Source organism: Shinella sp. CPCC 101442 (assembly GCF_024704725.1).
Taxonomy (GTDB): domain Bacteria; phylum Pseudomonadota; class Alphaproteobacteria; order Rhizobiales; family Rhizobiaceae; genus Shinella.
In genome coordinates, this window is record NZ_JALIQS010000003.1 from 337262 (window position 1) to 392521 (window position 55260).

Annotated in this window: 59 protein-coding genes and 1 tRNA gene (2 of these 60 only partly in view); 30 read left to right on the plus strand and 30 right to left on the minus strand. The window is 62.8% G+C overall.

Annotated features, from left to right (window positions below):
• Positions 1-1446 carry the 5' portion of a trimethylamine methyltransferase family protein gene (locus MUO32_RS12235; protein WP_257948575.1) on the minus strand. Its footprint begins 138 nt before the window's first position, so only the first 1446 of its 1584 coding nucleotides appear in the window; it begins with the start codon at positions 1444-1446; its stop codon lies off the left edge, out of view.
• A gap of 368 nt (positions 1447-1814) precedes the next feature.
• Between MUO32_RS12235 and MUO32_RS12240 the strand changes: the two genes are divergently transcribed.
• Positions 1815-2510, plus strand: coding sequence for a B12-binding domain-containing protein (locus MUO32_RS12240; protein WP_257948576.1), 696 nt, complete (start codon positions 1815-1817; stop codon positions 2508-2510).
• A gap of 51 nt (positions 2511-2561) precedes the next feature.
• On the opposite strand, the gene MUO32_RS12245 is transcribed toward MUO32_RS12240, so the two are convergent.
• Positions 2562-2720: an entericidin gene (locus MUO32_RS12245; RefSeq protein ID WP_257948577.1), complete on the minus strand. Its 159-nt coding sequence runs from the start codon at positions 2718-2720 to the stop codon at positions 2562-2564.
• 23 nt (positions 2721-2743) lie between these two features.
• Here MUO32_RS12245 and MUO32_RS12250 point away from each other — a divergent pair, with 23 nt between their 5' ends.
• From MUO32_RS12250 to MUO32_RS12295, 10 genes are all read left to right on the plus strand, one after another.
• Entirely contained in the window at positions 2744-3379 is a 636-nt protein-coding gene (locus tag MUO32_RS12250) for a DUF1638 domain-containing protein (RefSeq protein ID WP_374708664.1), read from the plus strand.
• Positions 3380-3479: 100 nt separating this feature from the next.
• The gene (locus MUO32_RS12255) at positions 3480-4262 is read left to right on the plus strand and encodes a formyl transferase (RefSeq protein WP_257948580.1); all 783 of its coding nucleotides are present in this window, start codon (positions 3480-3482) and stop codon (positions 4260-4262) included.
• A 108-nt stretch (positions 4263-4370) separates the two neighbouring features.
• On the plus strand, positions 4371-4673 hold the full coding sequence (locus MUO32_RS12260) for a virulence factor (protein ID WP_257948581.1): 303 nt from the start codon (positions 4371-4373) through the stop codon (positions 4671-4673).
• Positions 4666-5253 carry a methylenetetrahydrofolate reductase C-terminal domain-containing protein gene (locus tag MUO32_RS12265; protein ID WP_257948582.1) on the plus strand — a complete coding sequence of 196 codons (588 nt, stop codon included), beginning with the start codon at positions 4666-4668 and terminating at the stop codon, positions 5251-5253. Before MUO32_RS12260 ends, MUO32_RS12265 begins: the two co-directional genes overlap by 8 nt.
• A 3-nt stretch (positions 5254-5256) precedes the next feature.
• On the plus strand, positions 5257-6351 hold the full coding sequence (locus MUO32_RS12270) for a methylenetetrahydrofolate reductase (RefSeq protein WP_257948583.1): 1095 nt from the start codon (positions 5257-5259) through the stop codon (positions 6349-6351).
• A gap of 91 nt (positions 6352-6442) precedes the next feature.
• Positions 6443-7408, plus strand: a complete 966-nt coding sequence (locus tag MUO32_RS12275) for a methyltetrahydrofolate cobalamin methyltransferase (RefSeq protein ID WP_257948584.1) — start codon at positions 6443-6445, stop codon at positions 7406-7408.
• 1 nt (position 7409) lies between these two features.
• A complete protein-coding gene (locus MUO32_RS12280) occupies positions 7410-7733 on the plus strand; it encodes a hypothetical protein (protein ID WP_257948585.1) in 324 nt (107 codons plus the stop codon).
• Positions 7734-7766: 33 nt separating this feature from the next.
• Positions 7767-9839, plus strand: a complete 2073-nt coding sequence (locus tag MUO32_RS12285) for an ASKHA domain-containing protein (RefSeq protein ID WP_257948586.1) — start codon at positions 7767-7769, stop codon at positions 9837-9839.
• A 165-nt stretch (positions 9840-10004) separates the two neighbouring features.
• Positions 10005-10313 carry a hypothetical protein gene (locus MUO32_RS12290; RefSeq protein WP_257948587.1) on the plus strand — a complete coding sequence of 103 codons (309 nt, stop codon included), beginning with the start codon at positions 10005-10007 and terminating at the stop codon, positions 10311-10313.
• A gap of 12 nt (positions 10314-10325) precedes the next feature.
• A complete protein-coding gene (locus MUO32_RS12295) occupies positions 10326-10730 on the plus strand; it encodes a hypothetical protein (RefSeq protein ID WP_257948588.1) in 405 nt (134 codons plus the stop codon).
• Positions 10731-10763: 33 nt separating this feature from the next.
• On the opposite strand, the gene MUO32_RS12300 is transcribed toward MUO32_RS12295, so the two are convergent.
• Positions 10764-11681 carry a LysR family transcriptional regulator gene (locus MUO32_RS12300; RefSeq protein ID WP_257948589.1) on the minus strand — a complete coding sequence of 306 codons (918 nt, stop codon included), beginning with the start codon at positions 11679-11681 and terminating at the stop codon, positions 10764-10766.
• A gap of 116 nt (positions 11682-11797) precedes the next feature.
• On the opposite strand from MUO32_RS12300, the gene MUO32_RS12305 reads away from it, so the two are divergent.
• Together MUO32_RS12305 and MUO32_RS12310 are read left to right on the plus strand one after the other, a co-directional pair.
• Positions 11798-12016 (plus strand): hypothetical protein, encoded by a 219-nt coding sequence (locus tag MUO32_RS12305; protein WP_257948590.1) that lies wholly within the window; start codon positions 11798-11800, stop codon positions 12014-12016.
• Positions 12017-12123: 107 nt separating this feature from the next.
• Positions 12124-12327 (plus strand): hypothetical protein, encoded by a 204-nt coding sequence (locus tag MUO32_RS12310; protein ID WP_257948591.1) that lies wholly within the window; start codon positions 12124-12126, stop codon positions 12325-12327.
• Positions 12328-12422: 95 nt separating this feature from the next.
• Here the strand turns inward: MUO32_RS12310 and MUO32_RS12315 are convergent, their stop codons facing one another.
• Entirely contained in the window at positions 12423-13016 is a 594-nt protein-coding gene (locus MUO32_RS12315; protein ID WP_257948592.1) for a GNAT family N-acetyltransferase, read from the minus strand.
• 296 nt (positions 13017-13312) lie between these two features.
• On the opposite strand from MUO32_RS12315, the gene MUO32_RS12320 reads away from it, so the two are divergent.
• Positions 13313-14320, plus strand: a complete 1008-nt coding sequence (locus MUO32_RS12320; RefSeq protein WP_257948593.1) for a GlxA family transcriptional regulator — start codon at positions 13313-13315, stop codon at positions 14318-14320.
• Between the two features lie 41 nt (positions 14321-14361).
• Here MUO32_RS12320 and MUO32_RS12325 read toward each other — a convergent pair whose 3' ends face one another.
• From MUO32_RS12325 to MUO32_RS12345, 5 genes are all read right to left on the minus strand, one after another.
• Positions 14362-15606: a diguanylate cyclase gene (locus MUO32_RS12325; protein ID WP_257948594.1), complete on the minus strand. Its 1245-nt coding sequence runs from the start codon at positions 15604-15606 to the stop codon at positions 14362-14364.
• A gap of 221 nt (positions 15607-15827) precedes the next feature.
• Entirely contained in the window at positions 15828-16655 is an 828-nt protein-coding gene (locus MUO32_RS12330; RefSeq protein ID WP_257948595.1) for a response regulator, read from the minus strand.
• Positions 16656-16842: 187 nt separating this feature from the next.
• On the minus strand, positions 16843-17106 hold the full coding sequence (locus MUO32_RS12335; RefSeq protein WP_257948596.1) for a hypothetical protein: 264 nt from the start codon (positions 17104-17106) through the stop codon (positions 16843-16845).
• Positions 17107-17239: 133 nt separating this feature from the next.
• Entirely contained in the window at positions 17240-19750 is a 2511-nt protein-coding gene (locus MUO32_RS12340) for a mechanosensitive ion channel family protein (RefSeq protein WP_257948597.1), read from the minus strand.
• Positions 19751-19819: 69 nt separating this feature from the next.
• Entirely contained in the window at positions 19820-20377 is a 558-nt protein-coding gene (locus tag MUO32_RS12345) for a DUF924 family protein (RefSeq protein WP_257948598.1), read from the minus strand.
• 152 nt (positions 20378-20529) lie between these two features.
• On the opposite strand from MUO32_RS12345, the gene MUO32_RS29300 reads away from it, so the two are divergent.
• The gene (locus MUO32_RS29300) at positions 20530-21921 is read left to right on the plus strand and encodes a calcium-binding protein (RefSeq protein ID WP_308311282.1); all 1392 of its coding nucleotides are present in this window, start codon (positions 20530-20532) and stop codon (positions 21919-21921) included.
• Here the strand turns inward: MUO32_RS29300 and fahA are convergent.
• Positions 21901-23163, minus strand: coding sequence for a fumarylacetoacetase (fahA, locus tag MUO32_RS12355; protein WP_257948599.1), 1263 nt, complete (start codon positions 23161-23163; stop codon positions 21901-21903). The genes MUO32_RS29300 and fahA overlap by 21 nt on opposite strands.
• A gap of 103 nt (positions 23164-23266) precedes the next feature.
• A complete protein-coding gene (gene hmgA, locus MUO32_RS12360) occupies positions 23267-24625 on the minus strand; it encodes a homogentisate 1,2-dioxygenase (protein ID WP_257949212.1) in 1359 nt (452 codons plus the stop codon).
• A 167-nt stretch (positions 24626-24792) separates the two neighbouring features.
• On the opposite strand from hmgA, the gene MUO32_RS12365 reads away from it, so the two are divergent.
• Positions 24793-25218, plus strand: coding sequence for a MarR family winged helix-turn-helix transcriptional regulator (locus tag MUO32_RS12365; protein ID WP_257948600.1), 426 nt, complete (start codon positions 24793-24795; stop codon positions 25216-25218).
• A gap of 227 nt (positions 25219-25445) precedes the next feature.
• Here MUO32_RS12365 and MUO32_RS12370 read toward each other — a convergent pair whose 3' ends face one another.
• Genes MUO32_RS12370 through MUO32_RS12380 form a run of 3 tightly spaced genes read right to left on the minus strand, consistent with a single transcriptional unit; the run spans position 25446 to position 28203 of the window.
• Positions 25446-25985 carry a flavodoxin gene (locus MUO32_RS12370; RefSeq protein ID WP_257948601.1) on the minus strand — a complete coding sequence of 180 codons (540 nt, stop codon included), beginning with the start codon at positions 25983-25985 and terminating at the stop codon, positions 25446-25448.
• Between the two features lie 57 nt (positions 25986-26042).
• Positions 26043-27032 (minus strand): aldo/keto reductase, encoded by a 990-nt coding sequence (locus tag MUO32_RS12375; protein WP_257948602.1) that lies wholly within the window; start codon positions 27030-27032, stop codon positions 26043-26045.
• 13 nt (positions 27033-27045) lie between these two features.
• Positions 27046-28203: an aldo/keto reductase gene (locus tag MUO32_RS12380; protein WP_257948603.1), complete on the minus strand. Its 1158-nt coding sequence runs from the start codon at positions 28201-28203 to the stop codon at positions 27046-27048.
• 115 nt (positions 28204-28318) lie between these two features.
• On the opposite strand from MUO32_RS12380, the gene MUO32_RS12385 reads away from it, so the two are divergent.
• A complete protein-coding gene (locus tag MUO32_RS12385) occupies positions 28319-29209 on the plus strand; it encodes a LysR substrate-binding domain-containing protein (protein WP_257948605.1) in 891 nt (296 codons plus the stop codon).
• A 259-nt stretch (positions 29210-29468) separates the two neighbouring features.
• Here MUO32_RS12385 and MUO32_RS12390 read toward each other — a convergent pair.
• The 3 genes from MUO32_RS12390 to MUO32_RS12400 form a co-directional block, all read right to left on the minus strand.
• Positions 29469-29544: transfer RNA gene (locus MUO32_RS12390), tRNA-Lys, on the minus strand.
• 117 nt (positions 29545-29661) lie between these two features.
• Positions 29662-30585, minus strand: a complete 924-nt coding sequence (locus MUO32_RS12395) for a PhzF family phenazine biosynthesis protein (protein ID WP_257948606.1) — start codon at positions 30583-30585, stop codon at positions 29662-29664.
• Between the two features lie 93 nt (positions 30586-30678).
• Complete coding sequence (locus tag MUO32_RS12400; protein ID WP_257948607.1) at positions 30679-31785, minus strand: endonuclease/exonuclease/phosphatase family protein; 1107 nt, start codon at positions 31783-31785, stop codon at positions 30679-30681.
• Positions 31786-31951: 166 nt separating this feature from the next.
• Between MUO32_RS12400 and MUO32_RS12405 the strand changes: the two genes are divergently transcribed.
• Positions 31952-33568 carry a hypothetical protein gene (locus MUO32_RS12405; RefSeq protein WP_257948608.1) on the plus strand — a complete coding sequence of 539 codons (1617 nt, stop codon included), beginning with the start codon at positions 31952-31954 and terminating at the stop codon, positions 33566-33568.
• Positions 33569-33574: 6 nt separating this feature from the next.
• Here the strand turns inward: MUO32_RS12405 and MUO32_RS12410 are convergent, their stop codons facing one another.
• Entirely contained in the window at positions 33575-33991 is a 417-nt protein-coding gene (locus MUO32_RS12410; protein ID WP_257948609.1) for an Lrp/AsnC family transcriptional regulator, read from the minus strand.
• 140 nt (positions 33992-34131) lie between these two features.
• Between MUO32_RS12410 and MUO32_RS12415 the strand changes: the two genes are divergently transcribed.
• A complete protein-coding gene (locus MUO32_RS12415) occupies positions 34132-35775 on the plus strand; it encodes a M20/M25/M40 family metallo-hydrolase (protein WP_257948610.1) in 1644 nt (547 codons plus the stop codon).
• A gap of 69 nt (positions 35776-35844) precedes the next feature.
• On the opposite strand, the gene MUO32_RS12420 is transcribed toward MUO32_RS12415, so the two are convergent.
• The 3 genes from MUO32_RS12420 to MUO32_RS12430 form a co-directional block, all read right to left on the minus strand.
• A complete protein-coding gene (locus MUO32_RS12420; RefSeq protein ID WP_257948611.1) occupies positions 35845-37068 on the minus strand; it encodes a PLP-dependent aminotransferase family protein in 1224 nt (407 codons plus the stop codon).
• Between the two features lie 462 nt (positions 37069-37530).
• Complete coding sequence (ilvC, locus tag MUO32_RS12425; RefSeq protein ID WP_257948612.1) at positions 37531-38550, minus strand: ketol-acid reductoisomerase; 1020 nt, start codon at positions 38548-38550, stop codon at positions 37531-37533.
• 57 nt (positions 38551-38607) lie between these two features.
• Positions 38608-39255, minus strand: coding sequence for a TetR/AcrR family transcriptional regulator (locus MUO32_RS12430; RefSeq protein WP_257948613.1), 648 nt, complete (start codon positions 39253-39255; stop codon positions 38608-38610).
• A gap of 396 nt (positions 39256-39651) precedes the next feature.
• Between MUO32_RS12430 and MUO32_RS12435 the strand changes: the two genes are divergently transcribed.
• From MUO32_RS12435 to MUO32_RS12450, 4 genes are all read left to right on the plus strand, one after another.
• Positions 39652-40032, plus strand: coding sequence for a hypothetical protein (locus tag MUO32_RS12435; RefSeq protein ID WP_257948614.1), 381 nt, complete (start codon positions 39652-39654; stop codon positions 40030-40032).
• A 114-nt stretch (positions 40033-40146) separates the two neighbouring features.
• Positions 40147-40443, plus strand: a complete 297-nt coding sequence (locus tag MUO32_RS12440) for a hypothetical protein (RefSeq protein ID WP_257948615.1) — start codon at positions 40147-40149, stop codon at positions 40441-40443.
• Between the two features lie 10 nt (positions 40444-40453).
• Complete coding sequence (locus tag MUO32_RS12445) at positions 40454-40816, plus strand: DUF4087 domain-containing protein (protein WP_257948616.1); 363 nt, start codon at positions 40454-40456, stop codon at positions 40814-40816.
• Positions 40817-41008: 192 nt separating this feature from the next.
• A complete protein-coding gene (locus tag MUO32_RS12450) occupies positions 41009-41218 on the plus strand; it encodes a cold-shock protein (RefSeq protein ID WP_257948617.1) in 210 nt (69 codons plus the stop codon).
• Between the two features lie 59 nt (positions 41219-41277).
• Here MUO32_RS12450 and MUO32_RS12455 read toward each other — a convergent pair whose 3' ends face one another.
• Entirely contained in the window at positions 41278-41739 is a 462-nt protein-coding gene (locus MUO32_RS12455; protein WP_257948618.1) for an Lrp/AsnC family transcriptional regulator, read from the minus strand.
• A 167-nt stretch (positions 41740-41906) separates the two neighbouring features.
• Between MUO32_RS12455 and MUO32_RS12460 the strand changes: the two genes are divergently transcribed.
• Both MUO32_RS12460 and MUO32_RS12465 read left to right on the plus strand, forming a co-directional pair.
• On the plus strand, positions 41907-42620 hold the full coding sequence (locus MUO32_RS12460; protein WP_257948619.1) for an aspartate/glutamate racemase family protein: 714 nt from the start codon (positions 41907-41909) through the stop codon (positions 42618-42620).
• Positions 42621-42673: 53 nt separating this feature from the next.
• Entirely contained in the window at positions 42674-43687 is a 1014-nt protein-coding gene (locus tag MUO32_RS12465; protein WP_257948620.1) for a helix-turn-helix domain-containing GNAT family N-acetyltransferase, read from the plus strand.
• Here MUO32_RS12465 and MUO32_RS12470 read toward each other — a convergent pair.
• Positions 43629-44873 carry an NAD(P)/FAD-dependent oxidoreductase gene (locus MUO32_RS12470; protein WP_257948621.1) on the minus strand — a complete coding sequence of 415 codons (1245 nt, stop codon included), beginning with the start codon at positions 44871-44873 and terminating at the stop codon, positions 43629-43631. The two genes, MUO32_RS12465 and MUO32_RS12470, sit on opposite strands and share 59 nt — an antisense overlap.
• A 21-nt stretch (positions 44874-44894) precedes the next feature.
• Positions 44895-45302 (minus strand): helix-turn-helix domain-containing protein, encoded by a 408-nt coding sequence (locus MUO32_RS12475; protein ID WP_257948622.1) that lies wholly within the window; start codon positions 45300-45302, stop codon positions 44895-44897.
• Positions 45303-45462: 160 nt separating this feature from the next.
• Here MUO32_RS12475 and MUO32_RS12480 point away from each other — a divergent pair, with 160 nt between their 5' ends.
• Positions 45463-46350, plus strand: a complete 888-nt coding sequence (locus tag MUO32_RS12480) for an SDR family oxidoreductase (protein ID WP_257948623.1) — start codon at positions 45463-45465, stop codon at positions 46348-46350.
• Positions 46351-46392: 42 nt separating this feature from the next.
• On the opposite strand, the gene MUO32_RS12485 is transcribed toward MUO32_RS12480, so the two are convergent.
• Positions 46393-47145: a pyridoxine 5'-phosphate synthase gene (locus MUO32_RS12485; protein ID WP_257948624.1), complete on the minus strand. Its 753-nt coding sequence runs from the start codon at positions 47143-47145 to the stop codon at positions 46393-46395.
• Between the two features lie 251 nt (positions 47146-47396).
• Here MUO32_RS12485 and MUO32_RS12490 point away from each other — a divergent pair, with 251 nt between their 5' ends.
• Both MUO32_RS12490 and MUO32_RS12495 read left to right on the plus strand, forming a co-directional pair.
• The gene (locus tag MUO32_RS12490; protein ID WP_257948625.1) at positions 47397-48479 is read left to right on the plus strand and encodes a hypothetical protein; all 1083 of its coding nucleotides are present in this window, start codon (positions 47397-47399) and stop codon (positions 48477-48479) included.
• A 336-nt stretch (positions 48480-48815) separates the two neighbouring features.
• Positions 48816-49499, plus strand: a complete 684-nt coding sequence (locus MUO32_RS12495) for a MerR family transcriptional regulator (RefSeq protein WP_308311292.1) — start codon at positions 48816-48818, stop codon at positions 49497-49499.
• Between the two features lie 170 nt (positions 49500-49669).
• Here MUO32_RS12495 and MUO32_RS12500 read toward each other — a convergent pair whose 3' ends face one another.
• A complete protein-coding gene (locus MUO32_RS12500) occupies positions 49670-50797 on the minus strand; it encodes an ATP-dependent RecD-like DNA helicase (RefSeq protein WP_257948627.1) in 1128 nt (375 codons plus the stop codon).
• 141 nt (positions 50798-50938) lie between these two features.
• Here MUO32_RS12500 and MUO32_RS12505 point away from each other — a divergent pair, with 141 nt between their 5' ends.
• Positions 50939-52024, plus strand: a complete 1086-nt coding sequence (locus MUO32_RS12505; protein ID WP_257948628.1) for an AbrB family transcriptional regulator — start codon at positions 50939-50941, stop codon at positions 52022-52024.
• 45 nt (positions 52025-52069) lie between these two features.
• Here the strand turns inward: MUO32_RS12505 and MUO32_RS12510 are convergent, their stop codons facing one another.
• The 4 genes from MUO32_RS12510 to MUO32_RS12525 all read right to left on the minus strand — a co-directional run bounded on the left by MUO32_RS12510 (position 52070) and on the right by MUO32_RS12525 (position 54329).
• Positions 52070-52426 carry a nitrile hydratase accessory protein gene (locus tag MUO32_RS12510; protein ID WP_257948629.1) on the minus strand — a complete coding sequence of 119 codons (357 nt, stop codon included), beginning with the start codon at positions 52424-52426 and terminating at the stop codon, positions 52070-52072.
• Complete coding sequence (gene nthB, locus MUO32_RS12515; protein ID WP_257948630.1) at positions 52413-53072, minus strand: nitrile hydratase subunit beta; 660 nt, start codon at positions 53070-53072, stop codon at positions 52413-52415. The genes MUO32_RS12510 and nthB overlap by 14 nt, the downstream gene beginning before the upstream one ends.
• Positions 53069-53644, minus strand: a complete 576-nt coding sequence (gene nthA, locus MUO32_RS12520; RefSeq protein WP_257949213.1) for a nitrile hydratase subunit alpha — start codon at positions 53642-53644, stop codon at positions 53069-53071. The genes nthB and nthA overlap by 4 nt, the downstream gene beginning before the upstream one ends.
• A gap of 91 nt (positions 53645-53735) precedes the next feature.
• Positions 53736-54329, minus strand: coding sequence for a LysE family translocator (locus tag MUO32_RS12525; protein ID WP_257948631.1), 594 nt, complete (start codon positions 54327-54329; stop codon positions 53736-53738).
• A gap of 125 nt (positions 54330-54454) precedes the next feature.
• On the opposite strand from MUO32_RS12525, the gene MUO32_RS12530 reads away from it, so the two are divergent.
• Positions 54455-55260, plus strand: partial view of an aldo/keto reductase gene (locus MUO32_RS12530; protein WP_257948632.1) — the 5' portion only. Its footprint extends 40 nt past the window's final position; only the first 806 of its 846 coding nucleotides appear in the window; its start codon is at positions 54455-54457; the stop codon falls past the right edge of the window.

The following is a 55260-nucleotide window of genomic DNA, read 5'->3' on the forward strand; positions in this document are numbered from 1 at the left end:
GCGCTTCTGTCCCTCGATCTCCCACTGCTCGAACGAGTTATTGTCGGCGAGCGGCGAGCGGTAGAAGGCGGTCTGGAAGTTGGCCTGGGTATGGGCGCAGCCGAGATAGTGGCTGCCCGGACCGACTTCACGGATGGCGTCGAGCGCCTGCGCGTTCTCCGAAAGGTCGATGCCCTCGGCGAACTTCTGCTGCATGCCGAGCTGGTCCTGGTCGATCATGAACTTCTCGTAGGAGGCGACGAGGCCGCCTTCCAGCCAACCGGCGGCGTGCAGCACGAAGTTCGTGCCGGCCAAGAGCGTCATGTTCAGCGTGTTGGCCGATTCATGGGCGGCCTGCGCGTCCGGGATTTTTGAGCCACAGAGCGAACCGCCGGTACGGAACGGAATGCCGAGACGGCGGGCGAGCTGTGCCGCGCCATAGGAGACGAGCGACGGCTCCGGCGAACCGAAGGTCGGCGCGCCCGACTGCATGGAGATCGAGGCCGCGAAGGTGCCGAACAGCACCGGCGCACCCTTGCGGATGAGCTGGGTGAAGGCGGCACCGGCGAGAACTTCGGCAAGGATCTGCGTCAGCGTGCCGGCGACCGTGACCGGGCTCATGGCGCCGGACAGGATGAACGGCGAGACCACGCAGGCCTGGTTATGACGGGCATAGACCTTCAGCGCACCCACCATGGTCTCGTCGAAGACCATCGGCGAATTGGCGTTGATGAGGTTCATCATGACGGTGTTGTTTTCGACGAACTCGTCGCCGAAAACTAGCTTGGCCATCGCGATCGAGTCTTCCGCGCGTTCCGGCGCGGTGACGGAGCCCATGAACGGCTTGTCGGAATATTTCAGGTGGGTGTAGACCATGTCCAGGTGACGCTTGTTCACGGGGACATCGACCGGCTCGCAGACCGTACCGCCGGACGAATGCATCGACGGCGCCATATAGGCGAGCTTCACGAAATTGCGAAAGTCCTCGATCGTCGCATAGCGTCTGACGCCATCGAGGTCACGCACGAAGGGAGGGCCGTAGACCGGTACGAAGACGGTCGCCTTGCCACCAATGTGCACGCTGCGCTCGGGATTGCGGGCATGCCAGGTGAACTGCGATGGTGCGGTCTTCAGGAGTTCACGGCAGAGCCCCTTGGGGAAATGCACGCGCTCGCCGCGCACATCCGCGCCCGCCTCGCGCCAGAGCTGGAGCGCTTCGGCATCGTCACGGAATTCGATGCCGATCTCTTCCAGAATGCGATCCGCATTGGCTTCGATAAGCTGCAGGCCCTCTTCGTCGAGGACTTCATATTCCTTGATCTTGCGGGTGATGTAGGGGAGCGACGGACCCGGGCCGCCGCCGGTGCGCGATGCGCGCCGTGCGGCCGCCCCGCGACCCTCGCGCGAACGGCGACCACCGCCTTCACCGGCGCCCTCGCCTGCCACCTGCTGAATATCGTCGCTCATGATCCGTCTTTCCTTGTTATTCCGATGCTGGAAGGCACCTTTGATCTTTGTTCCGGCGCCCGAACCGCGCCTCTTTTTCTATGCTAGCAAGCCGCGAAGACGGGGCGGTTCTCAATGCGCCAAGCGGTGGCGCACGCGGGATACCGGCCCGGCCGCGACTATAGCGGGATTGCGACGGACATCGTAGCGGCATTGTCTTGTTTGCACTGTCAATTCACGGCTTTACGGGCTATTCATGCAAGAAGCGGGAGGCGGGTCGCTTTTCGCCATATGCGACGTCGCTTTCAAAATCAGGTTCGCGCCAGAGGAAGGCTATTCCTTGTGATGAGAGCCTGCCGCCGCAGCGCCACTGGAGACGAGGAACCAATATGTCTGACGACGAAATCATTCTCGCCGATCTCTCCGACGAAGAGCTTGTGCAGCAGATGCACGACGACCTCTACGACGGCCTCAAGGAAGAGATCGAAGAGGGCACCAACATCCTGCTCGCGCGCGGCTGGGTCCCCTACGACGTGCTCACCCAGGCGCTCGTCGAAGGCATGCGCATCGTCGGCGTCGACTTCCGCGACGGCATCCTCTTCGTTCCCGAAGTGCTGCTTTCGGCCAACGCCATGAAGGCCGGCATGTTCATCCTGCGCCCGCTGCTTGCCGCCACCGGCGCACCGAAGCAGGGCAAGATGGTCATCGGCACCGTCAAGGGCGACATCCACGACATCGGCAAGAACCTCGTCGGCATGATGATGGAAGGCGCTGGCTTCGACGTCATCGACCTCGGCATCAACAACCCGGTCGAAAACTACCTGGAAGCCATCGAGCGCGAACAGCCCGACATTCTCGGCATGTCCGCCCTGCTGACGACGACCATGCCCTACATGAAGGTGGTCATCGACACGATGAAGGAAAAGGGCCTGCGCGACGATTACGTCGTTCTCGTCGGCGGCGCGCCGCTGAACGAGGAATTCGGCAAGGCTGTCGGTGCCGACGCCTACTGCCGCGACGCGGCCGTCGCCGTGGAAACCGCCAAGGAATTCATGAAGCGCAAGCACAACATGCTCGCCGGCTGATCATGACATTCGACGGCGCCGGTCTTGAATCGGCGCCGTCGACCTACGACCTTAGTTTGCAGCTCTTTCGACGCTGCGGCCGGCATCCTGCGTCGCATCTACGGCGTTGGCGGTATCCCGACCCATGCCGCGAATGGTGTTGCCGCAGGCGCTGAGCGCGACAAGCGCGGCGAGAACGATACTGATCTTGGTCAGGTGTGTCCCAGTCATGGTTGGAGTCCCTCTTCATGGATATGGTTGACGCAGAACTTCAGCTTGGAAGTCTGAACGCTGAACGCACGAAAGCCGAAAAAGTTCGCGTGATCGCCTGCGGCGCGATTGCCCGCGAGGTCATCGCCATCCGCGATACGAACGGCCTTGCCCATATCGACCTCCAGTGTCTCCCCGCCATCTGGCACGCCCATCCCGAAAAAATCGCGCCCGGTGTCGAACAGGCAATCGCCGAGGCGCGGGCTGAGGGCTTTTCACGCATCTTCGTCGGCTATGCGGATTGCGGCACGGGCGGCCTGCTCGATCGGGTCTGCGAACGCGAGGGCATCGAGCGGATCGCCGGGCCGCACTGTTACTCCTTCTTCGCCGGCAACGCGGCCTTCGCTGCCAAGGATGACGACGTCACCTCGTTCTTCCTCACGGACTTCCTCGCCCGCCAGTTCCGCGCCTTCGTCATCGAGCCGCTTGGCCTCGACCGGCACCCGCAGCTGAAGGACATGTATTTCGGCAACTACACCAAGGTCGTCTATCTCTCGCAAATCGAGGACGAGGGCCTGCAGCAGAAGGCCAGGGAAGCCGCCGACTATCTCGGCCTCGCCTACGAATACCGCTATACCGGCTATGGCGATCTGACGGGCGCGTTGCTTCAGGTGCGCTGACTAACCAATCCTTAGCCTTGCCCGCGAAATCCACCGCCGCAGTTACCGCTTCCTAAGGCCTGCCGGCAATGATGCCGCCAGATATCGGCGGGGCCTGCACATGACGACTTTCGAGACGCGGACGGAAACGGTGGCGATGCTGATCCAGCCCGGCCACAATCCGGAAGTCATCGTCAATGCCGTGAGAGCCATCTTCCCGAACCTCGTCGTCATCGAGGAACAGCCCGAATCGAAAAAGCTCTTCATTCTCAGGCGGGCGAAGAAACTCGGCTGGCCGCAGGCGCTCGGCCAGCTCGCAACCATGGTCGTCTCCAAATACGGAAAGCGCTTCACGGTGAAGCGCGCTGCGGAAATCCGTGAACAATTCGGGGTAAGCGGCACTATCGACCCGACAATTCCCCGGGTCGCCATCTCCTCCGCAAATAGCCCGGACCTTCTGAAGGCGCTCGGCGACATCCGCCCGGCCGCGCTGCTCCTCTTCAGCTGCCGTATGCTGAAGGCCTACACGCTTGCCGCCATTCCCTGCCCCGTCCTCAATTTCCACGCCGGCATCATCCCGCAATATCGCGGCCTGCAGGGCGGCTATTGGTCGCGCATCCTGTCGGATGAGGAGAATTTCGGCGGCACGGTTCACCTTGTCGACGCCGGCGTCGATACCGGCGACACGCTCTACCAGCAGCGCACGAAACCTTCCAAACGCGACACGATGCACACCTATCCGCTGCTCCAGACGGCCGTCTCGACAGGCATCATCGTCAAGGCACTGGAAGATGCCGTCACCGGAAACCTCAAGCCCTTGAAAATAGCGGCGCCGTCGCGGCAATGGTATCATCCGCCGATCTGGACCTGGCTCTGGAACGGCGTGACCCGCGGCATCTGGTAAATCCTCTGGACAGTCAAATCCCGCGTCGTTTTTGAGCATGGGGCAGTCGTGGCGAGTGAAGCCCGCGACGTCGCCACAAAGCATTGTCAATGCGAGGAGAATTTTGACATGGCAGACCGCATCATCGTCTACTGGCGCGACATTCCCGCCCAGGTGATCATCAAGAAGGGCCGCACGACGGCCAAGCGGGAACTCTCGCTGCGCTTCACCGAGGCGATCGACATGTGCGCCATGCGCACGGGGGCGGCGGAAACGGACGACTATCTCGCCGAATGGCGCAAGGCCGAGCCGACGCCGGTTTCCGACGACCTCGAAGCGGAAGCGGACAAGGCCGCAGCCGAACTCGAATCCGCCTATGACCGCGAACGGCTCGTCGCGCTCGTCAAGGCCGGAGGCCGCGACAATGGCTGATGCCGTCCAAAAGCCCGGCAACGCCGCGCCCGCCAAGAAGGCCGCCACCGGCGCCTTCACCCCGGCGGGCGTTTCGCCGAACCGCCGCTCACGCCACAAATACACGATCCGCCTTTGGGCCGTGCGCAATTCCCGCTTCTTCGAGTGGTTCTACCACCGCTTCGCCGAAGTCTTCCTTCTCCTCCATCCCGTCTGGAAGCTTTTGGGTTACCAGCGCGTCGAGCGTCCCATCACCTTCGTCGAAAAGCACGTGAAGGGCTTTCTCTTCGACTGTCGCATGTGCGGCCAGTGCGCGCTGTCGTCCACGGGCATGTCCTGCCCGATGAACTGTCCCAAACAGCTTCGCAACGGCCCCTGCGGCGGCGTTCGCGCCAACGGAAATTGCGAAGTGGAGCCGGACATGCCCTGCGTCTGGGTCCAGGCGTGGAAGGGCTCCCAGAACATGGTCAAGGGAGATGCCATCATGAACGTGCAGAAGCCGGTGAACCAGTCGCTGCGCGAAACCTCCTCCTGGCTGCGCGTGACGGCCGAAGCCGCAGCGGCCAGGGAAGCTGCCGCTGCCGCCGGAAAGGACGCCTGAGCCATGGCGAATATCGACGAAAACCCGCTTGGCCCCCACCTTCCGCTCGATCCCCTGCCCGGCCACTCCTCGCTCGGCCGGCTGGAGCGCGTGCTGCGCCGCGGCGAATTTGCCGTTACGACGGAACTGAACCCACCCGATAGCGCGAACCCGGAAGACGTCTACGAACGCGCCGCGATCTTCGACGGCTGGGTGGACGGCATCAACGCCGTCGATGCTTCCGGCGCCAACTGCCACATGTCCTCCGTCGGCATCTGCGCGCTTCTGACCCGCATGGGCTATGCACCGATCATGCAGATCGCCTGCCGCGACAAGAACCGCATCGCCATCCAGGGCGACGTGCTGGGTGCCGCCGCCATGGGCGTGTGCAACATCATGTGCCTCACCGGCGACGGCGTGCAGGCCGGCGACCAGCCGGGTGCGAAGCCCGTTTTCGACCTCGACTGCATGTCGCTGCTCGAAACCGTGCGCATCATGCGCGACAATTCGAAGTTCCTGTCAGGCCGCAAGCTGTCAACGCCACCGAAGGTCTTTTTGGGTGCCGCGATCAACCCCTTTGCGCCGCCCTACGATTTCCGCCCCTACCGCCTTGCCAAAAAGATCGAGGCGGGCGCGCAGTTCGTCCAGAGCCAGTATTGCTTCGACGTTCCGATGTTCCGGGAATATATGAAGAAGGTGCGCGACCTCGGCCTGCACGAAAAGTGCTATATCCTCGTCGGCGTCGGCCCGATGGCATCCGCCAAGACCGCCAAGTGGATCCGCTCCAACGTGCCGGGCATCCACATTCCCGACTCCATCATTGCCCGTCTGGAAGGCGCGCAGGACCAGAAGAAGGAAGGCAAGCAACTCTGCATCGACATCATCAACGAGGTGAAGGAGATCGAGGGCGTTTCCGGCATTCACGTCATGGCTTACCGCCAGGAAGAATATGTCGCGGAAATGGTGCATGATTCCGGCGTACTGAAGGGTCGCCAGCCCTGGAAGCGCGAGCCGAACCCCGTCGACCAGATGGTTGCCGAGCGCATCGAGGCGGCCCGTAGCGGCCAGCAGCAGGACCAGCAGCAGATGGCGGAGAAAGCCGCTCATCACCCCCATTGATTTCGCCTGCCGGCAAGCGCCGGCATGCCGCTTGTAACACCGGAAATCGCGCGCTAGATCAGCCTGAGCGCCCTGCCCCAGAGGACTTTATATGACCCGCACCATCGTCGCTTCGGCCACCCGCGAAATCGTCATCGGTTTCGACCAGCCCTTCTGCGTCATCGGCGAGCGCATCAACCCGACCGGCCGCAAGAAGCTGGCCGCGGAAATGCAGGCCGGTAATTTCGACACCGTCATCAAGGACGCACTGGAGCAGGTCGCCGCCGGCGCCACGATGCTTGACATCAACGCGGGCGTGACCTCCGTCAACCCGAACGAGACCGAGCCGGGCCTGCTCGTCCAGACGCTCGAAATCGTCCAGGGCCTCGTTGATATCCCGCTCGCCATCGACAGTTCCGTGACGGCCGCCATCGAGGCCGGCCTGAGGGTCGCCAAGGGCCGCCCGCTGGTCAACTCCGTCACAGGCGAAGAGGAAAAGCTCGAAGCGATCCTGCCGCTCGTCAAGAAGTACAACGTACCCGTCGTCGCCATCTCCAACGACGAGACGGGCATTTCGATGGACCCGGACGTCCGTTTTGCCGTCGCCAAGAAGATCGTCGAGCGCGCCGCCGACTATGGTATCCCGGCGTATGACATCATCGTCGACCCGCTCGTCATGCCGATCGGCGCGTTGGGCGATGCCGGCCGCCAGGTCTTCCAGCTGCTTTACCGTCTGCGCAACGAGCTGAAGGTCAACACGACCTGCGGCCTTTCCAATATCTCCTTCGGCCTGCCGCACCGCCATGGCATCAATGCCGGCTTCATTCCGATGGTCATCGGCGCCGGCATGACGTCGGCTATCATGAACCCCTGCCGCCCGCAGGAAATGGAGGCCGTGCGCGCCGCCAACGTGCTGAACGGCACCGACGCGAATTGCTCGAACTGGATCATGACCTATCGCGACCACAAGCCCGCCGAAGGCGGCGCCGTTAACGCAGCCGCAGCGGCCCCCGCTGCCGCCGGCGGTCGCCGTGGTGGCCGCGCAGCCCGTGCCGGTGCCGGCGCGAAGGTGGAATAGCGTGGCCGGCGGGCGTCAGTTTCGCCGCGACGCCTTCAGCCTCTGGCTGGAGGCGCCGCTTGTCATCGCCATGCGCTGCCAGGAGATGGGTTTCGCGGCGATGACGGGTTCGACACAAAACACGACCGAGATGACCCGAATGGTCACCGAAAAGATGGCTGCCGCGACGGAGAGCGTCGTGGCGGCCAATTTTGCTTTGGCGAAGGCCATGATGACGGCATCGCCTCCGGAACGAACCGCGCGCGCCGTGACCGAGGCCGCGTTGAAACCCTATGGCAAGCGCGTGCGCAGCAATGTGCGCCGTCTCGCCAAGAAGAAGAGCTGAGGCGGCCACGCCGCCAGTGGAAAGAACGATCCGATGCGCATTGAAGGTGAGAGCGAGACCAATATGACGGAAGCTTCGGCAAAGGAACCGCTGGTCCTCTTCATGCCCTCCGGCAAGCGCGGCCGCTTCCCGGCCGGCACACCCGTTCTCGAAGCCGCGCGAAAACTCGGCGTCTATGTCGAAAGCGTCTGTGGCGGTCGCGCGACGTGCGGGCGCTGTCAGATCGAGGTGCAGGAAGGCAACTTCGCCAAGCACAAGATCGTCTCCTCACTCGCCCACATCTCTGAAAAGGGTCCGAAGGAAGAGCGCTACGAAAAGATCCGCGGCCTGCCGGATGGGCGCCGCCTCTCCTGTTCCGCCCTGGTCCTCGGCGACCTCGTCGTCGACGTGCCGCAGGACACCGTCATCAACGCGCAGGTCGTGCGCAAGGCGGCGACGGACCGCGTGATCGAACGCAACGCCGCCGTCCAGCTCTGCTATGTCGAGGTGGACGAGCCCGACATGCACAAGCCGCTCGGCGACCTCGACCGCCTGAAGGTGATGCTCGAAAAGGACTGGGGCTGGAAAGACCTGCTGATCGCGCCGCACCTCATTCCGCAGGTGCAGTCGATCCTGCGCAAGGGCAACTGGGGCGTCACCGCCGCGATCCACCGCGACATGGACAGTTCGCGTCCCTTCATCGTCGCCCTCTATCCGGGTCTCAAGAACGAGGCCTACGGCATCGCCTGCGATATCGGCTCGACGACCATCGCCATGCATCTCGTCTCGCTGCTGTCGGGCCGTATCGTCGGCTCCTCGGGCACCTCGAACCCGCAGATCCGCTTCGGCGAAGACCTGATGAGCCGTGTCTCCTATGTCATGATGAACCCGGACGGCCGGGAAGCCATGACCAAGGCGGTGCGCGAAGCCGTCAATAGCCTGATCGGCAAGGTCTGCGCCGAGGGCGAGGTCGACCGGCACGACATTCTCGACATGGTCTTCGTCGCCAACCCCATCATGCACCACCTCTTCCTCGGCATCGACCCGACGGAACTCGGCCAGGCACCGTTCGCGCTCGCCGTTTCCGGTGCCCTGCAATACTGGGCGCATGAACTCGATATCGACGTGAACCGTGGCGCGCGCCTCTATACGCTGCCCTGCATCGCCGGCCATGTTGGCGCCGATGCCGCGGGGGCAACGCTTGCAGAAGGCCCCTACCGGCAGGATCGCATGATGCTGCTCGTCGATGTCGGCACCAATGCGGAAATCGTGCTCGGGAACAAGGACCGCGTCGTCGCCGCGTCCTCACCGACGGGACCGGCTTTCGAAGGCGCCGAAATCTCCTCCGGCCAACGCGCCGCTCCCGGCGCCATCGAGCGCGTACGCATCGACGCGCAGACGCTCGAGCCGAAATTCCGCGTCATCGGCGTAGACAAATGGTCTGATGAAGAGGGCTTTGCCGAACAGGCGGCCAGCGTCGGCGTCACCGGCATCTGCGGCTCGGCGATCATCGAAGTCGTCGCGGAAATGTATCTCGCCGGCCTAATCTCCGAGGACGGTGTCGTCGATGGCGCGATGGCCGAGCGCAGTGCCCGCGTCCTGCAGAACGGCCGTACCTTCTCCTACCTGCTGCATGACGGCGAGCAGCGCATCACGGTCACGCAGAACGACATCCGCGCCATCCAGCTGGCCAAGTCCGCGCTCTATGCCGGCATCAAGCTGCTCATGGAAAAACAAGGCATCGACCACGTCGACACGATCCGCTTTGCCGGCGCCTTCGGCTCGTTCATCGACCCGAAATACGCCATGGTGCTCGGCCTCATTCCGGATTGCGATCTCAACGAGGTGAAGGCCGTGGGCAATGCCGCCGGCACCGGCGCGCTGATGGCGCTGCTCAACCGCGACCATCGCCGCGAGATCGAAAAGACCGTCGCCCATATCGAGAAGATCGAGACGGCGCTGGAGCCCAACTTCCAGCAGCTCTTCGTCAACGCCATGGCGCTGCCGAACAAGGTCGATCCCTTCCCCGAACTCGCCAAGGTCGTCACCCTGCCGGAGCGCAAGGTGCTGTCCGACGATGGCGGCGGTGAAGGTGGCGGCCGCCGCAGACGCCGCAGCCGGGAGTAGTGGCGCCGCGGCGGCCAGCCGCGGTTACCATGCTCATAAACCACACCAACAAATTCCGTTTTGTTTTCGACGGTTTATCGGCAAGGTGCGCGAATAGGGCTCCGGGTTGGCACGTCGATAGGACGTCGATCCCTCGCCACCCCTCCAGCGCACGAAAGCCGCTCCATGCCGCTCGCCCGCCTTGCCGCCGCCAGCCTCTTGCTTCTTTTCGCCGCGACAGCAGCGGGCGCGCAGGAAGATTATCCTTTTACCGGCGAATGGGAATGCGACGGCGCGCCCTTCGTCTTCACCTCGACCGTCTACAGCATCGGCGACGACAGCTACGATGTGCAGGAGGTCCAGGAGGGCTCGGACGGTTCCTATTCGCTCTTCCTGTCGGATGACGTCTATATCACGCTTTCGGAGATCACAGCGGACACGCTGGACTTCTCCTCGTCGGAAAGCGACCGCACCTTCAACTGCCGTCGTTACTAAGGATCAACCACCATGAACCGCACTCGCCTTCTCGCGCTGGTCTTTTCGTTTGGCCTCGCCTCTCCTGCTCTTGCCGATAGCTATGCGGCCATCAGCAACACGGCGATGTCGATCACCGGCGATATCGAATTCGACGATTTCGGCATCACCTTCCAGAACGGCAAGAAGATCGTCTTCGACGAGCTTATCGGCGATACGTTCGTGGTGGATGGCAGGCAGGTGCCCGCATCGGTCTACAGCGTGGCGGAGCCGAAGGACCCGGTTCTGCTCAACGGCAATCGCCTTTGCGGCGCGCCCGTCACCTATGTCGCCTCCTGGGGTGGAGCCACGGAAAACGACACGATCGTTGCCGTCTTCTCGACGGAAGACGCACCTGAGAGCAGCGACGAGATGTGCGCGTCCTATACATACGAGTAGCGGAAAGCCGGGCCTACGCCCGGCTCCCGGACGTCAGCAGGCGACCTGCAGCATGTCCATCGGACGGCGTTCCATGCGGGCGAAGACGGCGCGGATATAGTCCGCGACGGCCTGCGCCGGCGCTTCCGCCTCCTCATTGACGACGAGGCCGATGTGGTAGTGCCCCAGGTCCGGCAGCCCGTCCTTTTCACCAAGCGCCACCATATCGTCGCCGATGAGGAAGCGGGCGAGCGGAGCGACCGCGAGATCGGCGCGAATGGCGGCGCGCTGGCCCATATGGTGGGCACAGAAATAGGCGACGCGGAAATCGCGGCCCGACCGGCTCAGCTCCTCGAGCGCCTTGGCGCGCCAGATGCAGCCCTCTTCCCAGACGGAAACCGGCAGCGGCGTCTTCAGATGCGCATTGCCGCAGTTCTTGCCGGCCCAGACGAGCTGTTCCTTGAGCAGGATTTCGCCGGGAACCGGAACCGTGCCATCGGTGGCATTGAAGATCGCAAGATCCAGCCGCCGCTCGGCGACGGCGCGGCGCAGGTTGGCGCTGGTTTCGATCGAGACATTGACGGCAATGGACGGGTAGCTGTCAGCAAAGCGCCTGAGCACCTCCGGCAGGATCAGTTCGCCGACATCGTCGGGCGCACCGAGCCGCACGACGCCGTTCATCTCCGGCATCATGAAGCGTGACACCGCTTCGTTGCTGAGCGCGATCAGGCGGCGCGCATAGGAGAGCAGCACCTCGCCGTGATGGGTCAGCACCACCGAGCGCGCGTCGCGGCGGAAGAGCATGCAGCCAAGCAGTTCCTCCAGCTTCTTGATCTGCATGGAGACGGCCGACGGCGTGCGGTGCACCGTCTCGGCCGCCGTGGTGAAGTTTCCCGTCTCGGCAATCGCCACGAAGGTCTTGAGGATGTCGAGTTCCAAAAGCGGGAGCGTCTGGCGCATGAGCAGGTTCATGACATGTCTCCATGGATCAGAAATTCTGAAGCAAACTGTCACTTCATTTCGTTTGATTGAAATACGAGATGGGCGGATAGTCAACCTGCAAGCACACGAATGGAAGGAAAAACGCCATGGAAACGCAGAAATCCCATGCTGACGGCGCCAATCTTGCCGTTCTCGCCCGTGGAAACGGATTTTACTACGCAATACGGCGCTTCGTTGGCGACGCAATCGAGGCCCGCCGCCGGCGTGCCGTTGTTCGCCACACGGAGGAAGAACTGGCCCAGATGCCCGACTATCTCCAGCGGGATATCGGCTGGACGGGCGCCACCAGCCATGAAGAACGCTGATCGATCCGATCAAATATATTCGTTTGATTGATATGTAAGGCCGCGGCATAGTAACAATCAAGGTCGCGACCTTTCGAAACCTCCCAAGCTCGAAAGGAACCCTGAAAATGGCAATTGCATTGGAACACCGTCCGGTTCGGCGTGCTGTCGGCACCCCTGGTGCCGGTAGCCTGTCTCATCTCGTCCGTCACGTCTCCGAACGGATCGCTTCCGCATGGCAGCGCCATCGCGCGGAACGCGAACTGGAAAGCATGTCCTTCGACCAGCGCAAGGATATCGGTTTCCGTTCGTCGGACAAGACGACACGATGACGGAAGACTGTAACGGCGACATGCCGAAAGAAGACCACGCCAAAAACCGCCGGACATGACCTTCAAAAGTCTCTCCGGCGGTTTTCTTTTTGGGGCTAGATCATCGGGATCGCGGGTGCGACGGTGCCGGGCAGGATACCCGTCAACCGGGGATCGTCGAAAACCTCGATCTGGCGCTTTATCGGCGTAAAGCCCGAGCGGATGTAGAAATCCAGTGCCTGGGGCGAATCGAGCGTGCAGGTATGCACCCAGAACCGCCGAAGCCCCTGTCGCGCCCAGGCGCGTGCGATCGCCCGGTTCATCAGCCAACGGCCTGTTCCCTTGCCGATGACAGCCGCCGTCAGGCCGAAGAAGGCGAGTTCACCGACCCCCTCCTCGCGAAAGTCGAGTTCCAGCAGCCCTTCGCCGCGCCCATCCTTCATCACGGCATAGACCTCCACACCGGCATGGTGGACGATGGCGGCAAGCTCGTCTTCCGGCATGGCGAGGCGCGAAGCCCACAGCCATTCGGCGCCGATGCGGCCATAGAGATCGCGGTACCAGGCGATATCGATTTTCTCCATGCGCTCCAGCGTAATGCCCGGCTGCTCGGGATCCGCACGGCCGACCGGCGGCTCCAGCATTTCGAGGCAGGTCACCACGGCGGCGAGCTTGCCCGCCGGCACGTCCGAATATCCATCTGGCAGCATCGTCTCATCCTTCGAAATTCCGCTTCGTATCTGGCCGTCCAGCCGCATCTTGTCAAACGGGAACATCGGTGCACCACATGAAAAATCGCCTGTCGCAATCGGACGATGCCGCAGGCGAGGTCGCAAATGTGCTGCACTGCACAATCGCCATGAATTTGCCGGAAGCCTCTGGTATTTGAGCGATCCACAGACCCATCCAGTCGTAACCATCCTCTTTTGTGTCGCAAAAATACTAGCACGATGATTGTCCTCCCTGCGACCATCGTGACATTCCGGCCTCCAGCATGGACACAACGATGAACAAGCAAAACGTCAAGAAGCGCTCTCTCGTTTTCTTCCTCGTGCCCAACTTCTCCATGCTGCCCTTTTCGGCGGCGATCGAGACGCTGCGCATCGCCAACCGCATGCTCGGCTACGAGGCCTATACGTGGCGTCTTTCCTCCACGGACGGCCAGCAGGTTCTCTCCTCCAGCGGCATCGGCATCGAGGTGAACTCCTCGCTCGCCGACGAGCGCAAATATCTCGGCGGCGAGAGCCGACCCTCCATGGTGCTCGTCTGTTCGGGCATTTATGTCGAGGACTTCTCCAACAAGTCCGTCAATGCCTGGCTGCGCGAAGTCTATAACCGCGGCATCGCGGTCGGCTCGCTCTGTACCGGCGCCCATGTGCTCGCCCAGGCGGGCCTGCTCTCGGGCAAGCGCTGCGCCATCCACTGGGAGAACCTCCCCGGTTTCGCCGAAGCCTATCCGCAGGCCGACGTCTATGCCGACCTCTACGAAATCGACAGCAATATCTACACCTGCGCCGGCGGCACCGCCTCGCTGGACATGATGCTGAACCTGATCGACCAGGATTTTGGCGAAAACCTCGTCAACCGCGTCTGCGAACAGGCCCTCACCGACCGCGTGCGTGGCCCGCACGACCGCCAGCGCCTGCCGTTGCGCGCCCGCCTTGGGGTCCAAAACGCCAAGGTGCTGTCGATCATCGAACTGATGGAAGGTAATCTCTCCGAGCCGCTGTCGCTTTTGGAGATTGCCGACAGTGCCGATCTCTCGCGCCGCCAGATCGAGCGCCTGTTCCGCCAGGAGATGGGCCGTTCGCCGGCCCGCTACTATCTCGAAATCCGCCTCGACCGGGCGCGGCACCTGCTCGTTCAGTCCTCCATGCCGGTGGTGGAGGTGGCGGTCGCCTGCGGCTTCGTCTCCGCCTCGCACTTTTCCAAGTGCTACCGCGAACTCTACAACCGCTCGCCCCAGCAGGAGCGTGCCGAGCGCAAGCTGACCCTGTCAGCCATCGCACGCTAGACATCACTGAAAATCAAGCCTCCCCGCCCCTTCGGCGGGGATCAGCTTGCCAGTGCGTTCATCAAGGAGAGTTCGGAGAACACACGGTTCCGGCCGGCATGTTTTGCCATGTAAAGGAACTGGTCGGCGGCATTCAGATAGTTGTCGAACGTTTCCCGTTCGGCGATCACGGCAAGTCCGGCCGAGACGGTGATGGTCAGCGCCTCGCCATCGGCGATGATCGGCTGAGCTGCCAGCTCGCCGCACAGGCGCTCGCAACAATCGAGTGCCGCTTCCAGCGACATGCCGTGGAAGATGATTCCGAACTCCTCGCCGCCAAGGCGCGCCAGAAGATGCCGGTCGTTGAGCCGGTGCTTGAGGCGACGGGCGACCGCCTTCAGCACGACGTCCCCGACCTCGTGGCCGTAGGTGTCGTTGAGGCGCTTGAAGTGATCGATGTCGAGGATGGCGATCGACATGGGCTCGCCACGGCGCACCGCCTGGTCGACCAGGCGCGGACCAGCCTCGAAGAAGTAGCGGCGATTGTAGATATCGGTCAGATAATCCCGCGCGGCAATGCGATGCAGCGACTGGACGCGCTTCTGGATCGCCGCGACGTGGAAGACACGGCTGTTGAACTCTTCGACGAGGAAGGGTTTCTGGATATATTCGTCGCCACCTGCCCGCAGGAACCGGGCCGCGACCATGCGATCCGTCGCGGTGGAGAGGCCGACGACGCGCACCGTATCGTCGCCATGGCGCGTGCGGATTTCGGCCAGCAATGCGAAACCGTCCATATCGGCAAGGTCGAGATCGCAGACGACCATGTCGATGCCGCTGTTGGCATCCAGCGCCTCCAGCGCCTGAGCGCCGCTTTCGACGGCAGTGATCTGAAAGCGCTGCTTGGCGATGAGGTTTACCTGCCTTTGCAGGCTTTCAGGGTCCGAATCGACGACCAGCACACGGGTCTTGCCGCTCGTAAGGATGCGGTCCACCGCGAGCACCAGCTGCTGCATGGCGGCCGGGCTGTCCTTCACGACATAATCGAGCACGTTCTTGGCAAGGATCTGGTCGCGCGTCGCATCGCTGAACGAGCCGGTAAAGACAAGCGGCGCGATACCCTTGGAAATGACATAGTCGAGCGCCTCGCAATTGGGCGCATCGGGAAGATTGAGATCGAGAACGGCAAGCGCGAATTCCGGCGCCTCGGACTGGAAGATGGCACGCACCGCCGCCATGCTCGGGCAATGGGTGACCGCGAGGCCGAGTTCCTTTTCCAGGCGATATTTGAGCGCCGTGGAAAACATGCGTGAATCTTCCACGAGCAGCACATGCTGGCCGGAATGGCGCAGAAATGCAGGCCCTCGTTGCGGAGTTGAATCCACGTCCACCCGTCCAGTATCCTGATCTTATTGTTCCCGTCAGCGCGCATTACAAACCACTGGTTTTACCAAGTGGTTAATCCCGCGACAAATATCTCACGCTACGTGAGGGACAGATCTGGGTGAAGTTCGGACCCGGCCGGTTTTCAAGCCGTCTGGCGCAGCCGGCTCGTCCTGATCTGGGTCAGGGTGTCGAGATTCTGGTTCACCCGGCAGTAGAATTCTTCGTCGATGAACGGTCGCATGATGAAGTCGTTGCCACCGGCCTTCAGGAAGCGGGCGGAAAGCAGCCGGTCCGTCGAGGAGGAGACGCCGATGATCCGCAACTGGTGCGAGCCCGTCGTGCCACGAACGCGACGCGTCAGCTCGAAGCCGTCGATGTCGGGCATGTTGTAGTCGGTGATCATCAGCGCGATATCGGGATTGTCCTTGAGCAGCGCAAGCGCCGTTGCGCCGTTCTCCGCCACGCTGACGCGGAAATTGTAGCGCTTGAGGCGCGTCGAAAGCAGGGCGCGAGCCGTGGCGCTGTCATCGACGATCAGAACATGATGCTGATGATTGGTCAGGAAGCGGCAGACGGATTCCGCCAGCATATCGACAGCAAAGACGTTGTCCTTCAGGATATAGTCGACGATTTCCTTGGAGAGAAGCTGGTCACGCGTCGTCTGCTGGAAAGTTCCGGTGAAGACGATAGTGGGGATGCTGAGATCGACAAGGTAGTTCAGCGCCTCGCCTTTTTCCGCACCGGGCAGGTTTATGTTCGAGATTGCCAGCGTGATCTTGTCGGTGGATTTGTCATAGGCCAGTTCCAGCTCTTCGAAGCTGCGGCAAATCTCGACGTCTATGTCGAAAAGCTCCTTCAACCGCTTCGAGATCATGGACGTGAAGACATTCGAGTCCTCCGCAACAAGAATACGATGATGCGAGAGAGACGCACCGGAATACTGCATCCCGGAAATGCCGATGAACGCCATGATATGCCTTCGTAAATTGAATGTTCCCCACGCTAATGGGTAGCGGCAACCCTTTGCGAAAGCGTTAAATTTAGAGAGCATGAAAAAGCGTATCGCGTTCCTTTCTTTCGTCAATTTTTCTCCGCGTAAAGAAGAACGGCGCGGAATTTCTTCCGCGCCGTTCTTAAGGAAAATCATCGCCAGGTGTTTACTTCACCGATGCTGATCCACCCTGAATCTCGACATTCTCGCCGCCATCAAGTGCGATACGGTCGCCATTCGACAGGGTCACGAAGCAGCCGGTGGGGCAGATCGTTTCCGTCGAGCCGGGTTCAAGCGCGATTTCGATCCGGCTGCCGCCTTCGACGACGACCAGAACCTGCGTGTCGGCGTCCTTGTTGGTAACGGTGGCAGCCACGGCCGGAGCGGTCATCGCAGCCGACACGAGCAGCATCATGATCATTCGCTTCATTTTCGCCCGGCGCCAAGCGCCGCCCCTGTTCACAAGCCCGGAAGAAACACTATCGTCCCTTCAGCGGATTTGCATCACGTTTTATACGGGGTCGGCTGAATGCAGCGTGAATGCGGCGTTCATGTGCCGGAAATCAGGCCTCAGGCTCGTCCTGCGGCTTCGCGCGGCGTCGGCGTGTCGCCGGCTGCGCCACATTTTCCGTCGCCTGTTCGAGCAGCGACGTGATGAGCGCGGCACCTTCCGGAGAAATCTTGATCGGCACTTCCGGCGCGGCCGGGCCGCCGATGGCGATCTCCTCCGCGCGAAAGCGTTCGAGGACGGCGGTGCGAAGCTCCGATTTCACACCCGTGCCGTTGAGGATATCGGCGAGATATCCCCGAACTTCGAAATCCAGCGTCGCCGGTGAAAAGGCCAGGAAGACGATCACCGGTTCGGGGTTGCGCAGCAGGCCCTGCTGGCCGCGCACGACCTCGGTGAGGATTTCCTGGATCTGGCGCGGATCATTGCCGCCATGCACGCTGATGGCGACCTCGATGCGGCCGAGCTTGTTGCGATGCGTCCAGTTGCCGACCTGGCCGTTGATCAGCACGGAGTTCGGCACGATGACCGTCTGGCGCTGAAACGTCTCGATCTCGGTGGCGCGCACGGAAATGCGGCGTACAAAACCTTCCGTCGTGCCGGCAACCACCCAGTCGCCCACCTTGAAGGGGCGCTCGGCGAGCAGGATAAGGCCGGACACGAAATTCGAAACGATGTTCTGCAGGCCGAAACCGATACCGAGGGAGAGCGCACCGGCGACGAGCGCGAGGCTGGAAAGGTTTATCCCCGCGGCCGAAATACCGACCAGGCCGGCGAGCGCGACGCCGGCATAGCCGACCGCCGTGCGTACGGAATTGCGCACGCCCGCATCCACCTGGCTGCGCGCCAGCACGTTGCCGTCTATCCATTTCTGGAACCAGCGCGTGACGATGAAACCCAGCGCGAAGAGCACGATGCCCGCGAGGATGCCGACCAGCGAGATCGTGATGCTGCCGATGCGGATTTCCGTGAAAATCCGGTAGGCCCAGGATTCGATATCCGCAACCTGGAAGCCCCATTGCAGAAGCACCATCGGCACGAAGAAGACGAAGATCAGGAGATAGATGGCAAGCCCGGCGGCAAGACCGATCTGGTCGAGCGCCACCGGGCCAAGCCCGAAGCGTTCCTCCAGCCTTTTACCGACGGTCGTCGCGCCGAAGGCATCCGGCGCGGAGACGGCGCGTCCGGAGAGGAAACCGATATACATCGTCACGACGATCGCACCCGTCACCACGATCTGCGTGGCGACGAACCGCGCCATGCCGACATAGCCGAGCAGCGACGAAAAGATAAGGCCGAGGCCGGTGAGGATCAGCAGCACGAAAATGGAGCGCGGCCACGGGCGCCCCGGGGAACTCGGCGCCTCGCCCTGATGCAGCACGGGCCGGATGAAGGCGGTGACGACCAGAAGCGTACCGATGATGATCGATGCGAAGAAGCTCTTGACCACCGTCAGCACGACGGGAGAGCCGAGCACTTCGCTGATCGAACCCAGGAAATAGTCCGCACCGTTGACGATGGCCATGCTGAAGACGCAGAGCCAAAGCAGCTGAGCCCCGCGGTCGGAGATCCGCATCAGGCGCCAGTGCCCGTCGGCGGGCGAGAGAACCGCGTTGGCAAGCTGCGCGACAAAATAGACGGCAACGACCACGCCGAGCGCGATCGCGACGAGCGGCGCGATATCGGAGCGCAGGACGTTGAACGTGTCGAGGAAGAAATAGCTGGCGCCGGCGAAGGCGGCGGCGGCCATGGTGGGCAGGATGGTCGACCAGAAGGCGACCGACAGACGCGTGATATAGTGCGGCTTTTCCTGCTGCGCGGCGCGGGTGATATAGGGCGAGAACAGGCGATAGCTGCCGGAGAGCAGCACGAGCGCGGCCATCAGCGAGAGAGCGACGGCGCCGAGAAGCTGCATCCGCTTGAACTTCCAGACGAACTGCAGCCAGGCGGTCACGGTGCGGCCGAGCGTCGCCGTTTCGTTCATGACCGCGCCGGAGGCCTCGGTGAAGAGATCGGTATTGATGTCGGTTCGTTTCAGGATCGCGTCGGTGAACAGCTGCCGGCGGATTTCCGTAATGCGGTTGGAAAGCTTCGTCGCCTCGATGGAGAGATTTTCCGCCTCGCCCGTCAGCGCGTTGATCTCGTTGCGCTCGGCGGCAAGCTTCTTTCGCTCTTCCTTGACGACATCGGCCTCCGGCGGCGCGCCTTCCGGCGGCGGATCGCCCAGTTCCGCCTGGCGGGCCTTGATGGCTTCGAGACGTGGGCGCGTCGCGACCGAGATCGCGAGGATCGTCCGGTTCAGCGTTTCCGCCTCCACCTTCAGCGCAACGAGCCGGGCGTCATCCTCCTTGGCGTTGTCCACCCGCTCGCGGATGCTGCCCAGCTGCGCACCCGCCTTGTCGAGATCGGCATTGGCCTGCTCGAGCTGCGTCGTCTCTGTGGCGGGCGCGGCGGCGGTTTGTGCCACGGCGGGCGATGCCGCGAGCAGGAGAACCGCAAGAAGGACGGAGACGAGACGGTGGATCGACAACAGGCCATCCTCGGTGAACAGAAACAGGCGACGCATCGCAACCAGGCGATTCCGCTCTCCTTCTAGCCATGATTGCGGCCATTTTAAACCGGCCAGCCGCCGTTGCTAGAAACCTGCCCCCGGTTCCGCGAGGTAAGCGGCCTCTTCCCGCGTCGAAATCCGACCGAGAAAGCCGTTGCGGTGGGGGAAGCGGCCGTATTTCACAACGACGTCGCGATGCCGCACGGCATAGTCCAGATACATCTCGTCGCCATGCGCCTCGAAGAGCGCAACCGAAAGATCCTGGTCCGCGATGTCCTCGGAATGCTCGAACGGCATGTAGAAGAAATGCCGGCGGCCGTACTCGACACCCTTGTCGGCGCCGGCCTCCAGCGCCAGACGCGCCTCGCGCAGGGCGATCCAGTCGGTGGCGAAGGCCATCGGAGAGGCGCGATACATGTTGCGCGGGAGCTGGTCGAGCACGATCAGCGCGGCAAGGCGCGCCTCGGGGCTTGCGCGCCATTCCGGCGTCACCTCGCGGGAGAGCGCGAGATGGGTCGCGGCAAACCGCTCATGCACGCGTGCATCGAGCTCCGGGGTCGATTGCCACCAATCCTTTACGGTCAGCGTCTCGCACCAATAGCCAACCACGTCTTGCGGGGTTTTGATCCTGCCGTCACTCATGCGCGTCATCTCCATGCTTCTTCACCTGCGAATATGGTAGGGCGGCCGGGCGTGGCAAGGGGCGGCGTTAGCAAAGCATTTCCCCTGTTCATGAGCACCGCTTTTACCGCGCCTACGCTAGGCTTTACGGCGAAATCGGGGTGGGATGCTCCATGTTGAAATTCACCGGCCTCTCCAGGGCCAGTTACCAGAAGTCCAGCTTCGACATGCTTCTCGCTCTCGAAGGCTCGACGAAGCGCGCCTATCTCGACACGGCCGCAAATCCTGCCCCAACCATCGGCATCGGTTTCAACCTGCGCTACAATCTCGAACCGGTCCTCAAGGCGATCACCGGCAGCGGCTGGAATGCGACGCTGCAGGCGAAGCTGAAATCCGCCATCGATCTCACCTATTCCAGCGGTGAGGCCACCCTTCTCAACAGCCGGCTCGACAAAGTGATGGCCGATTGGAACGCAACACGCGATGCAAGCGCGCCGAAGACCTTCGGCTTTGCCTCGGAAGCGCAGATCAAGACGGCGCTGGCCGCCATCTCGCCGCGCTACGAGGCGGCTATTGACAGCTGGCTTTCCGGAATTCCCGCTTCCAGCGAACGCGCCGTGCTATTCAGCATGGCCTACAACGCCCCCTCCCTGCTCGGTCCGAAACTAAAGGCGGCAATCCTCGACGGCGACCGGGCCGAAGCCTGGTATGAAATCCGCTACAATTCCAACGGCAGCGGCCATGCCGGCATCGCCAATCGGCGCTATGTCGAGGCCGAGCATTTCAAGCTCTTTTCGACGGGGACGACCAACGAGGCGCTGGATGCCGGCGTGATGTATGCCGCGCACCGCGACAAGATCCTCTCCTACGAAACGCGTTTCGACGCCGACAATGCCGGCCGCATCAAGGGTATTGCCGGGATAGACGCCATCGACAAGGAATATGCGCCGGCCATTGCAAGGTTGAAAGCGGCGTATGGCATCCCGAAAGCGATGGCGCTGGAGGAGTTGCAGGTCGCCTCCACCGCGAACCGCAACCTTGCCGGCGACGGCAGCGCCTACGATTCGACACGCAACGATTCCGATCTGCTGGTGGGTACCAGCCATGCCGACACATTGCGCGGCGGACGGGGCAACGATGCCCTTGTCGGCCTCGGCGGCAATGACAAGCTTGCAGGAGACAGCGGCCATGACCGGCTGCTTGGCGGCACCGGCGCCGACACGCTGACCGGCGGCAGCGGTAACGACGCCTTTGTCTTCCGCAGCAGCGGCGAAATCGGCCTCGCCGCCGGCGCGCGCGACCGCATCACCGACTTCACACCCGGCCGCGACAAGATCGACCTCTCCGCCATCGACGCCAACGGCCCCGCTGCCGGCCATGCTTTCACTTATCTCGGCACCAGGGCGTTCACCGGCCATGCGGGGGACCTGCGCTGGTCGGCGGCGACGAACAATGGAAAGGCAGTAACCATCATCGAGGGCGATATCGACGGCAACGGGACAGCCGACTTCCGCCTGGAACTCGACGGAAAACTGGCCCTGACATCAGGCGATTTCCTGCTCTAGCGCGGGCTTGCCTTTAGGTTGCGGACGTCGCCCGCTTTCCTCGGCCGGCAGAATGCGGCCGGTGCAGGGGCCGAAACCGATCCTATACCCCTCGCCTTCAGCAAAAGCGTAGAGGCCGATCTCGTCGCCGTCCTCGATGAAGGTCCGTGTCTCGCCGTTCACCATCACCGGCTCCCTACCGCCCCTGCTCATCTCCAGGAGTGCCCCGGTCTGATCCGGACCAGGGCCCGAGATGGTGCCGGATCCCAGGAGGTCGCCGACCCGCATCGGGCAGCCCGATGCCGTGTGGTGGGCAAGCTGCTGGGCGCTTGAATAGTACATGACGTTGTAATTGGTCCGCGCCATCGCCTGACCATTCATCGTCCAGCCGATCGTCAGATCATAGAGACCGGGCTGCTTCTCCTGCAGATAGGGAAGCAGCGGATTGACCCGCTCGGCGCCAGCGCAGCGGAAGGGTTCGAGCGCCGCCTGCGTCACGATCCAGGGGCCGATGGTCGTGCCAAGGGCCTTGGACTGGAACGGGCCGAGGGGCTGGTACTCCCAGGCCTGGATGTCGCGCGCCGACCAGTCGTTCAGCAACACGTAGCCAAAAATCATCTCCTCGGCCTGCTCGACGGAGAGCCGTGCGCCCATCGCACTGTCTGCGCCGACGATTGCACCGAGTTCGAGTTCAAGGTCCAGACGACGGCAGGCCGTCCATTCCGGCCCGCTTTCGCCCTTGACCTGCCCCATGGGGCGGCGGATCGGCGTGCCTGAAACGACAACCGACGAGGCGCGCCCATTGTAGCCGATGGGCATATGCGTCCACTGGGGCGGCAACGCATTCTCCGGTCCGCGAAACAGCACACCAACGTTGAAGGCATGGTTCTTCGAGGCGTAGAAATCGGTGAACTCGCTCACCCGGATCGGCATATGCAGCGTGGCGTCGGCCATCGGAAGCAGCGGCAGATCACCGGCCGCGCCTTCGCTCAGAAGCGCGGTCAGTTCCGCGCGGATCTCAGCCCATTTAGAGCGTCCCAGCGCAATGAACTCATTGAGCCGCGAAGCGGCGAAGGTTCCGCCCGCGTCGAGCAGGCCACACGCTTCGCAGGCGGCCAGATCAAGAATCCGGTCCCCGATTGCCACACCGCAGCGCGGTGCGGTGCCATCGGTCGAAAACACGCCGTAAGGCAGGTTCTGTATGGAAAAATCGCAGTCCGGCGCGTTGGCGGCCGCGATCCGGCTGCGCAGAGGCGTGGCCATGTCTATCTCCTCGTGGCCGATCCGGCCGCCGCACAACTGTGTTTGCGGAGCGCCCGCGGCCAAATCGAGAGCGCTCCGACCGTGTAATCTATGGCGGGCGATGTCACTTGATGCCGGGCTTGCCGTCGAACGTCTTCTCGAGGCGATCCCAGACCTCGATATATTCTTCCTGCATCGGCGCTTCCCTGGCTGCGAATTCCGTCAGGTGCTGCGGGAAACGCGTTTCGAACATGAAACTCATGGTTTCCTCAAGCTTCTCGGGCTTCAGAGCAGCGTTCGACGCCCCCTCGAAAGCATCCTTGTCCGGACCGTGCGGCAGCATGCAATTGTGCAGGCTGATGCCGCCGGGCGCAAAACCTTGCGGCTTGGCGTCGTAGATGCCGTAGATATTGCCCATCAGCTCCGACATGATGTTCTTGTGGTACCAGGGCGGCCGGAACGAGTGCTCGGCGACCAGCCAGCGTTCCCGGAACAGCACGAAGTCGATATTCGCCGTGCCTTCCTGCCCGGACGGCGCCGTCAGCACCGTGAAGATCGACGGGTCCGGGTGGTCGAAGAGGATCGCACCAACAGGCGAATAGGTTCTGAGGTCGTATTTGTAGGCGCAATAGTTGCCGTGCCAGGCGACGACGTCGAGCGGGCTGTGGTTGATCCAGGTCTCGTGGAACTGGCCGCACCACTTGATGACCACGCGCGACCGCACCTCGCGATCCTCGAAAGCCGCCACCGGGCATTTGAAGTCGCGCGGGTTGGCAAGGCAGTTGGCGCCGATGGGGCCGCGTCCCGGCAGCTCGAACTTCTGGCCGTAGTTCTCGCAGATGAACCCGCGGCAAGGCCCTTCCAGCACTTCGACGCGATAGACGAGGCCGCGTGGCAGGATGGCGACCTCCCGGGGCTCGAGGTCGATGACGCCCAGTTCTGTGCAGAAGCGCAACCGGCCCTCCTGCGGCACCACCAGCAGCTCGCTGTCGGCGGAGAAGAAATACTCGTCCTCCATCGAACGGGTGATCAGGTAGACGTGGCTTGCCATGCCGATCTGGATGTTGACGTCACCGGCGGTCGTCATGGTGCGCATGCCCGTGATCCAGGTCAGGTCCTCATCCGCGCCCGGCAGCGGGATCGGGTCCCAGCGGTACTGGCCGAGGCTCATGATGTTCTTACGGTTGGGATCATGCGGCAGGATGTTCGGCGCCGTCTTCCAATAGGGCACGTCGATCGCGCTGAAGCGCCCGGTGTGATGGACCGAGGGCCGGATGCGGTAGCACCAGGTCCGCTCGTTTTTGCCGCGCGGCGCCGTGAAGGCCGTGCCGGAAAGCTGTTCGGCATAAAGACCGTACTCGCACTTCTGGGGCGAGTTCTGGCCCTGCGGCAGCGCACCCGGCAAGGCCTCGGTCTCGAAGTCGTTGCCAAAGCCGGGCATGTAGCCCTCGACCGTGCCGGTCGCGATCGCGGAACGGACCATGCCCTGGGGCAAATCGTGTTTGGTCATCCGGATACCCTCCAATATCGTTGCCATTGCAATGAAAATAACGTTGCTATCGCAACGATGTCAATCACGGAATTCGGCGTGGCGGATTTTGTTGTAAAAGCAATGGTTGTCTGCTTTTCTCCCGCTCCAAGGAGACGCACATGTCATTCGATCTCGACCAGTTCCTGCCCTATCGCCTCAGCGTCGCCGCAGCCCAGGTGAGCCGCCGTTTCGCCGCCCGCTACGCGGCAGAGGCAGGACTGACCGTGCCCGAATGGCGGGTGCTGGCGCATCTGAACAAGTCCGGGCCCGTCAGCGTGCGCGACATCAATGCGCGCGTCAATCTCGACAAATCGATGGTCAGCCGTGCCGCCATGCGGCTGGAGCAGGCCGGCTATCTGCGCAAGTCCACGCATGAAACCGATCTGCGGCTGGTGGTGCTGGAGCTGACTGAAAGCGGCAAGGACCTGATGCAACGCCTTGGCACGATCGCCGAGGCTTTCCAGCAGGAATTGCTCGCCGAACTCGGCGAAGATGCGCCGATCCTGCGCGATGCGGTAGAAAAGATCATTCGCCAGAAGGAGTGACCGGGACGACGGTCAACGACCGGCGCGTAACGGCGATCACGACAGGTCCATGAGGAAAAAACTCTCTCCCAAGAGAGATTCCTGCGAGATCGATCCGTGCGCACAGTTTGGCCGCCACATGGCACTAGCCGGGGAACTGGAGGCATTGCCCGTCACAGGAAAGCGCCCTGTCATCCGGCACCCGCGCCAAGCGGCCTGCACCGGATGCTCCGGGAAATAGGCGAACCTTACTTCTGGATTTGCTGCTGATCCAACCACGCCGAGACGCGTTCGATCGTCTCACGCTCCTGCGGAGCCTGCGTTGAAAATGCGTCAAGCACGTTTGCCTGCGGCGCATGGCCAGCAACGACCCTCATGCTGTCGCCAAGTCCGTAGCCGCCATGGGTGACGAGCGGGACGATCGTCTTGCCCGACAGATCGTGGGTCGAGAGGAAAGACCGGATCACCGGAGGCGCGGTCATGCCCCAGATCGGAAACCCGAGGAAGACAGTGGAATAGCGGGCGATCGTGTCGGCTGTCGTCTTGAGGAGAGGCTCGTAGCCACGATCGCGCTCCTGCTGCGCCTGCGCGACCGTCGCGAAATAGTCGTCCGGATAGGGGATATCCGGCTCGATTTCGAACAGGTCGGCCCCCAGCGCCCGACGAACCTGTCCGGCGACGACCCGCGTGTTCCCGCTGCGCGAGAAGCACGCCACCAGCGTCTTTGACGTGCCTTGGGCCGCGGCGGAGGTTCCGCCGGCGGCTAAAGACAGAAGAAGCGGCGTCATGAGAAGGCCTCTTCGGGTCACATCGGCGAATTCGGTCACGGTTGCGCCACCTCCCCGTCAATGCCCGGTCATCTTCAGCACGGCTTCGGGCAGACGTTCGCCCTGGACGTCGATCTTCGAAGCTTCGGCGTCGATTTCCGCGAGATCCTCGACAGTCAGATCAAGGTCGACCGCGCCAAGGTTCTCTTCCAGACGGTGCAGCTTGGTGGTGCCGGGGATCGGCACGATCCACGGCCTCTGGGCCAAAAGCCAGGCAAGCGCGACCTGCGCCGGTGTCGCGCCCTTGCGATCGGCAACGCCCTTGACCACGCCGACCAACGCCATGTTGGCCTTGCGGGCCTCCGGCGAGAAGCGCGGCACCAGATTGCGGAAATCGTCCTTCTCGAATGTCGTGTTCTCGTCGATCTTGCCGGCGAGGAAGCCGGCGCCGAGCGGGCTGAAGGGAACGAAACCGATGCCCAGTTCCTCCAGCGCCGGCAGAAGTTCGGCTTCCGGTCCGCGCCAGAACAGGGAATATTCGCTCTGCACCGCAGTCACCGGCTGTATGGCATGGGCGCGGCGGATGGTTCGGACGCCGGCCTCCGACAGGCCGAAATGCTTGACCTTGCCTTCGGCGATAAGATCCTTGACCGCGCCTGCGACATCCTCGATCGGCACGTTCAAATCGACGCGATGCTGATAAAATAGATCGATGCAATCCGTCCTCAGGCGTTTCAGCGCCGCCTCGGCAACCGCCTTGATATGCTCCGGGCGGCTGTTGGTGCCACCGGTGCGCGCGCCTGTTTCAAGATCGATGTCGAAGCCGAACTTGGTGGCGATGACGACCTTGTCCCGGATCGGCTGAAGCGCTTCACCGAGCAGCGCCTCGTTGGAAAACGGGCCATAGGCTTCGGCCGTGTCGAAGAAGGTGACGCCACGGTCATGCGCACCGTGGATGAGCCTGATCATCTCCCCCTTGTCCGGACTGGCGCCGTAGACGCCCGTCATGCCCATGCAGCCGAGGCCGAGGGCCGAGACCTCGAGATTGCCGATCTGTCTGTGTTTCATTGTGAAGGCTCCTTCACGTCTTCTCGGGTGCTTCGACATTCGAGAATGCCAGAACAGCGTCGGGCAGACGCTGGCCGCGCACCGCGATCGCCGCCACCGCCATATTGAGTTCACCGGCCTCCTCGGGCGTGAAGCCGATCGCGGCTGCACCGATATTCTCCAGCATATGCGCCATTTGTGTCGTGCCGGGTATCGGAACGATCCATGACTTTTGCGCCATCAGCCATGCCAGGGCGATCTGCGCCCTGGTGGCCTGCTTCCTCTCGGCCCAGTCGCCGAGCAGCTTCACCAGCGCCAGGTTCGCCGGCAGGTTTTCCGGCGAGAAGCGCGTTTCGATCCCACGGATATCACCCTCGGCAAAACGCGTCCGCGCATCGATCGCGCCCGTCAAGAAGCCGACGCCGAGCGGGCTCCACGACACGAAGCCGATGCCGAGCTCCTCGCAGACGGAAAGCACCTGATCCTCCGGCCCGCGCCAGAGCATCGAATACTCGCTCTGGACCGCCGAAACCGGAAGCGCGGCATGCGCACGGCGCAATGTCTTGAGCCCCATCTCTGAGAGCCCCCAATGCAGGACCTTGCCCTGCTCCATCAGATCCTTGACGGCGCCCGCGACATCTTCGATTGGAACTTCGGGATCGACGCGGTGCTGGTACAGGAGATCGATGCGGTCGGTGCGCAGGCGCTTGAGCATGCCCTCAACCGCCTGTTTGATGCGCTCCGGACGGCTGATGAGGCCCGGGCGCCGCTCGCCGGTTTCCAGGTCGATGTTCCAGCCGAATTTCGAGGTGATCACGACCTTGTCGCGGAACGGCGCGATGGCTTCACCGAGGATGCGCTCGCATTCATGCGGGCCGTAGGCCTCCGCGGTGTCGAAAAAGGTGACGCCGCGGTCATGGGCCGTGCGGATGATGTTGATCATCTCCGGCCGCGACGGAATGGTCGTCTGATAGGTGCGGCGCATGTTCTGGACGCCAAGGCCGACGCTCGACACCTCCAGCGTCCCAAGTTTGCGGCGACCGTCCAGCGAGACTACCATAGCGCCATTCACGCCGCCGGTCTGCGCAGATGCCTGCGAACCAGCGGCGGCGAGAAAGGGCATGGATGCGAGACCGCCCGCCGCGCCGAGAAAGCTGCGGCGGCCCATGGTCGGAATGCTCTCGTTCGTCATGTCTGCGTGTCCTTCCAGCGCCAAATTCGATTGATTTCAAATTTAGCGCCTGCCCCGGGCCGCGATTAGACGGTATAATGTGCATGAGCCTTTTAGCTGAGCTAACAAATACCGCATGGAAAACTTCAACGACCTCGCCGCATTCGCCATCGTCGCACGAGAAAAAAGTTTTACGCGCGCCGCGGCAAAACTTCGCGTGTCGCCGTCAGCGTTGAGCCAGACCATCCGCAATCTCGAAGAGAGATTGGGCCTGAGACTGCTGACCCGCACAACCCGCAGCGTCGCCTCGACCGAGGCTGGCGAACGACTGCTGCGTACCGTCGCGCCGCGATTCGAGGAAATCGAAGCGGAGCTTGCTGCGTTGAGCGAACTTCGTGACAAGCCGGCCGGCACGGTCCGCATCACGGCCGGCGAGCATCCCGCGATCTCCGTCCTGCAGCCTGCGCTAAAACGCTTCCTGCCCGATTATCCCGACATCCGGGTCGAGATCATCATAGACTACGGCCTCACCGATATCGTCGCCGAGGGTTATGACGCCGGCGTCCGCATGGGGGAGCAGGTGGCCAAGGACATGATTGCCGTGCGCATCGGCCCAGACATGCGCATGGCCGTCGTCGCCGCGCCCGCCTACTTCGAGCGAAACCCGCCGCCGCAGACGCCGCAGGATCTGACCAGCCACACCTGCATCAACGTTCGCCTGCCGACTTATGGGGGATTGTTTCCGTGGGGACTGGAAAAGGATGGGCGCGAGGTGAACGTTCGGGGCGAAGGCCAGTTGGTCTTCAACAGCCTCAGCATGCGGCTCTCCTCGGCGCTTGACGGCCTTGGCGTCGCCTATGTGCCCGAAGACCAGGTGCTTGCGCATATCGTCGAGGGCCGACTGCTGCGGGTTCTGGAGGATTGGTGCCCCGTCTTCCCCGGCTATCACCTCTATTATCCGAGCCGCCGGCAACAATCGCCGGCACTGGCACTTCTGGTGGACGTATTCAGGTATCGCGGTGGCTGACCGGAACATTCTCGATGGATTCGTTCCGAACATCAGCCCCTGCGCGAAAGGCTGGAGAAGCGATTTCAAGCGGTGAGGTTGTGCGGTCCCATGCACTCCTGTTCGTGCAAGGGTCAACTGGCTTCGGAACAACAAGGATCCCTACACCCACACGGATGCGCCTTCGGGAAGGCCTCTCCACCATCGACGGTGGAGACGTTTCCGTATTCTATCAAAGAAAGAAGAAATCAGCGTAACCATTTATCTCATAAGAGAAAAATGGTGGGTGATCACGGGCTCGAACCGTGGACCCGCTGATTAAGAGTCAGCTGCTCTACCAACTGAGCTAATCACCCACTTGACCGCTCCAGCGGTCTGACGGGGCGTATAAAGGCCTTCTTGGACCTTGTCTATACCGCAACCGGAAAAAACATGCGCCAGCGCAAAATTTCTTCCGCAGCGCAAAACAACCGTCACAAATCCAGCATTCCCGATGCGATGCGAACGGCCTCGCCGCCGATACGCGCGCCGGCAATCGCGCCACCGGAAACATCGAGATGCAGATGGATATGCGAGGGCCGCCCCATTTCGACGCCCTGCTCGATCAGGAACGGGTGATGGCCGTCCACCAGCTTGTCGAAGAAATGGATGGCGCCGGACATGGCGGCAACGGCAGCGCCGGTCGCCGGGTCTTCGGTAATCCCCATGTCAGGCGCAAACATGCGGGTATGGAATTTTGCGAGATGGTTCACACCGCCGCGGCAATAGAGATAGGCGGAGGCAAGCCGGCCCTCGGCGAAGGGTGCGCAGCGCTCCCAGAGCACCGGGTCGAAATCCACGGCAGCAGCGGCCGCGAGATCGTGCACGGGGATCATCACGAAGGCGACACCCGCGCTCCAGAGCGAAGGCACGTGATTCTCGAACCCGATCTGTCCGGGTTTCAGGCTGAAGGCATCGGCAAGCGCCTGGCGCTCGAACGTGGCGTCGAGCCGCAAGGATTTGCGCGGCACGTCGAACTCGGCGAAGGCGGCCTTCTGGCCGCCGACCTTCACGGCGCAGCGTACCGGGCCGACATTCTCCTCGAGAACGTTCACCAGATCACGCGTTCCGCCGCCATTGCCGTTGCCCTCACCCGCCTCCGCAATCGCAATCGCCGCGCCGACCGTCGGGTGGCCGGCGAAAGGCAGCTCACGGCCGGGCGTGAAGATGCGCAGGCGTGCGGCATGCGCCGGATTTTCCGGCGCCTTCACAAAAACCGTTTCGGAGAGGTTGAACTCGCCGGCGATACGCTGCATCGCGGCGTCCTCGAGGCCGTCGGCATCGAAGACGACGGCCAGCGGATTGCCGGCAAGCCGCGTGTCGGTGAAGACGTCGTAGATCGCGTAGCGACGGGACAAGGCATTCTCCCTATTCAGTTTTTGCCGCGGGGCATTCCGTCGAAATTGCCCGAGCCATTCGCCGTGGGCAAGTGGAAATGCACGCTGTATCGACTATAGATCGAGCTCCATGACGACGGGGCAATGGTCCGACGCCTTCGGCCGGTCCCAGCCGATGCGGGGGTAACGCTCCACGTCCTGCCCCGGCGGGAAGATCGTCCGGAAGGGCTGGCCGGCGCGGATGATCTCGGGAACCCGCTCGGCATTGCGCGCGGCAAGCGCTGGCGAAAGCCAGATGTAATCGAGCTGGCAGAGATGGCGCTCTTCCGGCCCCCGGCTGTGATAGAGCGTCCACCGGTCGTCCACCGGCCGGCGCAGCATCGGGTTCACGGCGAAACCGTCTGCGGTAAAGACGTCAAGCGCGCTGGACGCCTCCTGCTGGGGCACGAAGCGGTAGCCGTTGCGCCTGTCGCCCTCGATCGCAAGCTTCTCCTGGTAGTCGTTCATGTCGCCGCAGATGGCGAAGGATTTGTCCGCGGTGTGGCCCTTGCCGAAGCGATCCTGGATGATGCGCCGTACGGCGCGCGCCTCGGCACGGCGTACCGGCATGGTCGATTGGCGTCCATCCAGCCCTTCTCGTCCCGGCCCCATCGATTTGAAATGCACGACATAGAGCGTCAGCGGCCGTCCGCCGATGCGCAGATCCATTTCCAGGCAATCACGCTTGAAGATCTTGTCGTCCGGCCGGTCACCCTGCCCAAGGTCCGGCGTGTGGAGATCGAAATCGCGGTACGTGATACCGGCGTGACTGCGGATATCGATACATTCGATCTTCTGGCCGTCCCGCGTTTCCTCGCGCATCAGCACGGAGACGTCGATGCCGCGGCTGTCATTGCCCTCGATGAGATATTTCTGGCGGTAGCCGTTGCCGACCATGCGGAAGAGATAGCCATGTTCGAACGCCTGCAGGGCGGCCATGTTGTCGGTTTCCTGCAGGCACAGGATATCCGCATCGGCATCCGCGATGGCGAGCGCCGAGTGCTGACGCGTATCATCGGTGTGTGCGACGGTGCGCGCCTCCTCCAGCCGCTGATACTCCGCCTCGCTGCGGATATCGAAGAGCCGCAGCACGCGATCCTGGCGGATCTGGTTTCTGAACCCGGTGAAATCGAAACGGGTCATGAGGTTTTCGATGTTGAAGGTAGCAAGGCGCAGCGACATGGAGCACTTTCGGTAGGCGGCAAGACAGCAGCCGGAGTGTAACCGGCTGACCGGCAATGGAAAGCCTCTTTCGTCCATCGCAGCCCCTACCCGGAATAAACCGGCTTGCCACGCCGTCCCTCCCTACGGATGATGGGCATTCCGGTGACGGGCGGAGGAATCGCACATGGGAATCGTATCCAGCATTTGGCGGATGTTCCTGATGGTCTGGCTGGCGTTCCTCGTCTTCGCCGGCCATCCCGCCCGCGCGGCCGAAAGCTATATCACCGCGCCCGGGGAAGCTGCCCGCGCCGCCGGGCTTGTCGGCGAAAAGCTCGGCAGGACGCCCGAGGTGCACACGCTTCGCATCACCGACAAGGACGTGACCATGCTCGTACATGGCACGGGCACCGGCAATGTGGAGGAATGGCGCGTGCGGCAGGGCACGCGACTGCTCTTCTTCAGCGCGGAGGTGGTAGGCGGCCCGTCCCCGCGTCAAGCTCCGGCCATGGTGGACGATCTGGCGAGCGGCCTCTTTGCGCTCGACGCCGTGGCACTGGCGAAGACCGACGCGATCGCCAAAAGCGCCATCGCCTATGCCAAGCTGGAAGGCGAAGCGAGCGTACAATCCATCGAGATCGCGAGGCGGGTCTATCTGCTGCCCTCCCCGTCCTACGGCGATATCCGCTGGTCGATCTATGTCGCATCGCCGCGGGAAAGCGCGACGGTCTATGCCGATGCCGATGGCACGATCATCGGCGGCGACCTTTCCAATACCGCCCGCGCCCGCAACATGAACTTCATCAACGACGACGACTGGCCGAAGGAAGCGGCCATCGAAAGCCTGACCGGCGTCATCGGCGGCAAACCCATTATCCGTGACCTCACCGTCTATCCGAAATCCGTGCAGGTGAAGGCCGATCACCCCACCACCAAGGGCGCCACGGTCGGCTATTCCTGGGACATTTCGGGCGTCACGCGCTCTCCGATCGCTTCGCCGATGTTCCCCGGCACCGAACAGGAGCCGGCGCTGTCGCTTGCCGATATCGATCTTTCCAAGCTGGGCACGGTTCGCGATGCCGCGAAGAAAGCCTGGGGCAACGACAAATCGACGCTGAACTACATGATGCTGCGGCTGTTTTCCGATGGTCCCGGCAAGCCGGAGCAGCGCTGGACCGTGCATTTCACCGACTGGACGCAATCGGGCGAACTGGCGCTCTTTACCAACAGCGGCACGGTCGACCTGACCGCTGACGGCATTGTGCGGGTGACCGACCTGCCCGATGCGCGCCAGCCGAAGCGCAACTGGCTCGATGCGACGACGACGCGTGACGTGTTTGCCGCGGTGGGTGAGCAATTCGGCAAGAACGCCCGTTTTGCCGAACTCAGCGTGTCCAACGATGCGATGCGCATTCTTGCCGAAGTGCCCGATACACCCGGCAAGATGCGCGAATACAATGCCAACGACCGGGGGATCACCGCCTCCAGCATGATGATGCCCTGGGATGCGGAATTCCATCCCGAGCGGCTGTTCCGCATGGACGACCTTGCCTTCTTCTCCGCGGAAAAGCTCAACGAGCTGACCGCCCGCACCTTCACGCGGCTGAAGGTCGGCTCAGATATGTCGCTCAGCCGCTACACCTTCTCCATCGGCCAGCTGTTGTCGCCCGACGGCAGCTTCATGGTGCCCTCGCCCGATGGCAAGGTGACGCTGGAAATCCGCCTGGAGGGCCAGGACGGCTGGAAGGGTGGGCGTGTCACCTATTCCTCCACCGGCGAGGAAATCGACGTGGTGATGCCTTAGCGACGCCTAGAGCGTGGTGAGCAGCAGGCTGGTTTCCGACTTCGACACGCCATCCATGGCGCGGATGCCGCGCAGCACGCGCTCGAACTCCACGAGGTTCTCCGCATGCAGCTCGGCAACGAGGTCCCAGGCGCCGTTCGTGGTGTGCAGGGCGCGCACCTCCGGGATGCCGCGCAGCGCCTTGACCGCAGCGAGCGTCTTCTGCCCGGTGATCTCGATCATCGTGATGGCGCGAACCGCATGCGGATCGTCCGCCTCCGTCACCCGCACGGTGAAACCGGCTATGACGCCGTCGCGCGTCAACCGGTCGATGCGGTTCTGCACCGTGCCGCGTGAAACACGAAGCTCCGCGGCCAGCGCGGAGAGCGAGGCGCGGCCGTCCTTGCGAAGGAGGGCGAGAAGTTTGCGGTCGGTCGTGTCCATGATGTCCGTTGCCGATATGTCAATCCAAGGTGACGAAACGGGAATATCGGGCGCAATTTTTCCAAAAGATTGCCGTTTCGCTTACCGCCATCCTTGGATAGCCTTCGTCTCAATGCAACCGCTTTCGACAGGCGCCCTTCATGACGACCGAAAATGCCCGCCGCACCGCCACCGCCCGCACCAAAGATCTTTCTCTGTTGATGACCCGTTGGCCGAGCGTTACCGGCTCGCCGGATGAAGCGGCCTTCTCCGAAAAGCTGCGGGCGCATCTTGCCGAAACGCCCTACTTCAGGAGCCATCCCGACGAGCTTTTCACTGTGGACAGCCACGGCGAACCGATGACGCAGAATGTCGTGGCGCTCGTGCGCGGCCGTGGACGTCGCACGGTGGTGCTGGCAGGCCATTTCGATACGGTTTCCATCGCCAATTACGGCACGCTGGCCCCTCTCGCCTGTGACCCGGAACCCTTGACCGAGGCGTTGCTCAAAGAACTGCGCAGCCGCCCGCTGAACGGCGCGGAGACGAAAGCGCTGAAGGATTTCGAGGGCGGCGATTTCATCGCCGGACGCGGGCTGCTCGACATGAAGAGCGGCCTTGCCGCCGGCATTGCGGCACTGGAGCGCTTTGCCGGGCTGGAGGCGGCGGATGGCAACATCCTCTTCGTCGCCACGCCTGACGAAGAGAACCGTTCACGCGGCATGCGCAGCCTGCGCGACGCCTTGCCGGAGATTGCCCGCCGCTTCGACCTCGATATCGTCGGCGGCATCAATCTCGACGCGTCGAGTTGCGAACGTGATGGCGAGGAAGGCCGTGCGGTCTATCTCGGCTCCATCGGCAAGTTCGCCCCCTTCGCCTTCGTCATCGGTCGCCCGACCCATGCCGGCTACCCGTTCAACGGCACCAGTGCCCACCGCATCAGCGCGGAAATCGTGCGCGCCATGGATACCGTGCCGGAACTCAGCGACGAAGCCTTTGGCGAACGCTCACCGCCGCCGGTGTGCCTGGAAGCCCGCGACATCCGAGACGGTTACGACGTGACGACACCGGATCGCGTCTGGCTCTCCTTCAACTGGCTGGCGCATCGCCGCAGCCCTGCCGACATTCTGGGCGAATTCCGCACAATCGTTGCCGGCGCGCTGGACGTTGCGCTGGAAACGCAGACCGCCCATCAAGCCCGCTACCGGGACCGAACGGTCGCGAAGATCGAAGGTGTGGTGCTGACCTATGCGGAGCTTCTGGAGCGGCTGAAGGCGCGTGGCGGCGACGCGCTCGATCGCCTTGCAGCGCTCGATCACTCACTCTCCGGCAGCACCGATCCCCTGAAAGTCAGCCGCGAGATCGTCGCGGCGGCAGCGACCGAAGCGGGTATCGAGGGCCCCGCGGTCATCATCGGTTTCGGCAGCCTGCATTATCCGCTCGTGCACCTGGCGCGCGCAGACGAAACAGGCGGCACCCTGCGCGACCGGCTTCAGACGGTGATGCAGGCGACCGCTGAACGGTACGGCACATCGATCAAGTTCAAGCAGATCTTCGCCGGCATTTCCGACATGAGCTTCTTCGGCCACCGCCCACAAGCCGGCGAAACCGGCCTGCTCTCCGCAAACACGCCGTCAGTGGCCTTTACGGACAAGGCGCCGGAAGGACTGCTGTCCTTTCCTACCGTCAATATCGGGCCATGGGGCCGCGACTATCACCAGAAATGGGAGCGCGTGCATACGCCCTATACGTTCGAGGTCTTGCCGGACCTGGTGTTCGAATCGGCGCTCGCGTGGCTCGCGGATTAATCTGCGAAATGAGCAGACCTTCTCCCCGCTTTCAGGGAGAAGGTAAACGCTGGAAAGCGTGCTTTCAGATCAAGCGGCGAGCCGCTCGGTGCTCAGCAGCCGACCGAGACGGGAAATCCCCTCCTCGATGGTCGCAGCATCGGCGCAGGAGAAGCTGAGGCGCAGCGTGTTGGCGCCGCTGCCATCGGCATGGAAGGCCTGCCCGGGCACGAAGGCGACCTTTTCCGTCTCGATGGAGCGGGCAAGCAGGGTTGCGCCGTCCATGCCGGCCGGCAGCGTGACCCAGACGAACATGCCGCCTTCCGGCTTCGTCCAGGAAACGCCTTCCGGCATGTATTTCTGGAGCGCGGCCAGCATGGCGTCGCGACGCGCGCTGTAGGCGGCCTTGATCTTCGCCACCTGCGCGTCGAAACCGCGCTCGGCGACATGGGCGATAGCCATCTGGTTGATGGTCGAGGAATGCAGGTCCGCCGCCTGCTTCATCAGCACGAGCTTGCGGATGACAGGCGCTGCCGCGACGATGTAGCCGACGCGCAGGCCCGGGGCCAGCGTCTTGGAGAAGCTGCCGCAATAGATGGTGCGCGCGGCGTCGATATCGCCGGTCTTGGCGATTTCCAGCGCCAGGATCGGCGGCACCGCCTCGCCGTCATAACGCAACGACTGGTAGGCGGCGTCTTCGATGACGGGAATATCCAGCTCTTCGGCGAGCGACAGCAGCTTTTCGCGGCCGGCGCGGTCGACGGTCTCGCCCGTCGGGTTGGCGAAGTCTGCCGAGAGATAGGCGAACTTGACGCGACCGCCGGCTTCTTCCGCCGTGGCACGATAGGCGTCCGGCGTACGGTTGCCCGTAAGGTTCAGGCGATCATAGGTCGGCTCGTAGGCATTGAAGGCCTGGAGGGCGCCGAGATAGGTCGGCCAGGTGACGAGGGCCGTATCCTTCGGCGAAAGAAAGAGTTTGCCGAGATAGTCGAGGCCCTGCTGCGAGCCGGAGACGATGAAGACATTGTCGGCGGTGCAGGGAATGCCAAGCTTGCCCATTTCACCGGCAAGCCAGTCGCGCAACGGCTTGTAGCCTTCGCTGACGGAGTATTGCAGGCCTGCGGCGGCATTTTCGCCCGCCAGCACGTCCGTATAGGCGGCGGAGAAGGCTTCCTTCGGGAACAGCGCCGGATCCGGAATGCCGCCGGCGAAGGAGATGATGTCCGGCCGCTCCAGCAGTTTCAAGAGTTCGCGGATTTCGGATGCCTTCATCCGCGACGCGCGGGTCGCGAAGGCCTGTTCCCATTTGAACATCGGGGTTTCCTCGGGCTTGTTGTTTGAACGCACCTCATCACGGCGCCGTATTTATGTCAATAATGCTGACCTAAATATTCGCGTCAGAAAAAAAGCGCATCAACAAGGTTTCGCGCAGACATAGACTTTCCGGAGCATCCCTGCTCCGGCCGCCGTTTCAGGCTGCGCGAGCGCTCAGGTGGCGCGGTCGCTGTAAAGGCTGAGCAGGACAAGCATGGCTATACTGCCCAGGATAAAAAGGTCGAACCAGGCGAAGTATTGGATAATCGTGGTCATTGCACCATCCTCCTGACGGCCGAACGAAACACTCGCGTATTTTGTTCCCGTTTCGCCACCAGCGCAAGATTATTACTTGCTGCGCCGCAACGGTGAGGAAGGATGCACTGCATTATTTCAGCTTTACTGAAATAAAAGGCCGGGCGAAAAACGCCCGGCCCTCGTCCGCGCTTTCGCGCAGAGTGATTAGTTGACGGCCTTGTCGACCAGCTTGTTCTTGCCGATCCACGGCATCATGCCGCGCAGCTTCGCACCGACTTCTTCGATCTGGTGCGAGTCGTTGTTGCGGCGGATGCCCTTGAAGCGTGCGCCGCCGGCCTTCCATTCCTGCATCCACTCGGAGGTGAACTTGCCGGTCTGGATGTCGGTGAGGACGCGCTTCATTTCAGCCTTGGTTTCGGCGGTGATGATGCGCGGACCCGTGACGTATTCGCCCCACTCGGCCGTGTTGGAGATCGAGTAGTTCATGTTGGCGATGCCGCCTTCATAGATCAGGTCGACGATCAGCTTCACTTCGTGCAGGCACTCGAAATAGGCCATTTCCGGCGCATAGCCGCCTTCGACCAACGTTTCGAAACCGGCGCGGATCAGTTCGACGAGACCGCCGCACAGAACGACCTGTTCGCCGAAGAGGTCGGTTTCGCACTCTTCCTTGAAGTTGGTCTCGATGATGCCCGAACGGCCGCCGCCAACGCCGCAGGCGTAGGAGAGCGCGAGGTCAAGGGCGTTGCCCGAAGCGTTCTGGTGAACGGCAACGAGGCAGGGAACGCCGCCGCCCTTCTGGTATTCGCCGCGAACCGTATGGCCCGGGCCCTTCGGTGCAATCATGACGACGTCGAGCGAGGACTTCGGCTCGATGAGGCCGAAATGCACGTTGAGGCCGTGGGCGAAGGCGATTGCGGCGCCGTCACGGATGTTGCCGGCGATTTCAGCCTTGTAGATGTCGGCCTGGAGTTCGTCCGGGGTCGCCATCATCAGGAGGTCGGCCCACTTGGCGGCTTCGGCGACCGTCATGACCTTGAAGCCATCAGCTTCGGCCTTCTTGATCGTCGGTGAACCGGCCTTGAGCGCGATCACGACGCCCTTGGCGCCGGAATCCTTGAGGTTGAGGGCGTGAGCACGGCCCTGCGAGCCATAGCCGACGATGGCGACATTCTTCGCCTTGATGAGGTTGAGATCGGCATCACGATCGTAATAGACGCGCATCGATGTTTCCTTCCCTTGCTGTCTGTTCAACTGAACCGGCGGCTTTTCCTGCCGGCCTTACCCTTTCGCGCCGTGAAGCGACAGGAAGGCGTCGACCGCCTTCTCCGCGCGTGGCGAGAATTCCTTTTTGAGCCCCGCGGCATCCTCGCCCAGCAACATGCGCAGATGCATGTCGGAAACGATCAGGCCGTAGAGCGTGCCGTATGCCTCGTCGGCGGTGTCGAATGCAAGCAGCTTTGCCTTGCGACCGGCTTCCAGCAGCGCCGCAGCACGCTTTCCGATCTGTCGGCGGCCGCGCTCCTGCAACAGGCGGCCGAGACCGGCGCCCTCGCGGCTCGCCTGGCCGATGGCAAGGCGGTTCAGCGCCAGCGAGACATCGCCCGAGAGAACGTCGATCAGATCGCCCGCGAACGCGACGAGATGCTTGCGCAGGCTTTCGGTCGTCAGCGCGCGCGCATCGACCTCGACGGTGCGCACCTTGCCGGCCTGATAGGTGATCATCGCCGAGATCAGCCCGTCGCGATCGCCGAACCACTTATAAAGACTTTCCTTCGAACAGTTCGCGGCGCGCGCGACGCCGGCCGTGGTCAACGCCCGTTCGCCGCCCTCCACCAGCAGGCCGAGCGCACGCTCCAGCACCGCGCCCTGACGTTCCGTCAGTCCCGCGGCGGCTGCGCCCGTCTTTGCCTGCTCTGCGATCTGCAAGATTTCCACCCGTCACTTTTGCGTACCGTACCGTACGGTTCGGCATCTTCTAGCGATGTACGAACTCTTGGTCAACGGCCTTCTCGCCATGACGGAAAAAACCGTGATTTGCCGGCTTGATATTTCGTCGCGCAGACATAGCCGGCGCTGCATTGCACAAACGCCGTCAAAAATTCCTTCCCCCTATGTCGCTGTTTTGAAACAGAACTCCACGGGAAAGCGACAACGCCCCACCTAGGAACAAAATTTTTCGCTTCCCAATCCGTTTCTCGTTGTTAAGATTTGTGAGGCCTGCGGTGCGGCAGGCCGGTTCGCGTCGCGGATCGGCAAGCCTGAACGCCAGGACCTGAGTACAGGAGTAGTAAGCGAAACGCCCTTACGCCAAGGAGACAGAAAATGTTGAATTTCCTGCCAGACCTTCACGAAGGACATGCTCCCATCACGCTTCAGCAACTGTTTGGTGATGCCCTAGAGGCCTTCGATGCCTGGGAAGACGAACGCGCCGAACCGATGGTGATCTTCGAAGACAAGATCGTTCCCATCGGCGCCGTGTTCGACAGTATGCTGGAATGCACCGACCTCCTGCCGCGCACCATGGCGGATATCGTGGTCGATTGCCTCGCGCGCAATCCGGCCTCGCCGAATGCTGATATCTCCACCTTCGGAGATGCAGCCCGCCTCGCGTCCGCCCTCGTCGAGCAGCGCCGCCTCTGCGGCGAAGCGGCCATTGCCGCCTTCCTCGACCACAAACGCGTCGACAAGCGACGCCCCGCCTGATCTCGGAAGGCCCCGCTCCGGCGGGGCTTTTTTTACCGGCAGCACTGCACGAGAATAATTACCGGCACTCGCCCGTTACGGGAGTATCCACACTCCTGTTCCGGATCCCGCGCCATGCTTCGTCTCGTCGCCGTCGCCCTGCTCGTTTCCACCTTGCCCGCCGCTGCCGAGGAGCCGCCCTATGTCGGCACCTGGGACTGCGAGGTATCGACCTTCACCTTCACCGCCGACACCTATGATTCGGGCGAAGGCCCGATGCCGATCCTCAAAAGCGAGAAGGATGGCGGCGCCTATACGCTGACCTTCGCCGACGACTACCGCATCGGTCTCGCCAATTTCACCGGCACCGAGATGGACTGGGCATCCGAAACCAGCGGCGACATGTTCCATTGCAAGAAGATCGGGAACTAAGGGCTATCCGATGAACAAGAAACTTCTTGTCACGCTCCTTGCGCTCGCTGCCTTCTCCACCGCGGCTGAAGCTGCCGAGACCCGCTGCGGCTGGCTGCAGAACCCGACGCCGGGCAACTGGTGGCTCAGCGATGCCGACGGCAGCTGGACGATGATGACGCAAGGCGGCGGCACCGAGCCCGACGGCATGGATCGGATCCCCGACATTTCCGAGGGCGATTATGTGCGCACCAACGGCAATTACGGTTATGCCTGCGCCTGCCTGAAGGTCGATACGGACGATGATGAAGGCCGGATTCTCGCCATTCATTCCTTCCGCCAGCTGCCGATTTCGCAATGCGCGAACGACGAGGCACTTTCCGCACCGGAATAAACGCAAGCATGCGGGTGTGTCTTGACCCGTTGCGCCGAAGCAATTATTTCTCCCGCATCGAGATTTGAACGTTGACGTCGCATTTGCGGGTTTCCAGCCTGCAGCTTAACGAACTTCCCCTTCAAATTCGACCACCCAAGGCCGCCAGCCCGGCGGCCGAAGATTGATTTGACGGCTAGGAAAGGTTTCGTCATGGCAACTGGTACCGTAAAGTGGTTCAACACGACCAAGGGCTACGGCTTCATTCAGCAGGACAGCGGTGAACCGGACGTATTCGTCCACATCTCCGCCGTACAGCGCGCAGGCCTCACCGGCCTCGACGAAGGCCAGAAGGTCAGCTTCGAGCTGATCCGCGACCGCAAGTCCGGCAAGATGTCGGCCGATCAGCTCGTCGCAGCCTGATCCTTCGAAAAAGACAAACGGAAAAGGCCGGTTTCGACCGGCCTTTTTTGTGCGCGTTGTCAGGCATGTTCGACGGGAAGCCGTGAGCCGCTTTTCAGCACCTCCATGGAAATGGAGGCCGACACGTCGAAAAGCTCTACCTTGCGCACGATACGCTTGTAGACCACGTCATAGTGCTCGACCCGTGGCAGCACGATCTTCAGGATATAATCGTAGTTTCCCGTCAGCCGGTGCGCCTCGACGACTTCGGGAATATCCGCGATCGCCTTCGAAAACAGCGCGATCCAGTCGTCGCTGTGATGGGCCGTCTTGATGAGGGCAAAAACCGTCGTCGGCACCCCCATCTTCTCCCGGTCGAGCAGTGCGACCCGCCCTGCAATGTGGCCGCTCTCCTCCAGGCGCTGGATACGCCGGGCGCAGGCCGAGAGCGACAGGCTCACCTTTTCCGCCAGCACGGAGACGGGTGCGCCTGCATCGTCCTGTAACAGCGCCAGCAATTTGCGGTCTCGCTCATCCAACACGCCAAGATTCTCCCGGGAAGTCTTCAATGACGCGAATTTCACGCGCTATTGTGGCTTATTGCAAGAAATATCTTCGCTTAATGCGCAGATTGCCGCGAACTTTGCGAACAATCCCCTCGATGCGCGCGGCATTCTTCCGTCATTCAAATTACACGGAGGAAACCACCATGAAAACGATCGGCCTTATCGGCGGCATGAGCTTCGAGAGCACGGCAGTCTATTACCGGATGATCAACGAGGCCGTGCGCGAGCGGCTCGGCGGCCTGCATTCTGCCGAGGTTCTGGTGCATTCGATCGACTTCCAGTCCATCGTCGAGCTTCAGAAAGCCGGCCGCTGGGATGCCGCCGGTGCCCGGCTTGGCGCGGTTGCAGCAGGCCTTGAAAAGGCCGGCGCCGATTGCGTGCTGATCTGCACCAACACGATGCACCTCGTCGCCGACGCGGTGCAGGCCGCGACCGGGGCAACGCTGCTCAATATCATCGACGAGACCGCCCGCAACATCATCACGGCCGGCAAACGCCGTCCACTGCTGCTCGCCACGCGCTACACGATGGAACACGGCTTTTACGCCGAGCGCATGAAGGCGGCAGGCCTCGACGTCATGGTGCCCGATGAAGCCGGCCGCACGCTGATGCACGATGTCATCTTCAACGAGCTGTGCCAGGGCAAGGTGCTGGAAACGTCGCGCGCGCGTGTGCTCGCCCTGATCGAAACCGCCCGCGCCGAAGGCGCCGACAGCGTCATCCTCGGCTGTACGGAAATCTGCCTGCTGCTGGACCCCGACGCGCTGGCGCTGCCGGGCTTCGATTCCACCGCCATCCATGCCAGGGCCGCGGTGGACTTCGCCTTCGATTCACCGGCGACCAGCAAGGCCGCGTAAATTACTTGACTCAGTCCAATAAAATATCAGACATGGTGATCGAAGGAGATCACATGTCTGCCCCTGCCCCCATCGAAGCCGCGACCGATCCCATTGAAACGATCCGGGCCTTCAACCGTTTCTACACCAACCGGATCGGCATACTCGACCGCGCCTTTCTCGACACGCCCCATACGCTGACGGAAGCGCGCGTCATCTATGAACTCGCCGCGCGCGGCACGACATCCGCCTCGCAGCTCACCGAAGAGTTGTCGCTGGATTCAGCCTATCTCAGCCGCCTGCTGAAGACATTCATCGGCAAGGGTTTCGTTGTTGCCCGAAAGGATCCGGTAGACGGTCGCGGACGGCTTCTGAGCCTGTCCGAGACGGGGCGCACCGTCGCTGCCGATCTCGCCACGCGCTCGCGACAGAGCATAGCGAATCTCATCGAACCGCTTGCGGAAACCGAAAGGCTGGACCTGACGGCCGCGCTGCGTCGCGCGACGACCCTGCTCGGCGGCACGCCCGCGCCCGGCAAAGCGCTTATCCGCAACCATCGCCCCGGAGACATGGGCCGGGTTATCGCGAGCCAGACACAAAGCTATACCGAAACCTATGGTTGGAATGAGGAATATGAGGCGCTCGTCGCGGAAATCTGCGCGCGTTTCCTGCGCAATTTCGATCCGGGGCGGGAGCGCTGCTGGATCGCCGAGCAGGATGGAACGTTCGTCGGCAGCGTCTTTCTGGTCAAGGGCAACGAGACGACGGCGAAGCTGCGCCTGCTGCATGTTTCAGATGCCGGACGCGGTCAGGGGCTCGGCACGCGCCTGGTGACGGAATGCATCCGTTTCGCGCAAAGCGCCGGCTACCGACGGCTGGAGCTCTGGACGAACGACATCCTGATCGCCGCCCGCCGCATCTATCAGGCGGCCGGCTTTGTGCTCGAAAAAGAAGAAGCGCATCACAGCTTCGGCAAGGACCTCATCGGGCAGACCTGGGCGCTCGACCTCGACGGCTGGCATTCCCCGGTCAGGCCTCCTGAAGCACGGTCTCCAGCCAGCGGCATTCCTCAAGGCCGGCCCGCGTAAACGGGTCGGCAAGCGTGCCGGACACGATGGCCGCCAGGATTTGCGGCGCCGGCGGGATTTTTGCGACCGTCGCGACGAGGCGGTCACGCAGCCAGGCGATTGCCCGTGAATCCGACTGATAGAACGGCGTGAAGACGTAGGAGAGCAACTGGAACAGGCGCACGTGATTGCGCCGCGCGGCCGCATAAGCCGCCAGCCCTTCCTCCAGCGTCGCCGCCGATGACAGCGCGTGTGCCAGCGCGGCAGCATCGAGCAGCGCCATGTTCGCACCCTGCCCGAGCTGCGGACTGGTCGAATGGGCACTGTCGCCGATGAAGACGATGCCGTCGGCATAGGGCGGCAGCGCGGTGCGATGGGCATAGCGGGCGAGCGCCAACTGGTCCCAATCCATGATCTGATCGAGGAATGGCACCGCGTCCGGCCAATAGCCGGCTATGCCCGCCTTCCAGCGGTCGAGCCCGCCGCCCCTAACCGCGTCAGCATCCGCCGTCTTGAGGCTCCAGAAGAAGGCGACCTTGCGTCCCTCACCGGCATGCGCGCGGCCGACCGGCAGCACGCCGATCATGACTTTCGCTGCGTCATACCGTTGAGTCAGTGCCGTAGAGTCATGCGGCACGCCCTCGCAATCCAGCGTCGCCCAGAACGCGCCCCAGGGCAGTTCCTTCACCTGGGGTGCGACGACGGAGGCGGCGACGAGCTGTGAGCGCGCGCCGGTCGCATCGACCACCAGATCGTAGTCGCCGACGATAGCCCCATCGGGATCGTGCAGGGCCGTGCGGGTCTGTCGTGTCTCGGCCTTCGCCAGCGCAATGCCGGTACGGATCGGCAGGCCAGCGGCCACGACCGCATCATGCAGCGTCGAAAACAGCGCGGCGCGATGAACCGCAAGCCCGTATCGCCCACCCGCAAGCGCATCGTAGCGCACGTCGAGCACGGTCCTGCCGCTCCGCGCATCCGCGCCGTGAAGGCGGTCGATGCGATTTCCAAGCGCGTGAATGGTGGGGGAGAGACCGAGGGCATCGAGCACTGTAAGCCCCGTCGGCTGCATCAGCAGGCCGGAGCCGACGGGCGATGCATGCTCGAATCGCTCGATCAATTCGACCCGATGGCCGGCGCGCGACAGAAAGAGTGCAGCCGCCAGCCCCGCAGGTCCAGCGCCGGCAATGCCGATATCCAGTGGCTTCATGCCCTTCCCCGCTATGCCGCGTTATGCCTGCTCCGCATCATAGGCCGTTCGTGCGGCCCGGATCGCGATGTGGTTTTCCGAAGACCACTGCACCAGCGACCGCAGAAGTGCAAGGAACGAATGGCCGAGCGACGTCAGCTTGTATTCGACGCTCGGCGGCTGGGTCGGATAGACGGTGCGCGTGAGGTATCCGTCGCGCTGGAGATCACGCAACGTCTGCGTCAGCATGCGCTGGGAAATATCGGGAATGAAGCGGCGCAGCTGCGAGAAGCGGCGGGGGCCATCGGCAAGGCCGAGGATCATCAGCGATGTCCACTTGCCGCCGACGCTATCCAGCACATCCCGCACGGGACAATCGTCCATCGACATGGGCACACCATCGATGAGAATGACCCGCTCGCCATCGGCGCTCCCGACGATCTTGTTCATAGTCGGTTCCCTCCAGGTAACCACCGCAGAAAAAACTGCCTTCTTTACAGGCTCTATCAGATTACCAGATAAGAGCAAGTCTCAATAAGAGACCGATATCCATAGGCCTGTCGGCGCCCTCACCTGCCCCCGCCGAAAGCCCTGCCCAGAAAGGCAAGACATGACCGACACCATTCTCGTCACCGGCGCCTCCGGCCAGCTCGGCCGCCTCGTCCTCGACAACCTTCTCGCTTCCGGCAAAGTAGCACCCGCCAACCTCGTCGCCACGACCCGGGACGTCGCGAAGCTCTCCGACTACGCCGCCAAGGGCGTCACCGTGCGCGCCGCCGATTTCGACGACCCGGCCTCGCTCGACGCCGCCTTCGCCGGCGTCGGCAAGGTGCTGATCATCTCCACCGACGCGCTCGGCGAAGCCGGCAAGCGTCTTGCCCAGCACAAGGCCGCCGTCGCCGCCGCCAAGAAGGCCGGCGCCGAGCACATCCTCTACACGTCCATGCCGCAGCCGGACGATTCGCTGGTCACCTTCGCGCCCGACCATCTCGGCACCGAAGAGGCCATCAAGGCGACCGGCATTCCCTATACGATCCTGCGCGACGGCTGGTATGCCGAAAACCTCTTCATGTCGCTACCGCACGCCCTGCAGACCGGCTCCTGGTACACCTCGACCGGTGAGGGCAAGATCGCCCACATCACACGTGCCGACACCGCGGCCGCCCTTGCCGGCGCCGTGCTGAAGGCCGGCAGCGAAAGCAGGACCTATACGCTGACGGGCACCAAGGCCCGCACGGCCGAGGAAATCGCCGCAATCGTCTCCGCTGCCACGGGCAAGCCACTGAATGTGGTGCATGTGACGGATGCGCAGCTTTCCGAAGGCCTCAAGGCTGCCGGTCTGCCGGAAGGGTTCATCCCGACGATCGTCTCCTTCGACGCCAACACGCGCGAAGGCAAGATCGCAGCCGTCACCGGCGACGCGGAAGCGCTGTCCGGCCGCAAGCCGACCGCGTTCGAGGATTTCGTCGCCGCCAGCAAGGCAGCCTTCCTCGGCTGATAGAGAAAAGCTGCGGCGCTCCGAAAGAGCGCCGCACGTCCGTCAGACGTCCTGACCGCAGGCGCGGCAGAAGCGGCGCACCGTCTCCGCCATGCCATATTCCAGCGCATCGGCCGTCAGGCCATGGCCGATGGAGACCTCCGCGAGACGCGGAATGCGCGCGACCAGAGCAGGCAGGTTGGCGACCGTGAGATCATGGCCGGCATTGACGTCCAGGCCGAGTTCGAAGGCGATATCCGCCGTCTCGCCCAGGAGTTCCACGATACGCGCGGCTTCCGCCGGGTTGTCGTAGCAGCCGCCATAGGGGCCGGTATAGAGCTCGATCCGGTCAGCGCCGAGCTCCCGTGCGATCGTCAGCGCCTCACGGTCCGGCTCGCCATCGGCGAAGACCGAGACACGCAGGCCCAGCTTCTTCAAGCGGCCGACAATATTACCGAGCAGGTTGTGGCTCTTGCGGAAATCCCAACCGTGGTCCGAGGTCGCCTGGGCCGGATCGTCCGGCACCAGCGTCACCTGCTCCGGGCGATGCTCCTCGACGAGCTGCATGAAGCTTTCTTCCGGAAACCCCTCGATGTTGAACTCCGTGCTGGAAAACTCGCTGTCGATAAGGCTGCGGATGGGCGCGAGGTCGCTGAAACGCACATGGCGCTGGTCCGGCCTCGGATGCACCGTGAGCCCGCTGGCGCCCGCTTCCAGCGCGATCCGACCGAGAGCGGTGACGCTCGGCCAGGGCAGGTCCCGGCGGTTGCGCAGCATGGCGATTGCGTTGAGATTGACCGACAGTTTCGCAGGCATGACGACGCGGACTCCTATTGCATCACGCAAGGTCTAGCGCGTTGTTTCCACAAGGGCAATCGCCCGCAAACGCCTGGCGGCCGCGCGATGGGGCACAATTGCCGCGCCCGTGCTCGAGCACCTCTTGCTCATGATCAAGAATCACCGCTAAACTCCCATCGTGTTTTTGAGGATAGCGCCATTCCGGCCGCCTCTATCAAGAATCAGAAAGGACCTCAGGCAGCGACGATGGCCTCCTCCGTGGCGACACCATGAGCGGGACCGACAGGCCGGCGTGCGATCTCGTACGGCGCGCGCTTCACGTTGTCATTGCCAGCGAGACCTTTGCCCGTTCCGAGCGGCTGCGCTCGTTCCTGTCCTACATCGTCGAGAACGAACTTTCCGGCAAGGCTGCCCAGCTCAAGGGCTACAGCATCGGCATAGACGTGTTCGGACGGCCACCGGGCTTCGATGCCGGAAACGACCCGCTCGTGCGCGTACAGGCCGGCAAGCTGCGCAAGCTTCTCGATCAGTATTACGAGACGGAAGGTGCGGCGGAGCAGCTGCGCATTCGCGTGCCGCTCGGCAGCTACGTTCCCGAATACAGCATCACACGACCGGAACCGGTAAACGAGCCGGCGGCAAATCGGGTCGCGCACCAGCAAACGCCGCGGCCAAAACGCTCCTGGCTTCCCAAGCCCATCTCCTCGCCGCTGGCGCTCTTCTCGCTGCTGCCGCTGCTCTTCCTCGCACCCTCCATCTATCCCGATGCGACCAGCACGGCCATTGCCAAGGTGCAATTCATACTCTCGGCGCATAACCGGCTCGGCGGCATGGTCGAAGTCCTGCCACAGCTGCACATCTTGCAATGCTGGCCGCAGAGCGGCGAATGCAATGCGCTTGCCCGCGCCATCTCCAATTCCGCACACTATCATCGCACGGTGCGCCTTGCCGATGCCCGCGAGAGCGGTGCGCCGCCGCCGCTATCCTACTCCATCCGCGTGGAGAACCGGGCGGATGGGCTCGGCGTCTATGCAAGGCTGATCCACGATCAGTCAGGCGCCACGATCTACGCACGACACTTTTCACGCAATCAGCTGAAGAGCGAAGCTGGCATAGCCTATGAAGCCGTTGCCTTCGCCGCCCGCACCCTTTCGGCCAGCGGGCCGCTTTACCGTCACGCCATCCGCTCGGGCACGGCGAGCAGCGTGATGCAATGCCTCTCCCACAGCAGCCAGACGACGCCGCGCGGCACGCCGCACTTCGGCGAGCCGGCTGCCTGCGCCATAAGGCCGGGAGCAGCTCTCGCCGAAGCGGCTATCGGCGACGAGGCCGGCGCCACCCTGACGCGATAGACTCGACCGCCCTGCCGCCAGGCGGGCAGTCCGCCCAGAAAATACATCCCTAGATATAACGATAGGCACATCCGGGTCTTCGGTTTATTTTATGAACCTGGGCGGATTGGTGCTTTGTGCCGCTCTAGGGTTCGGGATCCCTGCACAATCTCTCTTCGAGATGGATCTCCAATCTTGGCACGATCGCGCGCGGTTTCATTGGCGGACAGGCTGGTGGAGCGGCTATCGACAAAGGGGCGTTTGCGCCGTCGCGACATCTCGTCTCAAAGCGGGAAACGCATCGGCGACCGGGGGTAAGGACATGAACGATCTTCTATTTTGCGGGCTGTTTTCATGATGACGAACGAGTCGAAGAAAACAACCGCCGACGCCCGCTCCGGCGCGCGCAAATCCATCCGGTACCTGCCCGTGGCCCCGCTTCCGGAAAATCTGCCGGCGGGACGCCTGGCGATTGCCGATATGGCGAATGCGTTCGGCGTGACCCATCGCACGCTGCATTTCTACGAGGAAAAGGGCTTGCTGACCGCAGCCCGCGTCGGCCCCATGCGCGTCTACGGACCGGAAGAAATCCAGCAGATGGCGGTGGTCAACACCTGCCGTGAAACGGGCATGCCCGTCGCCGTCATCCAGGAATTGCTGGAGCGTCTTTCGTCCGCGGAAAGCCAGAGCGAGGCCGACACGACTTTCCGCACGGCGATGACGGCCCGCAAGCGCGAACTCGCCGCCCAGCAATCGACGATCCGCCGCCAGATGCAGCAGATCAACGAACTGCTCGATTTCACCGGCGCGCTGGAACCGGAGAGCAACGACAACACGCCGCAGGCCCATCTGACACCGGCGGAGTTGCGCTGCCTCGCCCTGATGGCCGAAGGCTATCCGACGAGCCGCATCGCGCGTGCGCTCGAGGTCGAGCCGGGTGAAGTTCAGGTGATGGAAAAGAACATCATCGCCAAGTTCAACAGCAACAACCGTTTCCAGGCCGTCGCCAAGGCGGTCATGCTCGGGATCGTCGGCCATTAAGGCCGGCGTCAAGCGGCCGGACATGATGACCGGCCTCTTCCATCCGCTTCCTGATAAGCGGTCCGTCGTGCGGGTCCCACAGTAATTCCAGCAAACGTGCATAGCGGTTTTGCTGGAATTGCGCAGAAAAATGGGCGGGGCCTTTTCGCGTTTCAGTGAAAAAGAGCCGTCTATCGCACGATGGTGAGTGTTTCCGCGGCGCGCGTAATGGCAGTGTAAAGCCAGCGTTCACGTGTGTCGCGGAATGCAAAACTCTCGTCGAACAACACGACGTCGTTCCATTGCGAGCCCTGCGCCTTGTGCACGGTCAGCGCATAACCGAAATCGAACTCGTCATAACGCTTGCGCGTCGACCACGGGATTTCTTCCTCGAGGTTCTCGAACGCCGCTTTCAGAAGCTTGATCTTGGCCGCGCCGCGATCCATGTCGTCATCCTCGGGCCGGATCATCAGATTGATGCCGGGCTTCACCGTTTCCTTCGACGAACTCATGACCTGCCAGAGTGAGCCGTTGAGCAAGCCTTTGGCCGGATCGTTGCGCAGGCATACCAGCTTGTCGCCGGATTGCGGATAATCGGTGGAAAAGCCCTTCAGCTCGCGCAGGCGCTGGTTGTAGCGCCGACGCGTGCGGTTCGTGCCGACGAGAACCTGGTCGGCCTCAAGCACCAGCGACTGGTCCACCTCGTCGCGACCGATGACGCGCGCCGCGCCATAGTCGCCATAACCGATGTCGTTGCCTTCGCGCACCTGCATGGCGAGGCGGATGATCGGATTGTCGCGCGCCTGCCGATGAATATCCGTCAGCAGATAATCCGGTTCCTGATTGGTGAAGTAGCCGCCGCCAGTGACCGGCGGTAACTGGCCAGGATCACCGAGCACGAGAATGGGCGTACCGAAACTCATGAGGTCCCGGCCAAGCGCCTCGTCGACCATCGAGCATTCGTCCACGACGACGAGGGCCGCCTTGGCGACCGGGCTCTGACGGTTGATGGAGAACATCGGCGAGATCGAGGTCTTGCCGGTTTCCTCGTCCGACACTTCTTCCTCGCCGCGCGGGCGATAGATCAGCGAATGGATCGTCTTGGCGTTCGTCGCACCCTTGGAACGAAGAACCTGCGCGGCCTTGCCGGTAAAGGCGGCAAACAGCACATCGCCATCGACATTTTCGGCAAAATGCCGTGCCAGCGTCGTCTTGCCCGTTCCGGCATAGCCGAAAAGCCGGAAAAGCGGTTCGCGCCCGTCCTTCAGCCACGTTGCGACGGCCTTGAGCGCTTCATCCTGTTGGGGTGCAAATTCCATGCCCGGACTTGGCAGGATTCGCGTCCGCGAAGCAAGGGGAGAGCGCAGCCGTGCACAAGCTGCCGGTCACCCTCCCTGATTTGCCCCTGTTCGCCTGCGCCGCATCGCGCTATGGAGGCCCGAGATTCCCGGAGCGATGATTTGTCCCCCGCCGCCCGCAGCCCCAACAAACCATCCCCCGCCGGTCTTGGCCGGCGACCCGCCTGGCAGCAATGGGCGCTCGTCGCCTGTCTTTCGGTCGTGACGACGGTGCCGCTGGAAGTGGCGGGCTTTCCGGCAGCCCTTCTGATGGGGCCGATGCTTGCCGGGATCGTGCTGGCGCTCGCCGGCAGCACGATCCGCCTGCCACGCATCTTCTTCTTCGGCGTGCAGGTGGTGCTGGCGCTGATGATCGCCACCATGGTTTCCAAGGATTTCGTCGGTACCTTCACGGCAAACTGGCTGCTGATGCTTTTCGTCGTCCTGTCCGTCATCGGTGTCAGCACGCTGTCCGGCTGGATGATCGCACGCACCGGCATCCTGCCCGGCACGACGGCGATCTGGGGCTCGTCGGCCGGTGCGGCCTCGACCATGCTGCTGATGGCCGAATCCTACGGGGCCGATGCCCGCCTCGTCGCCTTCATGCAATATCTCCGCGTGGTCTTAGTCGCGAGCTGTGCGACGCTCGTCGCGCATTTCGGCGAGCATGACGGCGCTGTCGTGCCGCCCCATGCCTGGTTCGAGCCGGTACCGATGCTGCCGCTCGTCGCCATGCTCGCCATCGGCATTCTCGCCGGCCTGCTCGGGCAGCGGCTGCGCATCCCTGCCGGCGCCTTCCTCGTGCCCTTCGCGCTGGCGGCAGTGCTGAATTCCTCGGGTACAGTGACGATCGTGCTGCCGCAATGGCTGCTCGTGATTGCCTTCACCCTGCTCGGCTGGAACATCGGCCTCGGCTTCACCCGCGCCATTCTCCTGCACGCCCGCCGCGCACTCCTGCCAACCGTCGCCTCGATCATCGCACTGATCGGCTTTTCAGGCCTGCTTGCCGGCCTGTTGATCCTCGTGCTCGACGTCGATCCGTTGACGGCCTATCTCGCCACCAGCCCTGGCGGCCTCGATTCCATCGCCGTCATCGCAGCCTCCAGCAAAGTGGATGTCGCCTTCGTCATGACGTTGCAGACGGCGCGGCTGATCCTGGTCACCCTGATCGGCCCCTGGCTCGCCCGCTTCGTCGCGGACCGGACCTAGAGCATCATCCGACGCCGACGCGATGCCGCTTCGGCTGGAAATGCTCTAGCCGGCATTTTCCAGAAGAATAGGCTTGCCATGCGGCGTCGCCTCGGCGGCCCGCGCCCAACGATCCGAAAGCGCGGACTGCTCCGCCTCGCTCGCGACGCCGCGCTCCGAGATGAGCCCGGAGAGCGCCGCCACCCAGCAATCGAAATAATCGGCCCCATCGGCCGCACGGCCCGGCCGGTGCACCTCGCGCGACAGCGCCTGCGTCCATTCGGCCCAGGAAAACACACCCTGCTCGTGCAGACGCACCGTCATCGCGAAGGCCTGCGCCTGCCAGGGCTCGGCAAAAACCGGATCGCCCTCGCTCGATTTCGGCAATCCGGGAGAATCGGCAAGCGTTTCACACCGGCTCAAGATAGCTCTCCCAGGCATCGATCGAGACCGTGAGGCCGGGAGCCGCCCCCTCGCCCCAGATCTCTCCGCCGTCGAAAACGACGGTATAGACCCATTGCGGGTTCTCGCCCTTGCCGTGCGCGTTGTCGTCCGGAAACACGAAGGAGCCCTGCACGGTCTCCACCACGCCCTCCTTGCCCCGCGCATAGCGCGGCAGGCGTGTGTGCGACGTCGGATTGAAAGTGCGGGTGCGCACACGAGCGCCGGCAGCGAAACGGGGCGCAATATCGACCGGTCTGTCACAGGGGCCGCCCTTGGCGAGCACCGCCGGCACCATCTCAGCCTTGAGGACACGCTTCGGCTCGGCGCCCTTTTCCAGCATCCGGCCCTCTATCAGTTCCCTTGCACTGACGAAGCCGTGGCGCTGCAGCAGCGTTTCCAGCGCGCGGATCCAGATTTCGTAATAGCTCGCCGCAAGATAGGTGGCCGGCGGGATATTTTCGCGGGCATGGCGGCTCTCGTCGATCGTCCAGGCGCCGAAAGCCCCGCAGGACAATGTCACGCCAAGTGCGCGCTTTTCCCATTCGCCGTGAAAGCAGGGTTCGTTCGGCTCCGGCGCGACCGGGCCGAGGCCATGCTGGCCGCCGAGATCGTGCGGGCCGTTCATGACCGTACCAACGGCGCGAGCGCCAGTCCGGTGCCGATCATGGCGTCGCGCGTCACGAGATCGGCGAGCGCCTCCTGATCGAGGCCTTCGGTGCCTGCGGGCCGCTCCGGCACGACGAGGTAACGCAATTCCGCCGTGGAATCCCAGACGCGGATCTTTCTGTCGTCGGGAAGCGTCACCCCGAATTCCGCCAGCACACCACGCGGATCGATGACGGCGCGCGAGCGATAGGCCGGCGCCTTGTACCAGACAGGCGGCAAGCCAAGCACCGACCAGGGATAGCAGGAGCACAGCGTGCAGACGACGAGATTGTGCGTTTCGCCATCGTTGAACACCGCCCGCATATGCTCGCCCTGCCGGCCGGTATAGCTGAGGCTGGCGATTGCCTCCGTCGCATCGCGCTTCAGCCAATCGGCGAAATCGGGCTCGGCCCAGGCCTTGGCCACGACGCGCGCGCCGTTGCGTGGGCCGATCTTCGTCTCGTAGGTCTCGACGATGACGTCGATGGCCTTGGGGTCGATCAGGCCCTTCTGCGCCAAAATGGTTTCGAGCGCCCTGACACGGGCTTCCATCGGCGAAAAATGGTTGTCGTGATGGTGATGGTCGTCGTGATCGTGGTCATGCGACACGGCAGTCCCTCCGGCTTCACCTTTTCATACGCCTCTAGCGCAGCATCGGCCAGAGGCTGGCGACGAGCAGCAGCGCCATGGTGATGTTGAACCACTTCAGCCGCACCGGAACGGACAGCCATTCGCGCAGCGCCGAACCGAAGCCGGCCCAGGTCGAAACGCTCGGAAAATTGACGATAGCGAAGGCGACGCCGACGATGAGCACGCTCATCGTGTAATTGGCCGAATTCGTATAGGTCGCCATGGCCGAGACGGCCATGACCCATGCTTTCGGATTGACCCACTGGAAGGCCGCCGCTTCTAGAAAACTCATCGGCCTTGCCCCCGTCTTACCCTCGCCGAGCGACCGTGAGGTGCCTATCTTCCAGGCGATCCAGACGAGATATGCGCCGCCCGCAAACTTCAGTACGGTATAGACCATCGGCACAGCCTCCAGCAGCGCGCCGAGGCCGAAGCCGACGGCCAGCAGCAGCACGAGGAAACCGACGCCGATGCCGCACATATGCGGGATCGTACGCACGAAGCCGAAATTCACCCCCGAGGCGAAGAGCATCATGTTGTTCGGGCCGGGCGTGATGGATGTCGTGAAGGCGAAGACCAGCAGCGCCAGAAAGATTTCGATCTGCATGGCAGGCTCTTGTTATCCGGATTGTTTTTTCCGATTGATAGCCCATCTCTTGGCGACGACCAGCCAATTCTTGTCATGCATACAATTCCGATTGCTTATGTATGGCGTCTCTCGTGGAGTGCAGCATGAAAGCGGAACTACCGGCAGTCACCCTTCCCGGCGGACGGCAGGTGCCGGCGCTCGGCCTTGGCACCTGGCATATGGGCGAAGGCGAGGCGTCGATGGCCGAGGAGGCCGCGAGCCTGCGCGCCGGGCTCGATCTCGGCATGACCGTCATCGACACGGCGGAAATGTATGCCGATGGCGGAGCAGAAGAAGTTGTCGGTGAAGCGATCAAGGGGCGGCGCGAGGAGGTGTTCCTCGTCAGCAAGGTGCTGCCCTACAATGCCAGCCGCGCCGGCACGATCGCCGCCTGCGAGGCGAGCCTGAAACGCCTCGGCACCGATCATATCGAGCTTTACCTGCTGCACTGGCGCGGCCGCCATCCGTTCTCCGAGACCGTCGAAGCCTTCGAGACGCTGAAGACACAAGGCAAGATCGGCGCCTGGGGCGTCTCTAACTTCGACGTCTCCGACATGATAGAGTTGCTTGACGACGCCGAGCCGCTCCGCCCCGCCGCCAACCAGGTGCTCTACAACCTCGCCCGGCGCGGCATCGAGTACGATCTCCTGCGCTGGAGCCAGGTGCAGGGTATTCCGCTCATGGCCTATTCACCGCTCGACGAAGGCCGCCTGCTTGGCCACCCGACGCTGGAGGAGATCGGCCGCATCCACAATGTCGGCTCCGCCCAGATCGCACTCGCCTTCCTGCTCACCAAGGCCGGCGTCATCGCCATACCGAAATCCGGCTCGCCCGAACGCGTGCGCGACAATTTCCGCGCCTCGGAAATCCGCCTGACCTCGGAGGACCTGCGCCTGCTCGACGAGGCTTT

Coding starts and splice junctions, on each gene's coding strand:
- MUO32_RS12240 (WP_257948576.1), top strand. CDS start 1,815: ATGTCTGACGACGAAATCATTCTCGCCGATCTCTCCGACGAAGAGCTT.
- MUO32_RS12245 (WP_257948577.1), bottom strand. CDS start 2,720: ATGACTGGGACACACCTGACCAAGATCAGTATCGTTCTCGCCGCGCTT.
- MUO32_RS12250 (WP_374708664.1), top strand. CDS start 2,744: ATGGTTGACGCAGAACTTCAGCTTGGAAGTCTGAACGCTGAACGCACG.
- MUO32_RS12255 (WP_257948580.1), top strand. CDS start 3,480: ATGACGACTTTCGAGACGCGGACGGAAACGGTGGCGATGCTGATCCAG.
- MUO32_RS12260 (WP_257948581.1), top strand. CDS start 4,371: ATGGCAGACCGCATCATCGTCTACTGGCGCGACATTCCCGCCCAGGTG.
- MUO32_RS12265 (WP_257948582.1), top strand. CDS start 4,666: ATGGCTGATGCCGTCCAAAAGCCCGGCAACGCCGCGCCCGCCAAGAAG.
- MUO32_RS12270 (WP_257948583.1), top strand. CDS start 5,257: ATGGCGAATATCGACGAAAACCCGCTTGGCCCCCACCTTCCGCTCGAT.
- MUO32_RS12275 (WP_257948584.1), top strand. CDS start 6,443: ATGACCCGCACCATCGTCGCTTCGGCCACCCGCGAAATCGTCATCGGT.
- MUO32_RS12285 (WP_257948586.1), top strand. CDS start 7,767: ATGCGCATTGAAGGTGAGAGCGAGACCAATATGACGGAAGCTTCGGCA.
- MUO32_RS12290 (WP_257948587.1), top strand. CDS start 10,005: ATGCCGCTCGCCCGCCTTGCCGCCGCCAGCCTCTTGCTTCTTTTCGCC.
- MUO32_RS12295 (WP_257948588.1), top strand. CDS start 10,326: ATGAACCGCACTCGCCTTCTCGCGCTGGTCTTTTCGTTTGGCCTCGCC.
- MUO32_RS12300 (WP_257948589.1), bottom strand. CDS start 11,681: ATGAACCTGCTCATGCGCCAGACGCTCCCGCTTTTGGAACTCGACATC.
- MUO32_RS12305 (WP_257948590.1), top strand. CDS start 11,798: ATGGAAACGCAGAAATCCCATGCTGACGGCGCCAATCTTGCCGTTCTC.
- MUO32_RS12310 (WP_257948591.1), top strand. CDS start 12,124: ATGGCAATTGCATTGGAACACCGTCCGGTTCGGCGTGCTGTCGGCACC.
- MUO32_RS12315 (WP_257948592.1), bottom strand. CDS start 13,016: ATGCTGCCAGATGGATATTCGGACGTGCCGGCGGGCAAGCTCGCCGCC.
- MUO32_RS12320 (WP_257948593.1), top strand. CDS start 13,313: ATGAACAAGCAAAACGTCAAGAAGCGCTCTCTCGTTTTCTTCCTCGTG.
- MUO32_RS12325 (WP_257948594.1), bottom strand. CDS start 15,606: ATGTTTTCCACGGCGCTCAAATATCGCCTGGAAAAGGAACTCGGCCTC.
- MUO32_RS12330 (WP_257948595.1), bottom strand. CDS start 16,655: ATGGCGTTCATCGGCATTTCCGGGATGCAGTATTCCGGTGCGTCTCTC.
- MUO32_RS12335 (WP_257948596.1), bottom strand. CDS start 17,106: ATGAAGCGAATGATCATGATGCTGCTCGTGTCGGCTGCGATGACCGCT.
- MUO32_RS12340 (WP_257948597.1), bottom strand. CDS start 19,750: ATGCGTCGCCTGTTTCTGTTCACCGAGGATGGCCTGTTGTCGATCCAC.
- MUO32_RS12345 (WP_257948598.1), bottom strand. CDS start 20,377: ATGAGTGACGGCAGGATCAAAACCCCGCAAGACGTGGTTGGCTATTGG.
- MUO32_RS29300 (WP_308311282.1), top strand. CDS start 20,530: ATGTTGAAATTCACCGGCCTCTCCAGGGCCAGTTACCAGAAGTCCAGC.
- fahA (WP_257948599.1), bottom strand. CDS start 23,163: ATGGCCACGCCTCTGCGCAGCCGGATCGCGGCCGCCAACGCGCCGGAC.
- hmgA (WP_257949212.1), bottom strand. CDS start 24,625: ATGGTCCGTTCCGCGATCGCGACCGGCACGGTCGAGGGCTACATGCCC.
- MUO32_RS12365 (WP_257948600.1), top strand. CDS start 24,793: ATGTCATTCGATCTCGACCAGTTCCTGCCCTATCGCCTCAGCGTCGCC.
- MUO32_RS12370 (WP_257948601.1), bottom strand. CDS start 25,985: ATGACGCCGCTTCTTCTGTCTTTAGCCGCCGGCGGAACCTCCGCCGCG.
- MUO32_RS12375 (WP_257948602.1), bottom strand. CDS start 27,032: ATGAAACACAGACAGATCGGCAATCTCGAGGTCTCGGCCCTCGGCCTC.
- MUO32_RS12380 (WP_257948603.1), bottom strand. CDS start 28,203: ATGACGAACGAGAGCATTCCGACCATGGGCCGCCGCAGCTTTCTCGGC.
- MUO32_RS12385 (WP_257948605.1), top strand. CDS start 28,319: ATGGAAAACTTCAACGACCTCGCCGCATTCGCCATCGTCGCACGAGAA.
- MUO32_RS12400 (WP_257948607.1), bottom strand. CDS start 31,785: ATGTCGCTGCGCCTTGCTACCTTCAACATCGAAAACCTCATGACCCGT.
- MUO32_RS12405 (WP_257948608.1), top strand. CDS start 31,952: ATGGGAATCGTATCCAGCATTTGGCGGATGTTCCTGATGGTCTGGCTG.
- MUO32_RS12410 (WP_257948609.1), bottom strand. CDS start 33,991: ATGGACACGACCGACCGCAAACTTCTCGCCCTCCTTCGCAAGGACGGC.
- MUO32_RS12415 (WP_257948610.1), top strand. CDS start 34,132: ATGACGACCGAAAATGCCCGCCGCACCGCCACCGCCCGCACCAAAGAT.
- MUO32_RS12420 (WP_257948611.1), bottom strand. CDS start 37,068: ATGTTCAAATGGGAACAGGCCTTCGCGACCCGCGCGTCGCGGATGAAG.
- ilvC (WP_257948612.1), bottom strand. CDS start 38,550: ATGCGCGTCTATTACGATCGTGATGCCGATCTCAACCTCATCAAGGCG.
- MUO32_RS12435 (WP_257948614.1), top strand. CDS start 39,652: ATGTTGAATTTCCTGCCAGACCTTCACGAAGGACATGCTCCCATCACG.
- MUO32_RS12440 (WP_257948615.1), top strand. CDS start 40,147: ATGCTTCGTCTCGTCGCCGTCGCCCTGCTCGTTTCCACCTTGCCCGCC.
- MUO32_RS12445 (WP_257948616.1), top strand. CDS start 40,454: ATGAACAAGAAACTTCTTGTCACGCTCCTTGCGCTCGCTGCCTTCTCC.
- MUO32_RS12450 (WP_257948617.1), top strand. CDS start 41,009: ATGGCAACTGGTACCGTAAAGTGGTTCAACACGACCAAGGGCTACGGC.
- MUO32_RS12460 (WP_257948619.1), top strand. CDS start 41,907: ATGAAAACGATCGGCCTTATCGGCGGCATGAGCTTCGAGAGCACGGCA.
- MUO32_RS12465 (WP_257948620.1), top strand. CDS start 42,674: ATGTCTGCCCCTGCCCCCATCGAAGCCGCGACCGATCCCATTGAAACG.
- MUO32_RS12470 (WP_257948621.1), bottom strand. CDS start 44,873: ATGAAGCCACTGGATATCGGCATTGCCGGCGCTGGACCTGCGGGGCTG.
- MUO32_RS12475 (WP_257948622.1), bottom strand. CDS start 45,302: ATGAACAAGATCGTCGGGAGCGCCGATGGCGAGCGGGTCATTCTCATC.
- MUO32_RS12480 (WP_257948623.1), top strand. CDS start 45,463: ATGACCGACACCATTCTCGTCACCGGCGCCTCCGGCCAGCTCGGCCGC.
- MUO32_RS12485 (WP_257948624.1), bottom strand. CDS start 47,145: ATGCCTGCGAAACTGTCGGTCAATCTCAACGCAATCGCCATGCTGCGC.
- MUO32_RS12490 (WP_257948625.1), top strand. CDS start 47,397: ATGAGCGGGACCGACAGGCCGGCGTGCGATCTCGTACGGCGCGCGCTT.
- MUO32_RS12495 (WP_308311292.1), top strand. CDS start 48,816: ATGACGAACGAGTCGAAGAAAACAACCGCCGACGCCCGCTCCGGCGCG.
- MUO32_RS12500 (WP_257948627.1), bottom strand. CDS start 50,797: ATGGAATTTGCACCCCAACAGGATGAAGCGCTCAAGGCCGTCGCAACG.
- nthB (WP_257948630.1), bottom strand. CDS start 53,072: ATGAACGGCCCGCACGATCTCGGCGGCCAGCATGGCCTCGGCCCGGTC.
- nthA (WP_257949213.1), bottom strand. CDS start 53,644: ATGGAAGCCCGTGTCAGGGCGCTCGAAACCATTTTGGCGCAGAAGGGC.
- MUO32_RS12525 (WP_257948631.1), bottom strand. CDS start 54,329: ATGCAGATCGAAATCTTTCTGGCGCTGCTGGTCTTCGCCTTCACGACA.